The 53,883-nt window shown below is 68.1% G+C and carries 58 protein-coding genes and 2 pseudogenes (2 of these 60 cut by a window edge); 26 read left to right on the forward strand and 34 right to left on the reverse strand.

Translation table 11 applies throughout. The features are described from left to right. The 3 genes in view from fadD1 to AC5Y4Q_RS08380 are tightly spaced (at most 4 nt apart) and all read left to right on the forward strand, a layout consistent with a single transcriptional unit that may run on beyond the window. Nucleotides 1–193, forward strand: the end of a protein-coding gene (gene fadD1, locus AC5Y4Q_RS08370) for a fatty-acid--CoA ligase FadD1 (protein WP_499958620.1). 1,412 nt of this gene lie to the left of the window's left edge; the window shows 193 of its 1,605 coding nt (coding positions 1,413–1,605); the start codon falls outside the window, past its left edge; it ends in the stop codon at nucleotides 191–193. After that, nucleotides 190–966 carry an SDR family NAD(P)-dependent oxidoreductase gene (locus AC5Y4Q_RS08375; RefSeq protein ID WP_185746613.1) on the forward strand — a complete coding sequence of 259 codons (777 nt, stop codon included), beginning with the start codon at nucleotides 190–192 and terminating at the stop codon, nucleotides 964–966. The genes fadD1 and AC5Y4Q_RS08375 overlap by 4 nt, the downstream gene beginning before the upstream one ends. Before the next feature lie 4 nt (nucleotides 967–970). Beyond that, on the forward strand, nucleotides 971–1,996 hold the full coding sequence (locus AC5Y4Q_RS08380; RefSeq protein WP_064921869.1) for a zinc-binding dehydrogenase: 1,026 nt from the start codon (nucleotides 971–973) through the stop codon (nucleotides 1,994–1,996). Between the two features lie 104 nt (nucleotides 1,997–2,100). Here AC5Y4Q_RS08380 and AC5Y4Q_RS08385 read toward each other — a convergent pair whose 3' ends face one another. Both AC5Y4Q_RS08385 and AC5Y4Q_RS08390 read right to left on the reverse strand, forming a co-directional pair. Continuing rightward, nucleotides 2,101–3,069 (reverse strand): pirin family protein, encoded by a 969-nt coding sequence (locus AC5Y4Q_RS08385; protein WP_499958623.1) that lies wholly within the window; start codon nucleotides 3,067–3,069, stop codon nucleotides 2,101–2,103. Between the two features lie 49 nt (nucleotides 3,070–3,118). Beyond that, a complete protein-coding gene (locus tag AC5Y4Q_RS08390) occupies nucleotides 3,119–3,535 on the reverse strand; it encodes a WhiB family transcriptional regulator (protein ID WP_499958625.1) in 417 nt (138 codons plus the stop codon). Between the two features lie 151 nt (nucleotides 3,536–3,686). On the opposite strand from AC5Y4Q_RS08390, the gene AC5Y4Q_RS08395 reads away from it, so the two are divergent. From AC5Y4Q_RS08395 to AC5Y4Q_RS08425, 7 genes are all read left to right on the forward strand, one after another. Next, nucleotides 3,687–4,433, forward strand: coding sequence for a helix-turn-helix domain-containing protein (locus AC5Y4Q_RS08395; RefSeq protein ID WP_064921871.1), 747 nt, complete (start codon nucleotides 3,687–3,689; stop codon nucleotides 4,431–4,433). Next, nucleotides 4,430–5,260 carry a C40 family peptidase gene (locus AC5Y4Q_RS08400; RefSeq protein WP_499958627.1) on the forward strand — a complete coding sequence of 277 codons (831 nt, stop codon included), beginning with the start codon at nucleotides 4,430–4,432 and terminating at the stop codon, nucleotides 5,258–5,260. Before AC5Y4Q_RS08395 ends, AC5Y4Q_RS08400 begins: the two co-directional genes overlap by 4 nt. A gap of 123 nt (nucleotides 5,261–5,383) precedes the next feature. Next, a complete protein-coding gene (locus AC5Y4Q_RS08405) occupies nucleotides 5,384–6,682 on the forward strand; it encodes a DUF4226 domain-containing protein (RefSeq protein ID WP_499958629.1) in 1,299 nt (432 codons plus the stop codon). Between the two features lie 47 nt (nucleotides 6,683–6,729). Further along, complete coding sequence (locus AC5Y4Q_RS08410) at nucleotides 6,730–7,044, forward strand: type VII secretion target (RefSeq protein ID WP_064921873.1); 315 nt, start codon at nucleotides 6,730–6,732, stop codon at nucleotides 7,042–7,044. Beyond that, nucleotides 7,044–7,370 carry a DUF2694 family protein gene (locus AC5Y4Q_RS08415; protein WP_065018832.1) on the forward strand — a complete coding sequence of 109 codons (327 nt, stop codon included), beginning with the start codon at nucleotides 7,044–7,046 and terminating at the stop codon, nucleotides 7,368–7,370. The genes AC5Y4Q_RS08410 and AC5Y4Q_RS08415 overlap by 1 nt, the downstream gene beginning before the upstream one ends. A gap of 300 nt (nucleotides 7,371–7,670) precedes the next feature. Next, nucleotides 7,671–9,314 carry a DUF5631 domain-containing protein gene (locus AC5Y4Q_RS08420; protein WP_499958632.1) on the forward strand — a complete coding sequence of 548 codons (1,644 nt, stop codon included), beginning with the start codon at nucleotides 7,671–7,673 and terminating at the stop codon, nucleotides 9,312–9,314. Between the two features lie 49 nt (nucleotides 9,315–9,363). Next, entirely contained in the window at nucleotides 9,364–9,681 is a 318-nt protein-coding gene (locus AC5Y4Q_RS08425) for a DUF2710 family protein (RefSeq protein ID WP_064924308.1), read from the forward strand. Between the two features lie 7 nt (nucleotides 9,682–9,688). Here AC5Y4Q_RS08425 and eccA read toward each other — a convergent pair whose 3' ends face one another. The 12 genes from eccA to eccB all read right to left on the reverse strand — a co-directional run bounded on the left by eccA (nucleotide 9,689) and on the right by eccB (nucleotide 26,604). Next, a complete protein-coding gene (gene eccA / locus AC5Y4Q_RS08430; RefSeq protein WP_064924309.1) occupies nucleotides 9,689–11,500 on the reverse strand; it encodes a type VII secretion AAA-ATPase EccA in 1,812 nt (603 codons plus the stop codon). A gap of 102 nt (nucleotides 11,501–11,602) precedes the next feature. Continuing rightward, nucleotides 11,603–13,162: a type VII secretion protein EccE gene (gene eccE, locus AC5Y4Q_RS08435; protein ID WP_064924310.1), complete on the reverse strand. Its 1,560-nt coding sequence runs from the start codon at nucleotides 13,160–13,162 to the stop codon at nucleotides 11,603–11,605. Further along, nucleotides 13,159–14,841 carry a type VII secretion-associated serine protease mycosin gene (mycP, locus tag AC5Y4Q_RS08440; protein WP_064924311.1) on the reverse strand — a complete coding sequence of 561 codons (1,683 nt, stop codon included), beginning with the start codon at nucleotides 14,839–14,841 and terminating at the stop codon, nucleotides 13,159–13,161. The genes eccE and mycP overlap by 4 nt, the downstream gene beginning before the upstream one ends. Then, nucleotides 14,826–16,424, reverse strand: a complete 1,599-nt coding sequence (eccD, locus tag AC5Y4Q_RS08445; RefSeq protein ID WP_082952793.1) for a type VII secretion integral membrane protein EccD — start codon at nucleotides 16,422–16,424, stop codon at nucleotides 14,826–14,828. The genes mycP and eccD overlap by 16 nt, the downstream gene beginning before the upstream one ends. Nucleotides 16,425–16,430: 6 nt before the next feature. Beyond that, nucleotides 16,431–17,447, reverse strand: a complete 1,017-nt coding sequence (locus AC5Y4Q_RS08450) for a MinD/ParA family ATP-binding protein (RefSeq protein WP_109535787.1) — start codon at nucleotides 17,445–17,447, stop codon at nucleotides 16,431–16,433. Between the two features lie 94 nt (nucleotides 17,448–17,541). Next, nucleotides 17,542–18,390: an ESX secretion-associated protein EspG gene (locus AC5Y4Q_RS08455; RefSeq protein WP_064924313.1), complete on the reverse strand. Its 849-nt coding sequence runs from the start codon at nucleotides 18,388–18,390 to the stop codon at nucleotides 17,542–17,544. A 141-nt stretch (nucleotides 18,391–18,531) separates the two neighbouring features. After that, a complete protein-coding gene (locus tag AC5Y4Q_RS08460; protein ID WP_064924314.1) occupies nucleotides 18,532–18,816 on the reverse strand; it encodes a WXG100 family type VII secretion target in 285 nt (94 codons plus the stop codon). Between the two features lie 41 nt (nucleotides 18,817–18,857). Then, complete coding sequence (locus AC5Y4Q_RS08465) at nucleotides 18,858–19,175, reverse strand: WXG100 family type VII secretion target (RefSeq protein WP_064924315.1); 318 nt, start codon at nucleotides 19,173–19,175, stop codon at nucleotides 18,858–18,860. 114 nt (nucleotides 19,176–19,289) lie between these two features. Continuing rightward, nucleotides 19,290–20,480 (reverse strand): PPE domain-containing protein, encoded by a 1,191-nt coding sequence (locus AC5Y4Q_RS08470; RefSeq protein ID WP_064924316.1) that lies wholly within the window; start codon nucleotides 20,478–20,480, stop codon nucleotides 19,290–19,292. A 3-nt stretch (nucleotides 20,481–20,483) separates the two neighbouring features. Then, nucleotides 20,484–20,786, reverse strand: coding sequence for a PE domain-containing protein (locus AC5Y4Q_RS08475; protein ID WP_064924317.1), 303 nt, complete (start codon nucleotides 20,784–20,786; stop codon nucleotides 20,484–20,486). A 103-nt stretch (nucleotides 20,787–20,889) separates the two neighbouring features. Further along, nucleotides 20,890–25,101 carry a type VII secretion protein EccCa gene (gene eccCa, locus AC5Y4Q_RS08480; protein ID WP_499958637.1) on the reverse strand — a complete coding sequence of 1,404 codons (4,212 nt, stop codon included), beginning with the start codon at nucleotides 25,099–25,101 and terminating at the stop codon, nucleotides 20,890–20,892. Nucleotides 25,102–25,104: 3 nt separating this feature from the next. Continuing rightward, entirely contained in the window at nucleotides 25,105–26,604 is a 1,500-nt protein-coding gene (gene eccB, locus AC5Y4Q_RS08485) for a type VII secretion protein EccB (RefSeq protein WP_064924319.1), read from the reverse strand. Nucleotides 26,605–26,726: 122 nt separating this feature from the next. Here eccB and AC5Y4Q_RS08490 point away from each other — a divergent pair, with 122 nt between their 5' ends. The 3 genes from AC5Y4Q_RS08490 (at nucleotide 26,727) to AC5Y4Q_RS08500 (ending at nucleotide 29,471) form a co-directional block, all read left to right on the forward strand. Further along, the gene (locus tag AC5Y4Q_RS08490) at nucleotides 26,727–27,797 is read left to right on the forward strand and encodes a DUF4226 domain-containing protein (RefSeq protein WP_234786508.1); all 1,071 of its coding nucleotides are present in this window, start codon (nucleotides 26,727–26,729) and stop codon (nucleotides 27,795–27,797) included. Nucleotides 27,798–27,889: 92 nt separating this feature from the next. Further along, complete coding sequence (locus tag AC5Y4Q_RS08495) at nucleotides 27,890–28,255, forward strand: hypothetical protein (RefSeq protein ID WP_064924320.1); 366 nt, start codon at nucleotides 27,890–27,892, stop codon at nucleotides 28,253–28,255. Nucleotides 28,256–28,775: 520 nt separating this feature from the next. Further along, nucleotides 28,776–29,471 carry a hypothetical protein gene (locus tag AC5Y4Q_RS08500; RefSeq protein WP_235663912.1) on the forward strand — a complete coding sequence of 232 codons (696 nt, stop codon included), beginning with the start codon at nucleotides 28,776–28,778 and terminating at the stop codon, nucleotides 29,469–29,471. Nucleotides 29,472–29,495: 24 nt separating this feature from the next. On the opposite strand, the gene AC5Y4Q_RS08505 is transcribed toward AC5Y4Q_RS08500, so the two are convergent. From AC5Y4Q_RS08505 to AC5Y4Q_RS08520, 4 genes are read right to left on the reverse strand one after another with little or no spacing between them, the layout of a single operon-like run. Further along, entirely contained in the window at nucleotides 29,496–29,909 is a 414-nt protein-coding gene (locus AC5Y4Q_RS08505; protein ID WP_064924321.1) for a type II toxin-antitoxin system VapC family toxin, read from the reverse strand. Continuing rightward, the gene (locus tag AC5Y4Q_RS08510; RefSeq protein WP_064924322.1) at nucleotides 29,906–30,124 is read right to left on the reverse strand and encodes a type II toxin-antitoxin system CcdA family antitoxin; all 219 of its coding nucleotides are present in this window, start codon (nucleotides 30,122–30,124) and stop codon (nucleotides 29,906–29,908) included. The genes AC5Y4Q_RS08505 and AC5Y4Q_RS08510 overlap by 4 nt, the downstream gene beginning before the upstream one ends. Before the next feature lie 54 nt (nucleotides 30,125–30,178). Next, on the reverse strand, nucleotides 30,179–31,135 hold the full coding sequence (locus AC5Y4Q_RS08515) for a hypothetical protein (RefSeq protein WP_064924323.1): 957 nt from the start codon (nucleotides 31,133–31,135) through the stop codon (nucleotides 30,179–30,181). Then, entirely contained in the window at nucleotides 31,132–31,386 is a 255-nt protein-coding gene (locus AC5Y4Q_RS08520; RefSeq protein WP_235663911.1) for a DUF5631 domain-containing protein, read from the reverse strand. Before AC5Y4Q_RS08520 ends, AC5Y4Q_RS08515 begins: the two co-directional genes overlap by 4 nt. 1 nt (nucleotide 31,387) lies before the next feature. Between AC5Y4Q_RS08520 and AC5Y4Q_RS08525 the strand changes: the two genes are divergently transcribed. Further along, nucleotides 31,388–31,699, forward strand: coding sequence for a hypothetical protein (locus AC5Y4Q_RS08525; protein ID WP_499958642.1), 312 nt, complete (start codon nucleotides 31,388–31,390; stop codon nucleotides 31,697–31,699). Here the strand turns inward: AC5Y4Q_RS08525 and AC5Y4Q_RS08530 are convergent. Next, nucleotides 31,586–32,728: pseudogene (locus AC5Y4Q_RS08530) on the reverse strand (DUF5632 domain-containing protein); the annotation flags it as partial. The gene AC5Y4Q_RS08525 and the pseudogene AC5Y4Q_RS08530 overlap by 114 nt on opposite strands. A 153-nt stretch (nucleotides 32,729–32,881) precedes the next feature. Between AC5Y4Q_RS08530 and AC5Y4Q_RS08535 the strand changes: the two are divergent. Continuing rightward, nucleotides 32,882–33,085: a hypothetical protein gene (locus AC5Y4Q_RS08535; RefSeq protein WP_125225030.1), complete on the forward strand. Its 204-nt coding sequence runs from the start codon at nucleotides 32,882–32,884 to the stop codon at nucleotides 33,083–33,085. 127 nt (nucleotides 33,086–33,212) lie between these two features. On the opposite strand, the gene AC5Y4Q_RS08540 is transcribed toward AC5Y4Q_RS08535, so the two are convergent. Continuing rightward, nucleotides 33,213–33,593, reverse strand: a complete 381-nt coding sequence (locus AC5Y4Q_RS08540) for a hypothetical protein (protein ID WP_235663910.1) — start codon at nucleotides 33,591–33,593, stop codon at nucleotides 33,213–33,215. Nucleotides 33,594–33,876: 283 nt separating this feature from the next. On the opposite strand from AC5Y4Q_RS08540, the gene AC5Y4Q_RS08545 reads away from it, so the two are divergent. Beyond that, nucleotides 33,877–34,467, forward strand: coding sequence for a hypothetical protein (locus AC5Y4Q_RS08545; RefSeq protein WP_125225029.1), 591 nt, complete (start codon nucleotides 33,877–33,879; stop codon nucleotides 34,465–34,467). Between the two features lie 4 nt (nucleotides 34,468–34,471). Here AC5Y4Q_RS08545 and AC5Y4Q_RS08550 read toward each other — a convergent pair whose 3' ends face one another. Beyond that, a complete protein-coding gene (locus AC5Y4Q_RS08550) occupies nucleotides 34,472–34,825 on the reverse strand; it encodes a VOC family protein (RefSeq protein ID WP_064924325.1) in 354 nt (117 codons plus the stop codon). 57 nt (nucleotides 34,826–34,882) lie between these two features. Between AC5Y4Q_RS08550 and AC5Y4Q_RS08555 the strand changes: the two genes are divergently transcribed. The 3 genes and pseudogenes from AC5Y4Q_RS08555 to AC5Y4Q_RS08565 all read left to right on the forward strand — a co-directional run bounded on the left by AC5Y4Q_RS08555 (nucleotide 34,883) and on the right by AC5Y4Q_RS08565 (nucleotide 35,801). After that, nucleotides 34,883–35,023 (forward strand): hypothetical protein, encoded by a 141-nt coding sequence (locus AC5Y4Q_RS08555; protein WP_235663909.1) that lies wholly within the window; start codon nucleotides 34,883–34,885, stop codon nucleotides 35,021–35,023. 83 nt (nucleotides 35,024–35,106) lie between these two features. Beyond that, a pseudogene (locus AC5Y4Q_RS08560) lies at nucleotides 35,107–35,379 on the forward strand (alpha/beta fold hydrolase); the annotation flags it as partial. Nucleotides 35,380–35,381: 2 nt separating this feature from the next. Continuing rightward, the gene (locus AC5Y4Q_RS08565; protein WP_235663913.1) at nucleotides 35,382–35,801 is read left to right on the forward strand and encodes an alpha/beta fold hydrolase; all 420 of its coding nucleotides are present in this window, start codon (nucleotides 35,382–35,384) and stop codon (nucleotides 35,799–35,801) included. 2 nt (nucleotides 35,802–35,803) lie between these two features. Here AC5Y4Q_RS08565 and AC5Y4Q_RS08570 read toward each other — a convergent pair whose 3' ends face one another. Next, nucleotides 35,804–36,754, reverse strand: coding sequence for a dipeptidase (locus tag AC5Y4Q_RS08570; protein WP_125225028.1), 951 nt, complete (start codon nucleotides 36,752–36,754; stop codon nucleotides 35,804–35,806). A 54-nt stretch (nucleotides 36,755–36,808) separates the two neighbouring features. On the opposite strand from AC5Y4Q_RS08570, the gene AC5Y4Q_RS08575 reads away from it, so the two are divergent. Next, nucleotides 36,809–37,420, forward strand: coding sequence for a GNAT family N-acetyltransferase (locus tag AC5Y4Q_RS08575; RefSeq protein ID WP_125225027.1), 612 nt, complete (start codon nucleotides 36,809–36,811; stop codon nucleotides 37,418–37,420). A gap of 3 nt (nucleotides 37,421–37,423) precedes the next feature. Here AC5Y4Q_RS08575 and AC5Y4Q_RS08580 read toward each other — a convergent pair whose 3' ends face one another. The 4 genes from AC5Y4Q_RS08580 to AC5Y4Q_RS08595 form a co-directional block, all read right to left on the reverse strand. Further along, complete coding sequence (locus AC5Y4Q_RS08580; RefSeq protein WP_125225026.1) at nucleotides 37,424–38,542, reverse strand: nitronate monooxygenase; 1,119 nt, start codon at nucleotides 38,540–38,542, stop codon at nucleotides 37,424–37,426. Nucleotides 38,543–38,586: 44 nt separating this feature from the next. After that, nucleotides 38,587–40,008 (reverse strand): alkaline phosphatase family protein, encoded by a 1,422-nt coding sequence (locus tag AC5Y4Q_RS08585; protein WP_499958646.1) that lies wholly within the window; start codon nucleotides 40,006–40,008, stop codon nucleotides 38,587–38,589. 1 nt (nucleotide 40,009) lies between these two features. Continuing rightward, nucleotides 40,010–41,395, reverse strand: coding sequence for an alkaline phosphatase family protein (locus AC5Y4Q_RS08590; protein ID WP_064924331.1), 1,386 nt, complete (start codon nucleotides 41,393–41,395; stop codon nucleotides 40,010–40,012). 355 nt (nucleotides 41,396–41,750) lie between these two features. Beyond that, nucleotides 41,751–42,449, reverse strand: a complete 699-nt coding sequence (locus AC5Y4Q_RS08595; protein WP_499958648.1) for a TetR family transcriptional regulator — start codon at nucleotides 42,447–42,449, stop codon at nucleotides 41,751–41,753. Between the two features lie 69 nt (nucleotides 42,450–42,518). Here AC5Y4Q_RS08595 and AC5Y4Q_RS08600 point away from each other — a divergent pair, with 69 nt between their 5' ends. Continuing rightward, the gene (locus AC5Y4Q_RS08600; RefSeq protein WP_499958650.1) at nucleotides 42,519–43,568 is read left to right on the forward strand and encodes a ferredoxin reductase; all 1,050 of its coding nucleotides are present in this window, start codon (nucleotides 42,519–42,521) and stop codon (nucleotides 43,566–43,568) included. Between the two features lie 97 nt (nucleotides 43,569–43,665). Further along, on the forward strand, nucleotides 43,666–44,766 hold the full coding sequence (locus AC5Y4Q_RS08605) for a fatty acid desaturase family protein (protein ID WP_234786504.1): 1,101 nt from the start codon (nucleotides 43,666–43,668) through the stop codon (nucleotides 44,764–44,766). Nucleotides 44,767–44,780: 14 nt separating this feature from the next. On the opposite strand, the gene AC5Y4Q_RS08610 is transcribed toward AC5Y4Q_RS08605, so the two are convergent. After that, on the reverse strand, nucleotides 44,781–44,993 hold the full coding sequence (locus tag AC5Y4Q_RS08610; protein WP_064924335.1) for a TOBE domain-containing protein: 213 nt from the start codon (nucleotides 44,991–44,993) through the stop codon (nucleotides 44,781–44,783). Between the two features lie 47 nt (nucleotides 44,994–45,040). Further along, nucleotides 45,041–45,649: a TetR/AcrR family transcriptional regulator gene (locus AC5Y4Q_RS08615; RefSeq protein WP_064924355.1), complete on the reverse strand. Its 609-nt coding sequence runs from the start codon at nucleotides 45,647–45,649 to the stop codon at nucleotides 45,041–45,043. A gap of 110 nt (nucleotides 45,650–45,759) precedes the next feature. On the opposite strand from AC5Y4Q_RS08615, the gene AC5Y4Q_RS08620 reads away from it, so the two are divergent. Both AC5Y4Q_RS08620 and AC5Y4Q_RS08625 read left to right on the forward strand, forming a co-directional pair. After that, nucleotides 45,760–47,100 carry a cytochrome P450 gene (locus AC5Y4Q_RS08620; RefSeq protein ID WP_125225023.1) on the forward strand — a complete coding sequence of 447 codons (1,341 nt, stop codon included), beginning with the start codon at nucleotides 45,760–45,762 and terminating at the stop codon, nucleotides 47,098–47,100. 28 nt (nucleotides 47,101–47,128) lie between these two features. Then, a complete protein-coding gene (locus AC5Y4Q_RS08625) occupies nucleotides 47,129–47,575 on the forward strand; it encodes a PaaI family thioesterase (RefSeq protein ID WP_064924337.1) in 447 nt (148 codons plus the stop codon). Nucleotides 47,576–47,590: 15 nt separating this feature from the next. Here AC5Y4Q_RS08625 and msrA read toward each other — a convergent pair whose 3' ends face one another. From msrA to AC5Y4Q_RS08655, 6 genes are read right to left on the reverse strand one after another with little or no spacing between them, the layout of a single operon-like run. Then, nucleotides 47,591–48,094, reverse strand: a complete 504-nt coding sequence (msrA, locus tag AC5Y4Q_RS08630) for a peptide-methionine (S)-S-oxide reductase MsrA (RefSeq protein ID WP_064924338.1) — start codon at nucleotides 48,092–48,094, stop codon at nucleotides 47,591–47,593. 18 nt (nucleotides 48,095–48,112) lie between these two features. Then, the gene (locus AC5Y4Q_RS08635) at nucleotides 48,113–49,276 is read right to left on the reverse strand and encodes a cytochrome P450 (RefSeq protein WP_064924339.1); all 1,164 of its coding nucleotides are present in this window, start codon (nucleotides 49,274–49,276) and stop codon (nucleotides 48,113–48,115) included. After that, entirely contained in the window at nucleotides 49,276–50,418 is a 1,143-nt protein-coding gene (locus tag AC5Y4Q_RS08640) for an alpha/beta hydrolase (RefSeq protein WP_419179723.1), read from the reverse strand. Before AC5Y4Q_RS08640 ends, AC5Y4Q_RS08635 begins: the two co-directional genes overlap by 1 nt. After that, complete coding sequence (locus AC5Y4Q_RS08645; protein ID WP_082952795.1) at nucleotides 50,405–51,040, reverse strand: TetR/AcrR family transcriptional regulator; 636 nt, start codon at nucleotides 51,038–51,040, stop codon at nucleotides 50,405–50,407. The genes AC5Y4Q_RS08640 and AC5Y4Q_RS08645 overlap by 14 nt, the downstream gene beginning before the upstream one ends. Beyond that, nucleotides 51,040–51,870: an enoyl-CoA hydratase/isomerase family protein gene (locus AC5Y4Q_RS08650; RefSeq protein WP_125225021.1), complete on the reverse strand. Its 831-nt coding sequence runs from the start codon at nucleotides 51,868–51,870 to the stop codon at nucleotides 51,040–51,042. Before AC5Y4Q_RS08650 ends, AC5Y4Q_RS08645 begins: the two co-directional genes overlap by 1 nt. An 11-nt stretch (nucleotides 51,871–51,881) precedes the next feature. Then, complete coding sequence (locus tag AC5Y4Q_RS08655) at nucleotides 51,882–52,418, reverse strand: VOC family protein (protein WP_064924342.1); 537 nt, start codon at nucleotides 52,416–52,418, stop codon at nucleotides 51,882–51,884. Between the two features lie 122 nt (nucleotides 52,419–52,540). On the opposite strand from AC5Y4Q_RS08655, the gene AC5Y4Q_RS08660 reads away from it, so the two are divergent. Both AC5Y4Q_RS08660 and AC5Y4Q_RS08665 read left to right on the forward strand, forming a co-directional pair. After that, nucleotides 52,541–53,047, forward strand: coding sequence for a nuclear transport factor 2 family protein (locus tag AC5Y4Q_RS08660; protein WP_125225020.1), 507 nt, complete (start codon nucleotides 52,541–52,543; stop codon nucleotides 53,045–53,047). Then, nucleotides 53,044–53,883, forward strand: partial view of an NAD-dependent epimerase/dehydratase family protein gene (locus AC5Y4Q_RS08665; RefSeq protein ID WP_125225019.1) — the 5' portion only. The gene runs 186 nt beyond the window's last position; the window shows 840 of its 1,026 coding nt (coding positions 1–840); it begins with the start codon at nucleotides 53,044–53,046; its stop codon lies off the right edge, out of view. Before AC5Y4Q_RS08660 ends, AC5Y4Q_RS08665 begins: the two co-directional genes overlap by 4 nt.

Below are 53,883 nucleotides of genomic sequence, written 5' to 3' on the forward strand. Positions count from 1 at the left end.
CGCCCAAGAGGACCTGTCCCCCAAGGCGTGGCCCCGTTACGTCCGGCTGATGGCGCAGCTGCCCGCGACGGCGACCAACAAGATCCTCAAACGGGTGCTGGTCGCCGAGGGCAGCGAGGTCGGCGCGGACCCCCTGTGGGTGCGCCCCGACCGACAACGCGCATACCTTGCGGCGACGGGATCACCCGCATGACCGGGCGCGCCCCCGTCGCGCTGATCGTCGGCGGCGCCTCGGGAATCGGCCTGGCCACCGCGCACGCCTTGGCCGCGCGCGGTGACCACGTGGTGATCGCCGACATCAACGCCGAAGCAGCCCAGCAGCGGGCGGCCGAGATCGGCGAATCGGCCAGCGCCGTGGCCGCCGACGTCACCGACGAGGACAGCGTCGCCGCGGCGTTTGCGGCCGCCTGCGCGGCCGGACCGCTGCACACCGTGGTCAGCTGCGCGGGAATGTCGATCATCGGCGCCATCCCCGACATCGAACTGGCCGGCTGGCAGGCCACCATCGATGTCTGCCTGACCGGCACCATGCTGGTGATCAAGCACGCGGCCCGGGCCCTGCAAGACGGCGGCAGCATCGTCGCGGTCTCCTCGCTCAACGGCCGGCAGCCCGGGACCGCGATGGCCGCCTACTGCAGCGCCAAGGCCGGGGTGAACATGCTCATCCAGGTGGCCGCCCTGGAGCTGGCCGCCCGCGGCATCCGGGTGAACGCGGTCTCCCCCGGTCTGGTCGACACTCCCCTGGTCGCCGGGCTGGCGATGGTGCCTGGGCTGACCGATGAATACCTGGAGAACACCCCGCTCGGGCGGGCCGGAGTGCCCCGCGACATCGCCGACGCGGTGGAGTTCTTGACCTCCGAGCGCGCCGCCTGGATCACCGGGTCCGCCTTCGACATCAACGGCGGCGCGCATCTGAAGCGCTACCCCGATGTGCTCGGCAAAGTGCAAGCCCTAGCTGAAGGATGACCCCATGCGCAGTGTGGTAATCGATGCGCCCGGATCGATCCGGGTCGACACTCGCCCCGAGCCGGTGTTGCCCGGCGCCGACGGTGCTGTGGTCGCGGTGACCGCGACCGCGATCTGCGGCTCGGATCTGCACTTTTACGAGGGTGACTACCCCATCGTCGACCCGGTACCGCTGGGCCACGAGGCGATCGGCACCGTCGTCGAGGTCGGCCCCGAGGTGGCCTCGGTGCGCGTCGGTGACCGGGTGATGGTGTCCTCGGTGGCCGGCTGTGGGCACTGCGCCGGGTGCGCCACCCGGGACCCGATCCGCTGCCATTCGGGTCCGTTGATCTTCGGCTCGGGCGCCCTCGGCGGTGCGCAGTCGGAGCTGCTGGCGGTGCCGGGAGCCGACTTTCAGCTCGCCCGCATCCCCGACGGGCTATGCGACGAAGAAGCCCTGCTGCTCACCGACAACCTCGCCACCGGCTGGGCGGCGGCGTTACGCGCCGACATTCCAGTGGGCGGCACCGTGGCCGTCATCGGGCTGGGGGCAGTGGGGCTGTGCGCGGCGCGTAGCGCGCTGTTCCTCGGCGCGGCAACGGTTCTCGGCGTCGACCCGGTGCCGCAGCGCCGCGAACGGGTGGTGGCCATGGGGATCACCCCGGCGCAGCCGTCGGCGACTGCCGCGGCGATGGAGCTGACCGGCGGGCGCGGGGTGGACGCGGTGATCGACGCCGTCGGCTCCGATGTGACGATGTCGGATGCGCTCACCGCGGTGCGGGCCGGCGGAACGGTGTCAGTGGTGGGAGTACATGACTTGGCGCCATTTCCGTTCCCGGCGTTGCCGGCGCTGGTGCGCAGCATCACGTTGCGGATGACCACCGCCCCGGTGCAGCAGACCTGGCCGCAGCTGATTCCGCTGCTGCAGTCCGGCCGGCTCTCGGTGGACGGCATCTTCACCACCGAGATGCCGCTGGATGCGGCGGCCGACGCCTACCGGGCTGTGGCCGCCCGCTCCGGGGATGTGGTCAAGGTGCTGCTGACGCCGTAGCGCGGGCGGTCAGCGGGAACGACGTTGACAGTGTGCAGCGCTGTGATCACAGCCACGGGCTGCTGGTCGCGTCGGCGACGGGCCTTCCTGAAGCCGTTCCTCACCTAGCCACCGCGCGCCGGCCGCGGCCGCAGCCGCACCGGCGGCAGGGGCGGGGCGGGCAGCCGACCCAGCCGGCCCCGGTAACCGGTGACCGCACCGAAGCGTTCGTCGCCGTCTTGCCACTGCCGCCGGAACTCGGCGACCTCCTCATGGCTGCGGCCGATGAGGTTCCACCACAGCACCAACTCCTCGCCGAACGGCACCCCGCCCAGTAGCAGCACCCGGGCGGGAAAGTCACCGGTATTGCGCAGCGGCAACACCTTTCGACCTGGCCCCTGGTAGCCCACCGCGCCCACACCGACAGCGGCCCCGCCCAGGGTGACCGCGCCCCGGTCACACAGCACGCCGTGCTCGAACGCGGGATCGACGTCGAGCACGAGTTCGCTGCGGGGGTCCAGGTCGACTTGGGCGCCGAGCAGGGGAGTGAAGGACGGCACGGGGGAGCGGCGGCCGGCCAGCTCGCCGAGAAACACCTGCGCCGTGCCGCCGGGCAACGAAACCGGTTCGGGGACAAAGTGGTTGAAGGCACGCCCGGTGAAGCGCGCGGAGTCCGGCAGCGCCACCCACAGCTGCACGCCGTGCAGGATCGGCGCGTCGACGGAGACCTCCGAATGACAGATGCCCGCACCCGCCGTCATCAGGTTCAGCTCGCCAGGGCGCACCAGCGCGTGCACGCCGGCGCTGTCGCGGTGTTCGACCAGCCCGCTGAACAGCCAGGTCGCCGTCTGCAGCCCGGTGTGCGGGTGGGGCGGCACGTCCATGCCGCCATCACGGCCGATGTCATGGGGCCCGTAGTGGTCGATGAAGCACCAGGCGCCGATCAGCGAGCGCTGCCGCTGCGGCAAGGTGCGGCGCACCCGCATGGCACGCGGGCCGCCCAGCGGCACCTCGCGCGGGTGCAGTACCTCAATGCCGTCGGCCGGGCCTGCGGCACAGGCGAATTCAGCAGAGTCGGTCTCCAGGTTGCTCACACCGTCCACCTCCGCGCCGTGCACCAAGCCGCGCCGGTGACACTACCGCTCACGCCGCAGTGGGGGAGCCGATCCCGCCGGAGGGCAGGTGAAACACCGCAGCTGTCACCGGCAGCTGCTCACCTTCGTGGTTGGCCAGCAGCGTCTGGTTGTCGGGCAGCTCGCGCGCGTTGATCTCCCCGGCGGCGATCGCCCGCAGGGTGGCGTGGGCACGGGCGAGTTCCGCGCGCTTGCGGTACTGGCCGCCGGGAAGCTTCACGCCGGCCCACACCCCGTATTCCTCGCTGCGTTCGACGGCGAGAGCGGCGCACTGGCGCTGTTGTGCCAGCGGGCAGCGGCGCAGGCACAGCAGCCGCGCCTCGATCGAGGACTGTTCGTAGGCCCGGGCCTTGGCGGCCCCGTCGGCCCCGTCGGCGTCGGGGTAGCCGAACCACAGTTCCGGGTTCGTGGAGCAGGGCGGTTCCATGGGACAGCCTCCTTGTGGAAACAGAGCGAATAACGTAGATAGAAACGTATACACCTGAAGGGGGCTAGCGCAAGCGAAAGGGGATAAAAACATATATGTAAGTAGAGATGGCCGAGGCTGTGTAGTATCCGGACATGGTCGGGGCGCAACGATGAGCCGCGAATCGGCGGGCGCGGCCATTCGGGCACTGCGTGAGGCGCGGGACTGGTCGCTGGCCGAGCTTGCCGCCGCCACCGGCGTCAGCATCATGGGCTTGAGCTACTTGGAGCGCGGCGCCCGTAAACCCCACAAAAGCACTGTTCAGAAGGTCGAAAATGGTCTCGGCTTACCGCCGGGCACCTATTCCCGGCTCTTGGTTGCCGAAGATCCCGACGCCGAACTGGCGCAGCTGATGTCCACGAGCGGACCCCGGATGACGCCCGCACGGCCCGCCGGAACCGTTGTCGTCGACCGCCACAGCGACACCGAAGTGCTGGAGGGATTCGCCGAGGCGCAGCTCGACGCGTTGCGTTCGGTGATCGCTCGACTGCCGTCGGAAACATCAGACGAATACGAGACGTATATTCTTTCCGTGATCGCGCAGTGCGTGAAGGCGGAGATGCTGGCGGCGAGTTCCTGGCGCGTCGCCGTGAACGCGGGCGCGGATCATGCCGGCCGGCTCATGGCGCACCTGCAGGCCCTGGAGGCCACCCGCGCCGAGCTGCTGCAGCGTATGCCGACCAGCTTGACCGCCCGGTTCGATGAGGCGTGCGCGCGGTCGTCGCTGCCCGAGCCAGTGATCGCGTCGCTGCTCGGTGTGAGCGTCGAGGAGATGTGGGACATCCGCAACAAGGGCGTCATCCCCCCGGGCGCGCTAGCCCGGGTGCGCGCGTTCGCCGAGGGAGAGAGGCAACCATGACCGACGGCGATGTCGAGGTACTGAACCGTGCCTACCGGCTGTTCGCGGCCCACCCGCAGCCGGTGTCCTTGGATGCGCGGCTGGATCGTTATGTCGATCTGCTCGAACGAACCGCGCAGTTGGATACCGGCCCGGGCCATGAGCGTTACCGGCAGGCGGTGCTCGCCCAGCGCAACCGGTTGCTGACCAACGCCCGCACCGATGCCGCCGCAACGGCCCTGCTTGCCGCCGCAGTCGCCGACCATGCCCGGGCCGGACAGCAGACCAAGGGTGTCGTGGCGGCGGCCCGTGCCGACTCGGCCGTCGTCGCCGATACCCCGCTGGCACAGCGTGAGGCGATGCGCCGACGAGCAGCACGGTTGCGTGCCCAACGAGCCCACGTGCTGCTGGCCCGACACCGCGCACAGGCACATCGAGCAGGGCTGCGACGACTCCGCTACCGGACACGGGGCCGGACGCCGAACTTGAATCAGTTGCGGCTACCCAACACTCGTGCCGGGTTGGCGGTCCGCGCCGCGTTGTCGCGGCTCGGGAGGCCCTACGTGTGGGGTGCCACAGGCCCGGACCGATTCGACTGCTCGGGGCTGACCCAGTGGGCCTATAAGCAAGCCGGTGTGCCGCTGTCGCGCACCACGTACACCCAGATCCACGACGGAATCCCGGTGCCGCGCTCCGCTATTCGCCCTGGCGATCTGGTCTTCCCCAGCACCGGTCACGTCCAGCTGGCAATCGGCGGCAACATGGTGGTCGAAGCGCCGCATGCCGGAGCGAGTGTCCAGATCAGCCCGCTGGGCGCGCACGTGGCGATTCGGCGCCCGGTGCCGTGACCGCCCTGTCCACACCGGTCCGGCGGGTGAATTGTCGGCGCACCGCGGCATCTGTACAGTCACCGGCCATGGAGCGGTCAGTACCTGAACAGCGGCCTGTCGCACCGGTGTTGGGCTGAGGACATGACGTCCCGCGACGATGTGCTCGACGCGATCCACCGGATCGAACGGGCCGGCGGCGCGGGCGATGCGACGCGCATGGCGCAGGCGGCGCTGACCCTGCCCCTTCCCGAGGCGGGTTTCGCCCGCATCCTCGACGGACTGCAACCGGCTCAGGCGGCGGCGGTCCAAGAACAGCAGGGGCGTGCGGTGCAAGCGATGAAGACCGCCGAAGCCGCACTGGCGCAGCAGCTGTCGGCGACCGCGGAGTTCGATCGGCAGATCATCGAAGCGCTCCAGCACGCGCACAAGACCACCCTGGAGGGCCGTCGGCGACTGGACAATCTGCAGATCGAGATCGTCGGCGCCGCCCAAGCCTGGGACCTGAGCACCGCCGCCGGCGCCCGGGAGTTCCAGCGGTTCTTGATCGCCAAACTCGCCGCGATCATCCAAGTGGTCGAAGAGGCCAACGATGACGACATCTCCAAACAGGCGCTGGCCACCGCGTTGACGGCACTGTATGCCACTCAGACCGACCGTGAAACGCCGGCGCCGGTCGGGCGTGCGCCGGACCCTGACGACGATCCGGCATTGCTTCGCTCCGCGCCGGGTGGCGATGAGGACCCCTACCTCGATCCGCTTCCGGAAGACGAAGCGGAGGCGGATTACCTACTGTCACCGGAGCGGACGGCGGAGGCGCCGGCGATGCCGACAGTCCCCGGCCTCGGCGGTGAGGGCCCGGGATTCGGCGCGATGCCTGCTGCCATGCCTGCCGGGTTTCCGACTGCCGGACTGCCATTCGGCCCGGTCGGCGGCGATGCACCCGCCGACGATGAGGTCGAACCGGAGCAGATGTCGCCGGCCGACGACACCGCCGCAGCCGAGGATGACGAGACCGATGACGACAGCCTGCCGGAAACCCTGCACGACGACGGCCCCGTCACCGTGACGCTGCCCGACGGTGCGACGACCGCCATCGCCGATCCGCGACTGGCTGCGGCGATGCAGGCCGCCGCCGACGGAACGCCCGTCGCAGAGGCGTTCCGCCGTCAGGGGATTGACATTCCACCGCCCGGCATCCCGGTGACGGCACCGGTCGACCAAGCCCGGCTGCGGCCCGGTGACATCGGGGTGTTCACCGACCGCCATGCGGTGGCCGTCGGGGACGGCAGGGCACTGCTCGACGGACAGCTCCACCTCGCCGCTAACTTGCGCGGTCCCGGATTCCTGGGCTGGCAACATCTGCGAATCGAGGACCACACCGGGACCGGTGAACCGGCCCCGACCCGGCCGGCCGGGCTTTTGCGAGGCCCGCGAGCTTGAAAATCCGCGTTCCACCCGTCATCGTCGATTAGCCAGGGAGGTAGGAGATGCCAGAGAAGATCCACGTCGATCAGGCGGTTCTGACCAACGCCGCCGGGAACCACCAGCAGGCTTCGGATTACCTGGCCACCGTCGCGGCATCCCACGAGGGGATCCGGACGACCCTGAATGCGCTCGGCCCGATCTACGGCGACTTTCGCCAGGCGGCCGGCTCGTTGCTCGACGCCCGCAAGAACTGCTACGACGATCAGTCGAGCGAGCATTCGCAAGTGTCGGACAATCTGAACCGGGCTGTGGCAACGTGGAACAAGCATGAAGACGACTCCGCCGCGGCCTTCCGGCACCTCACCGACGGGCGCTGATGACTGAACCGAATCCGGCGTTCGATACCACCCATCCGAGCGGTGATGTGCTGTTCCGGTCCTGCCGCGGCGGCTATCTGCACAGCGTGGTGCTGAGTGAGGCGGCCATGTCGGCCGACGCCCATCGGTTGGCCGAGGCCATCATCTTGACTGCGGACGTGTCGTTTCTCAAGGCGGCGTTGGAGATCCGCGCCGAGATCGTCACGGGCGGGCACGTCCCTTCAGCAGCGGTGCCGACCAACGAGGAGCTGCGGGTGGCCACCGAGCGCCTGCTGAACCACCAGCTGCACGCCGGCCATCAGGCCGGTGACGGCATCGGACGTTAGACCACCCAGCGCCCGGCGGCATCGGCCCGGGGTGCAATATCGGTGGGAGGATCAACCACCATGTCCCCGAACAGGTTCCGGGCGCGGGCCAACAGGGCGAGCACTTCGCTCAGCTGCGCTGCACACCCTGTTGCGGGTGACCCGACATCGGCCATGGTCTGCACGCTACCGACCTGCTGTGGGACTGACAATTCACGGCGCGCAGCGGCTGTGGATGACCGGCTGCCGGTGTGCACCGCGGGTTCGCGGGGGCGACGAAATAGCGTCGGGGCGGCACGGCGGCAACGGTAGGCTTGCGCGGTGGCAATCTTCGGTCGACGGTCGGCGCGCCAGCGCCTGCGGAGCGCGGCTCGGGAATCACTGGCGATCCCGGCCTTCAGCGCTCCGGTCGACTGTAGTGCCTGGGTGCTCGGCGGTCTGTGGCCGGCCGAATTGGCCACGATCACCCCGGAGACCGCCCCGCTTGCCGACTACCTGAACGCGGATCTACAGCGCATTGCGCACTCGGCGAACGAGAAGTTGTACGCGATCCGCCGATCCGACCTTACCGGGCAGGCGCGACAGACCGCCGAGGCCAGGGTCATCAACGTTGCCAGGGCATTCGCGGTCCTGCGGGTGGAGTCGACGGTTCGGCAACTTCACAAGGAAGCTCTGGAGTTCCGCACCGAATACCTCAGCCTTGATGCGGCACCGCGGCCCGTCGAGCCGGTTGAACAGGTCCCGCCCGCACCGCCAAGTCCACCGAGCCCGCCCGAACCAGAGGAGTTCGACGCGCCCGAGCCGCCCCGGCAGAGCGCTAACCGGCCCGCCGGAAGGGCGCGCCACCGGATGCCCGAACCGGACGTCGCCGAGCCCCCCCTCGATCTGCCGACCCCGAGTACGCCGACCCCGGCGCCGGCCGAAGTGGCTCCCCCGCCGCCGGTGCCGGAGGTGCTGCCCGGGCCGCCGGCGCCCCCTCCGCCGGTTCCCGAGGCCGCCGAGGTGTTGGACGTGGTGGAACCGGCCCCGGCCGTCGCGCCGTTCCGGCCGGATCCGTTGGTCATCGACAGCGTCGAGGACGAGCCGCCGACCGCCGCATTCCCCGCCGAGCCCGTTGCCCGCCCCGCCGGGCCGCCCATCGCGCCGCCGGTCGAACCGGTCGTTCGGGCCGAGGAGCCGTTCGTCGCCCCGGAACCCGTCGCGCTACCGCTGGCCGAAGCACAGGAAGACCTGACCGCTGTCATTCCGGCGGCCCCCGAGCCGGCCCCTGAACCGGCCGCGGCGCCGTCACCCCCGCCCCCGCCCCCACTCGCCGCGGTCACCGAGTCCAGCGAGCAGCGGTTGCAGCGCCTGTTGGCCTTCGTGGCCCGCCAGGAGCCCGCCCTGCGGTGGGCCATCGGCACCTTCGCCGACGGAACAACGCTGCTGGTCACCGATATCGCCCACGGGTGGATCCCGTCTGGGATCGAGCTACCGGCTGGGGTGCGGCTGCTGGAGCCGGGCCGGCGGGCCGGGACCGCCACCGCGATGCTGGGCACCCCGACAGAATCGGCCTCCTACAGCCCTGGCGACCGGCTCGGCTGGGCAAGTGACTTCGGTGCGACGGACGCGTCGGTGCAGCCCCGCGAGCTGGCGCCCATCGACGATCTGGGCTGGCAGCTCAGCGACGCCACCCACTGGCGTGACGGGTTGCCGCGTATGGCGAACACCCTGGCGAAAGCCGGATCCGCCGGAACCGGTGTGGTCGACGCCGAAATCGACCTCCTCCGGGTACATCTGGACACCATGCGCTACCAGTTGTTGGCGCAGTATCCCGACGCCGATACCGCCGTGGTGCTGAACTGCATGCTGCTGGCCGCCACCGAAGGCATTGCCACGGGCGACACGGTCTCGGCCAATTACCACTACAGCTGGTTCAGGGCGCTCAGCGCACCGCCAGCCGGCCAGTGGGATCCGCAGAACTAACGGCGATGATGAATTGACGCTACTCATACCGGCTCGACATACTTAGCCAATGTCGGGGCCGGACAGCCGCGCGGAACTCAGCGACAAGGACCTCGTTGAGGCCGTATTGCGGGACCTTCGTGAAGCCGCCGAGAAATGGGAAGCTCTGGTCGCCGAGGCCGAGAACACCACCTACAGCGTCGATCTCGGAGACGTCCGCGCCGTCGCGAATTCGGACGGTCGACTGCTGGAATTGACGCTGCACCCGTGTGTGGTGAGCGACTACACCAACAGCGAACTGGCGGATCGGCTCAACCTCGTCTTCACCGCGCTGCGTGAAGAGGCCGAGTCCGATTTCGCGGCCAGGTACGGTACCGGCCCGGTCTGAGTGCGCCCTACCAGCTGATCGCGGCCATCTCGCGTTTGGTGTCGCACACGGCGCGTACCGCGGTGTCGATGTCGGCGGCGGTGATGGTCTTGAGGTCCTCGACCGTCACCTCGTGGCCGGCACGCTTCTGAGCGGCCACCCGGGTGTCGCGGGCCAGTTCGGCTTCCTCGATCACGTTGCGGGCGAACCGGCCGTTATGCATGATGTTGATGCCGTGCTCGCCGCGCGGGCTGACATAGGCGCGAATCGTGGTCGCCATGTCCAGGAACCGCTGTCGCGCTTCCGGATTCAGTTCGGTGGCCCGGCTGGAGCCGTACCGCTCACCGATCTCGACGATCTCCTCGGGGGAGTAGGACTCGAACCGGATCTTGCGGTTGAACCGGCTCGCCAGACCGGGGTTGACGGTCAGGAATTCGTCGACCTGGTCCTCATATCCGGCGGCAAGGAAGCAGAAATCGAAGCGGTGCTTCTCCAGCGCGATCAGCAGCTGGTTGACGGCCTCCATGCCGATCATGTCCGGGGTTCCGTCCTGGTGGCGTTCCACCAACGAATAGAACTCGTCCATGAAAAGGATTCCGCCCAAAGCCTTTTCGATCAATTCGTTGGTCTTCGGGCCCGACGAGCCGATGTGCTCGCCACAGAAATCCGAGCGGCGCACCTCGGTGATCTCCGGATTGCGGACGATGCCCATTCCCGCGTAGATCTTGCCCAGCGCCTCGGCGGTGGTGGTCTTACCGGTGCCGGGCGGGCCGACCAGCAGCATGTGATTGGTCTGGCCCTCCACCGGCAGGCCGTGTTCCAGACGCATGGCCCGGATCTCAAGCTGGTCCTCCAGGGCCTTCACCGCGCGTTTCACCTCGGCCAGCCCGACCTGCTTCTCCAGCTCGGCGCGGCCTTGCGCGAGCAGCTCGGCGCGGCGGTCCAGCGCGTTGTCTTCGTCGAGTTCGGCCCGGCTTTTCGCCGTGTCGGCATCCCAGCGGTCGGTGCGGCTGTTGATGATCTGTTCCTCGGTGACCACCAGGCGCAGATTCGGCTCGGCCAGCGCGGCTTTGGCCGGCTCGGTCAGCACACCGTTGATGGCGGCCTTGGACAACCAGACCTGCGCCTTGTCCTCCTCACCGAGCTGGCGGTGCACCATCCCGCGTACGTAGGCCAGATCCGCGGCCAGCAAGGGGATTTCGCCGGGGTTGATCGACGCGGTCAACACGCCGGCGGAGAACCGTTCGGAGGAGCGGGCCTGCCCGGCGATGTCCACCCGATCCAGCCAGTCCAATGCCACCCGGCCCTGCCCGAGGTGCGCAGCCGCGTAGGCGGCCAGTGCGCAGATCGACGCGGTGACCGCGGGCATGACGATCGCCCGTTCGGGCAGCTCCTCGGCGGCGACGGTCAGCAGATCCGGCCACCGCTGCGTGACGAACATCAGGTAGGCACGGGCCAGTTGGTGCCACTGGTGGTTGATCCAACTGTCCAGCAGACCCTTGTCGGCCAACAGGGTGTCGGCGCGCTCGTATTCACCGGCCACCGTCAGCGCCGACGCCAACGCCAACCCGACATGCGAGGCATCGGTCACCGTGATCGACAGATACGGCCCCAAGGGGATCTGGGCGGCCAGGTGACGGCCCAGCCGGGTGGTCTCCTTGTGCAGCCAGTCGCTGTTGGCGTACAGCCGCTTGAGCGTGTCCAGTGCGGTGTCACCGCAGGCGATGCGGCCCAGCCAGGCGTCGGCCATTGAGGGATCGGCTTCGGTTGCCGCCACGAACTCGGCGAGCGCTTCTGGGGAGGAGTCGGGGTAGCCGTACCGCCCGTCCATGCTCACCATGGCCCGGTCGAAGTGCCGTCGGGCCGCCAGCAAGTCACTCAATGTCTGTCGTCCTCTGTCGCATGTACGGGTTGTCCGGCTGTCTGTCGATCCGGCGCGGTGTCATCGTGACGACATCGGCGCCAGCGCCTCCGGGCTGCAGTACCGGTTTTCCGCCCGGAACAACTCCACCGTAGCCAGCCACGATTTTCCGGCCGCGGCAACCCGTACCGCGGTCCGGTCGATCTGCTCGATGCACACCTCGACCGCGTCCGGCGGCGGGGGAGGCGTACCGGGCGGTGCCACCGTGATGACGGTAGCCGGACGCGGTGACGGGGCGATCGGTCCGTCGACCACGCTGACCGTGGTACGCGGCGTCGGCCTGGACTCGCTGACCAGCGATACTTCGGGCATCCGGACGCTGGCCCAGCGCGCCTTGTCCCGGGTGTGTACGCATACCCGCTCCCCGGCCCCGGCGGCACGGATGATGATCCGCTTCGCGATGAGGTCTTCGGCGGCGATGAACACCCGGCTCAACTCACCGGAGTCGGTCAGCGGAACCATCAGCCGATCGCCGTTGGCCAGCTTTCCGACCAGGACGCCGGAGGGGCCGATCTCGACGGGCAGGCTCTCGGGCAGCGGCCCCGGCCGCAGCCCCCGCAGCCGCGGCCGCGGAACGCACATGTTGGCTTCGACGGCGGCGGCCTGCTCGCCGTTGAGCCGCCGCAGCACCACCGCCGGGGGAGTGGGCGCCGGCTGCGGCGTCTGCAGCGTGACGGTGACCGTGCACGTGGCATCCGGGAAAATCGTGATGTTCTGGACCACCTCGTCGACGGGCAGGGTCCAGACTTGGGCCAGTAGTTGCGCGCTGATCGCGCCGGCCGGGTAGGCGTAGGTCGTCACCCAGCCGCCCTCGGAGCGCAGCGTCTTCCAGCGCTCGGCGTCGGCCAGCAGCAAGGCAGCACCGAGCCGGCGGTCCAGTTCGGCCAGATCACTGGCCGTGGCGACCCGCGCGCGCAGTCCCTCGCAGCGCAGCAGGCCGGCGATCCGCTGGGCGACGCCCACCGCGGTGGCACCCAGGGTGGTGCGCCAACGCAGCGCGGCGGTGTTGTCGATGACCCGCAACCGCAGCAGCAGCCAGGTCTCGCGTTGGCCGGCGTAGGGCGGTGTGCCGATCTCGGTGTCGTAGACCCGCGGATAGTCGCCGGTGGTGGCGCGGCGGGCCCCGATGCTGATCACGCTCATCGAGTCCAGCACCAGCCCGAGCGCATGCCGCAGCATCGGCAGCAGGGCGGCGACGTCGATGACATTGTCGGTCTCGACGTTCACCGATCCGGTGGCGACGGTGGCGGCGTGGGCGCGGCCCAGCAGGTGCACTGCCACTACCGCCACGCCGTCGGAGATCCGGACGCCGCCGCCGGCTCGGTTGTTGGCCACCGTGATCGGCTCGGCCCAGCCCGCCGTCGGCCGTCGTCGCAGCCGCAGCAGCGCCCATGACCAGGCCGGCTGGCCCCACCAGGGCACCAGCACCAGCAGCACCGCCAGCGGTAGCGCGACCGCGACACCGATCAGACCGCCCAGCGCCCAGCCGGCCAGACCGCACAGGGCGACGGCCAGGGCGCACAGCAGCCGCCGGTTGCTCGAGGCGCTGAACCCGGTGAGCCGCACCTGGTCCTGGCTCATTTGCGGGCCCTTCGGATCCGGGCGGTGACGGCGGCGGTCAGCACAGCGGCGGCGATCACGCCGAGGAACCCGAGGGCAACGGTCCGGGCGCGATGATCCGGCGGTGGCGGCGGCGGCGCCGGCGTGATGACGCGGCTCTGTGACCCCGGCGCCACCGGCTCACCCGGCGGCACGTTGAACGTCAACGCCGCCACCGGGTCGACCAGCCCGTACCCCACCCGGTTGTCCACGCCCGCCGGCGGATTGTGCGCGGTCTGCACGATCCGGTTGATCACTTGGTGCGCGGTGAGCTGGGGATATTTTGCCCGCACCAGAGCGGCAACGCCACTGACGTAGGCCGCGGAGAAGCTGGTGCCCCAGAACGGCATGTTCTTGTCGCCCACCCGGGCCGGCGGGTACGCGTTGACCGGTCCCCCACCCTGCGGCGACAGCCCCATGATGTGGGTGGCGGGCGCGGCCACGCCCACCCAGGGCCCGGACATGCTCTTGTCGATCGGTGCGCCGGTGGCGTCTACCCCGCCGACGGACAAGACGTAGTCGGAGAACCACGACGGGCTGGAGATCACCTTGACCTGGTTCCAATCCCGGGGGTCGCTGGGGTTCAGCGGGTCGTACATCGGGTTGTTGGCGCAGCCGGCTTCGCCGACATTGCCGGCGGCGGTGACGATCACCGCGTCCTTGACCGTCGACGCGTACCACAGCGCCGCGCCCAGGGCGCGCTGGTCGAGCGCGGCCGCCACCTGAACACAGGAGGTCACTGAGATATTGATGACCTTGGCGCCCATGTCGGCGGCATGGACGACGGCTCGGGCCAGGGTGGCCAGCGTGCCCGCCTTGACCCGCTCGTCGTCGTAGCTGAACCGTTGCGGGTTGACCGGCTCGAACGCCCGGGAGGACTGCCGGATCGAGATGATCCGCGCGTGCGGCGCAACCCCGACGACGCCGTCCGGGGCGCCCGGCGGGGGCGGCGGCACGGCGGGCTCCTCCTCGGTCTGCGGATCCGGCGGACCCGAAGCCGGTGCCACGCCAGGTTCCTCGGGAGGAGGGGGTGGCGGTGGCGGCGGTGGTGGTGCGACCTGGGTGATGGTCACCGGTGTCGGAACTGGCGGAGGCGCCGGAGGGCCCGGAATGTCAGCGGGCGGCGGCGGTTCGGCGATGCTGGGGGGCGGCCCGGCCGGTGCTGGGAAGGCCGGGACCTCCGGCATCGGTCGGGGCATCGGCAGCACCCCGAGCGGGGCCGCGGCGATGATCGATGCGGCGATCGTGCCGTGGGCGTCGCAGTCCTGCAGCCCGCCCAGGCCCTCGGCTCCCCCCATGATGTAGTCGCCGCCGGCGATGGCCGGCAACCGCGGGTTCGGTGTGACCCCGGTGTCGATGACCGCCACCGGTACGCCGTTGCCGGTGGAGTACTGCCACGCCGCGGCGATGCCGAGCATGTCGAAGCCGGGCGCTAGCTGGGCCACGTCGGGGTTGCTGACCGTGATCGGGACGCTGCAGGAGTTCGAGCGGCGCATCGGCTGGTCGGGGCCGGGCGGCCCGTCGGCGGGCGCGAGCGCAGGATCCACCGTGGGAGGTTCGATCGCCCGGGCCATCGGAGGAATGTCCGCGAGGCCCGCCAGCAGCACCACGGCCGTCAGTGCCCCGGCCCGGGTGCGCAGCCGACTCAGTTGCGCACCCACACGAACAGTCCTCCCAACCAGGCGCCGAGCACCCCCACCACGATGAAAGCCAGCACTTCGAGCCATTCGACGGCCAGCCGGATCCAGGGGACGAATTTCGTCTCCGGAACCAGCAGACCCGCGGCCAGACCGAGCCCGGCGAAGACCGCCACAGCCGCGGCCGGCCACAAAAAGCCGCCTGCGGTGTAACCGGGGGCCGCCAGCGCGTACTTGGTGATCCCGACGAGCACCGCTGCGCACGCCCCGCCGACCAGGGCGATCGCCTGCACCCGGCCGGCGAACCCACGGCCCTGGGTGATGAACAGTCCGGCGACCAGCCCACACAGTGCCACCGCGCCGCGCTCGTGGGTCGAGCCCGGGGCCAGCACCATCCACACCGCGATCGGCAGCGCCGTTGCGACCGCCACGCACATGCCGACCTGTACCGCGTTGATCAGCCGTGCCGACGCCGCGATCGCCGCCCCTCGTGCCGAGATGTCGACCAAGTCGTCCTCGTCGTCCTCGCCGTCCTCGGGGGCGACGGGGGAGACGGTGTCGATCGGCATGTTGGCGCGACGGGCGAACAGATCCCGCCCGGTGATCGAGCCGAAGTACGGTGGCCGCACCCGCGCGACCCACAGCGCGATCGTCGGTGACATGCGCACCAGCATCAGCAGGCCGAGCAGCATGCAGATGCCGATCACCTGGGGGGACACCGGATGCCACATCCGCACCGACGCCACCGCCCCGCCGATCCCGCTTGCCGTGACGACCGCGGTGGCCACCGCGGTCTGCGACCGCAACAGAACGCTGAGTGCGATGGCGCCTATGGCCAGGACCGTCACGCCGATCAACAGGTGGGGTGCGCCCAACGGCCCGGGGGCCGCGCACAGCGCCGCGCCGGAGAGCGCCATCACTGCCAGCCAGCCGAATCCGCTGAACAGGTCGTCACGTGCGGGCCAGTTCCGGCGGACCACCGCGGCACCGAGGGTCAGCAGTCCGCCGAGACCGGCCAAAACCGCGGCGGGTGGCCAACTGTCGCTGAACGTGCGGGCACGCACCGCCAGCGCGAAGAGCACGACGACCGCCATTGCCAGCAGCCCGATCGCGGTGTGCGCCGCGGTCACCGCCGTGACCGGTGCGAACATCCGATCAACCCGCACATTGAGCAATCGGGTGACGGTCTGCTCGTCGGCTTTGTGTCCGCACTCGGCGCACTGAATCTCGGGTTGCGTGCCGAGTCGGCGGGCCGTTGCGGCCAACGCACTCGACAGCGACTCGTATTGCGGTTCGAACGAGTCACCGCCGACCACCGGCACCAGAACCAGGGTGTCGCCGTCCTGCACACCGAGGTCGTCGAGGCTGCGGGTGATATCCAGCCGCACCCCGTTGACTTTATGCAGTTCGTAACTCCCCGGCGGCAGAGCGACGCCGTCAAAGCCGTGATGCTTCAAATCCTCGTCGAGCAGTTCGACCATGCCCTCGAAGAATTCCTCGACCGGAATTCCGGCCGGGAAGACCTGCGACACGAGGTGTTTGTCGTAGGCCAGGCTGACCGCACAGCGTGCCGGAAACGCGACTTTAGCCGGTGTCGGATTAGTCACCCGGGACTACCTTTCAGTGTCCGGCACGTATTTATCGGCCAAGCCGGCGGTTATTTCAAATAACCGCAGCCGCGTCCGTTTCTTGACCTCATTGTGGACGTCGATGATGCCGCCTTTAGCCAGATGGGCGTCGTAGGGCATTACTTCCACGGTGGCGCCGGTTTTGCTGAACCGCTCGGTCAGATAGGCGACCGCCGCGCTGTCCTCGATGGGGGAGGAGTGGTTCAGGATCACCGTCGCCCGTGACACCAGCTCGTGATAGCCCTGGGCGGCCAGATAGTCGACCGCCCGCAGCACCGGCCGCGACCGGTCGGCGGTGATACCGGAGACGAAGACCAGCGTGTCGGTGTTCTCCAGCACCGGCTTCATCACCGGGTGTTCCAAGTCTGAGGCGGTGTCGACGATGATGACGTTGTGGGTCCGGCGGAGCCGCGACAACACCCCGCTGAACATGGCCGGGACGAGCGGGCGAAGCTGGTCCGAGGTGCGGTTGCCGGCCAGCACATCCAAGCCGACGGCATTTTGCCCGAGGTGTTCGCGGATATCGGAATATCCCTGTACATCGGTGTCGCTGAGAACGGCCGAGTAGTCACCGGGCGGGTGCTCATCGATGCGGTCCGACAGCGTCCCGAAGCCGGGCACGGCGTCAATGGCGATCACATTTTCCGGCCGGCATTCACGGAAGACGCTGCCGATGGAGGCGGCCATGGTCGTCACGCCGGTGCCGCCTTTTCCGGACACCAGTGTGATCACATATTGCCTACGGATGTGCCGCCGAATTCTGTTCCGCAGGTCGCGGTAATGACGTTCCCGGGGGGATTCACCAGGATTAATCACCTTTGCCGACGCCAAATACACCAGTTTGCGCCAGCCTGAGCCCGGCGGAATCTTGCGTGGTGTCGCCAGGTCGGAAATGCGCATGGAGTCCGATACGGAATCCCGGTAGCGGTGGCCGGTTGCCGGATCCCGCCGCCCGGATGCGCCTTCGTCAGGCATATTGGGGCTATTCCATGGGCTCGTCACGTGCGTGATGTTAACACGGTCGCCGATACCTTGTTTACAGCGTTTCTAACTACCGGCAGTAATACATGATAATGGCGGCCAGCTGAATTCACTGTTACACAACCCGCCGGTGTGAATGCCACTCCGCGCCGGCCGGAAGACGGCGGATGAGCCGCAGGATCGCATTGGCGACATCCGCGCGGGTCCCGGGCGAGACGATCTGGTAGCGCCGGCCGCCGTTGTCGATGTTCTCCACGCAGACCCGGCCTGCCGGAGTATCGGAGATCATTACCGCGGTGTCGCCAATGGCCATTCGGGCCAATTCCTCCGGCCCGGCACCGGTCTGGAGGGCGACGATATTGGCCTGCCCGGACACCTCCGGGTCGGCGGCCATCATCACCAGCTGCTGCTGGTCGATGTCGAGCCGCTGAGCCGCCAGGTACCTGCGGAGGCTGTCGGGGTCCCGCACCTGCTCGAGCAGCTCCTTGGTGTCCAGGGTGACCGGCCGCAGCGGGGCGGCGTCGGTGACCCCGCAGAGCCGCTCGATCTGGCCGACGACCAGATCCCCCGCGGCGGCCTCATCGGTCGCGGTGCCGGCCGGGTACAGCCGTACCTCCTGGTCGTGCCGCTCCAAAACGACCCACCAGGAGGCGAACCGGCTGATCGACACCCGGGTCATGTGCTGCGGGTCGCCGTAGGGGCGTCCGGGGAAGTTCAGCTGCAGCAGCAGCGCGACGTCGCGGCGCATGACCACGGTCAGCCACTCCCGGATCATCGGATCCACCTCGCCCTGGTCGTCCAGGGCGCCGATGTCGGTCAGCTCCTCGGCGATCGGATGGCGCAAGGCCCGTTCGGCGGTGTCCAACCGGGGCAGCAGCGGCCGCAGGCCCAGCTCCGGGCAGAGCGTTTCAATCCCTGTCACCGCCTGCAGCACCCACAGCCCGTCGAGGCTCGTCGTCAGCACGTCACTCCTCGCCTTGCCGGTGATGTGTCGGTTCAACGCGCGAAGTGGGGCACCTGCGCCGGTCGCGCAGACACCCCACCTCGTCGCTGCTTTGTCGCCACACCGCTCGGGGCACGCACATCCGGCGCCCCGCGGTGGTGGTCAGAAGAGGCTGCTGATCGTCTGGTCGGTCTGCATGGCCCCTTCCAGCACGGAGCTGATGGTCGAACCGTGCTGGCCGATGGTCTCGATCAGGCCCTGCAGGCCCGAAAGCATCTGTGCCTGGGCTTCGAAGAAGCCGGTGGCGCCGTGGCCGGCGAAGTACTCGGTCAGCATCTGGGTGAGCTGGTGGGCGTCAGCGTGGATCTGATCGAGGGTGCCGGCACTGGTGATCACGCTGTGCGCCTGGTCGGCGACGGGGCCGGGGTTATAGGTAATGCCATCCATTGGAATCGGTGTCCTTTCGAGTACGGGGGGTCAAAGAGGGCTCAGGCGGACTGTCCGCCGAACAGCGAGTGGAAGGCGTGCTCCGAGTGGGACTCGTGGGATTCCATCAGGGCAGCGGCCTGGTTGAGGCCCTCGGTCAGGCGGGTGCCGCCGATAAGGACTTTTTGCATGTCCTCATGGATCTGGGCGGCGGTGGCAAACGAGGCCTTGGAGCCCGCGCCGTCCCACGTCCCGGCACCCAGGATGTTCTCGTGGTCAGCCAGGTACTGGTTGGCGATCGCCTGGGCGTGTTCGATGTGCTGCGACAACTTCGACGCGGTGTTCCGCATCAGTTCCGGCGTGACGACAATGGCTGCCATCGATTCCTCCTTGGTTGTAAAACAACCCCCCGGGTTCGGCGGGATGTGCCTTGCGGTAGTGTATGAGCTTCTCTGGAATGTGTCGATTCACCCTGTGGACGGCGAACGCCCAGCTCACACCCGGTCATCAACCACTCGCACGGTGTTGGTCCGCTCGGAGGAACGGTCACCCTGGCCCTTTGCGCCGGCTCCGGCGGCGTGTCCGATCGGCATTCCACCCATCCCGCCGCCGCTGGTCGTCGTCACCCGCTGCGATTCCACGGCACCAAGAGCACCACTGGGCCGTAGCCCCACTGGGCGACCGCCGCCGGACTCGAAGGCGCTGACCGGCCGGGTGAAAGCCGACACCGGTGCCCCGGCACCACCGACGCCGCCTCCGCCGACGCCCACCCCGGGGGCGGCCGTCGCGCTGGACAACATCGCGGTGGCGGGAACGCCGCCGGCCCCGACGGAATTGAGTGCGCCACCGAACATGCTCGGGTTCATGAACATGCCCATCATCGACTGCATCGGGCCCATCATGGTCTGCGGGACCTGAGTCAGCATCTGCGGCGCCTGCATCAGCGACGAGCCGACCTGCTGGACCGGGCCGAGCAGGGAGCTCATCTGCCCGCTCATGCCTTGGGCCGCCGACGCGCCCTGCCCGGTCGCGTTGCTCGCCATCGAGGTGCCGGTGTAGGCGGCGCGCATGGCGCCGCCGGCCGCCACCTGCGAGGTCGCTTCGCCGACGGCGCTGGCCGCTGCCGCGGGAGCGGCGGGCGAGGCACCCATTCCGGCGACCGGCGCGGGAACGGTCAGGCTGGACGCCAAGGCGGTCAGCGTGGCCCCGTAGGAGGCGCCCACCGCGGCGTTGTTGGGCCAGAACAACCCGAAGTATTCGAATTCAAGCGAGGTGATGCGCGGTGTCAGGGCCCCGAGCACCAACGGGTTGATGCCGTAGTCGGTGGCGGTCTCGATCCGGTTCTCTTCGCACTCCTGGGCGGTGCGCATGCTTCCGAAGGCCAACTGGTAGGCCTCGACCGCCGCCGCGACGATCGGCGCCTTCATATCCACCCAGCCGGCCAGGCCGTGCAGGGCGACGTTCAGCAGAGTCGCGTTGAGCGCCGAACCCGCCGACCCGGCGCCGATCCATCCGACCGACGTCAGCGCGGTGTTGACCGCGGAGGCGATTCCAGAAGCATGGTGGGCTGCGCCCAGCGCCGTCCAAGCGGCCCCGTTGGCCAGCATGGTGGCGACACCCATGCCCGTCTTGATCAGTGTGTCGTTGACCTCCGGCGGACGGGCTGCCCACCCCGGGTCGGCCATCGGCTAACCGCCGAGCGCAGCGGTGGCTGCCCGCAACGCCTCGGTGGCGCTGTAGACGCCGGCCGCGGTCGCCTGGGCTCCGGAGAACAAGCCGCGCTGGGCCGAGTGCTCGGCGACGATGCCGAGGTATTCGGTGCCGGCGGCCAGCAGGGCCGCCTGGAACGCGATCGAGTCCGGGTCGTTGCCCATGGGCAGTACGCCGAGCAGCGCCGGGCTGGCAGAGGAGGCGGCCGCGGCGGTCTCCGCGGTGATCGCCGCCTCGACACCGGATGATGCCAGGACAGCTTCCGGTTCCACAGAGAACATGTTTCCTCCCGATACCTCATCGCTGATGTGCCGACGCTGGCAGGTCGGACTAGATCCTAAACCGAAGGTGCGGTACTCGTCACTTCACCCAGGCAAAAAAAGGCTATTGTTGCTCGAAATTGTGGATCATCGACGACGGCACGCCGACCAGCACGCCCTCCACGCTGGAGTCGTCGATGACCAGCAAACCGCGGCCGGCGGGCAGCGCTTGCGCGCGCACGTTCCGGCTGACCTTGTTCTGCGGGTCGTTGTCCATGAACAGCGTCGGCACCTTGGCGCTGCGCTGCGTCTTCACCCAGGGGTCCATCTCCAGCTGGCCGAAGTTCGACGAGTTTCGGGTGGCGAAGACGTGTAAGCCGACCTGGCGTCCGCGTTCCATCAGCTTCCACAGTGCGGCGCCCACTGGAGGTTTGGCCGGGTGGATCTGTGCCGGGCGCAGATCTTGGACATCGTCGATCAGGATGAAGTGGCGCGGGCCCTCCCAGGGCTTGAGTGCCCGCAGCTCCTCTTGGCTCAGGCCCTTGGCGGGCAGCCGGGGCAGTAGCACCTGCTGGGCCAGCGTGGTCAGCACCTCGTCGATCTCGTCCTGGTCGTAGGCGTAGGCGTTGACGTAACCCGGGCCCTGCAGGTCACGCAGCGGCCCGGTCTTGGGGTCGATGATCGTGATCTGCGCTTGTTCGGGGCCGAAGCGTGCCATCACGGCTTCGCCGACCGCTGCCAGGGTGGCGCTCTTGCCGCACAGCGCACGGCCCAGGATCATCATGCCGGGGTGTTCGGACAGCTCCAGCGGGACCGGCAGCAGGTCGTGCTGCTCACCGATCATGAACGCGATCGACGGCGCGGTCTGGGCGGGCGGACGCTGGGCGACGTCGTAGGCCAGCACCTCCGACAGCGCCACTGCCGGTGGGAGCCGCTTGAGGGTGGCGTGCTTGGTCACGCCGGCGACCTCGGCGACCCGGGTGCCCAGTTCGCGGGTCCCGATCCGGGAACCGTCCTCGCCTGCCAGCTCCGGCATCCCGACGAGCATCTCGTGCAGGGATTCGGTGAGCCCGAAGCCGGGCCGGTTGACGGTGCGTTTGGCGGCGTCGCGCGCGTCCAGCGAGGCGGTGCCCATCTCGTTCTCACCCGGGTTCTGCAGCCGCAGCTGGATACGGACGTCGGAGTTCTGCAGCAATGTCTGGCGTTGGCCGTGGATCCAGCCGGAGGCGCTGGTCATCAGGTGCACGCCGTATTCGGGGCCGACACCGCTGAGCGCGATGATCCGGTCGCCGAGGACGGCGTCGGCGGCGTAGAGGTCGGAGAAGTCATCGATGACCAGGAACACGTCCCCGTACGGGTCGTTCGGGTCGGTGCCGCCAAGGCCGTCGGCGCCGGATCCGAACCGCCGCTCCCGGAACTCGTTGATGTCGATCTTGTCCCGCCGGAAGGTGTCCTGGCGGGCGCTGACCAGCGCGGCCATCGTCGCTACGGTGCGTTCTACGCCCTCGCGGTCGGCCGGGGAGACGATGTCGGCCACGTGCGGCAAGGTCTCGGCGTAGCCCAGGGTGGCGCCGCCGACGCAGAAGAACGTCAGCCGGGCCGGGGTGTACATCAGCGCCGCCGAACACATCAGCGTCATCAGCGTCGTCGTCTTGCCGCGGCTCTTGGCACCGACCACCATGACGTTGCTGCGCAGCACGTCGACGCAGTGCACCAGCTGTTGGGCGTCCTCGGGGATGTCCTTGATGGCCAGCGGCCAGACCAGGCCCGGGTTGCGCCCGTAGTCGACGTCCCAGGATTTGCCCCGGTACAGCGCAACCAGCGAGTCGACCGGCTCGGAGACCTCCAGCGGAGGCAGCCACGGCAGGTGGGGTGCTTTGCGGTCGGCGGCGATGAGCGACTCGCGCAGCACGTCGACGATCTTCTTCTTCTTGAAGCCGTCGGCGTGCAGCAGGAACTCGTCCGGTTCGGCGTCGGTGGCCGACATGTCCTGCAGCGCTTGGGCGTCCGCCTCGTCCAGTGGCTGGTACTGCCAGGTGTAGAGGCGGGGTTTTGTCAACGTCATATCGAGGGTCTTGGCTGTCGATGCCTTGCGTTTGGGCACGATGAACGGTGCCGACAGGTAGAAGCAGCGGAAGGGTTCCAGATCCCGCGGACCAACCTTGAGCAGTCCGAAGCCGTTCTCCTTCGACGGCAGGTGGTACGCGGCGTCCGAGCCGATCACCTCGCGGCTGTCGTCACCGGACTCGGCGCGCAGCGCGACGCGGAAGGCGATGTTGGACTTGACTTTCTGCAACGACGACAAGTCCAGGCGCTGGCCACCGAGCATGAAGAAGACGTTGGCGCCGCGGCCTTCCTGGCCGATGTGGATGATCAGGTCGATCCACTTGCCGTGGTTGGCGAACAGTTCCAGGTATTCGTCGATCACCACCAGCAGGATCGGCACCGGCTCCAGGTCGCGTCCGGCCAGCCGGATCTCCTCATAGTCGTTGGCGTCGCGCGCGCCGACGGAGTTGAACAGCCGGTAGCGCCGGGCGATCTCGCCGTCGATGGCTCGCCGCATCCGCTCGGCGAGATGACGATCGTCCTTGCCGAGGTTGGACAGCGCCGCTGACACGTGCGGGATGCCGAGGATGTCTTGGGCGGCGGACTCGAACTTCATGTCGACGAAGATGACGTTGAAGGTCTCTGGCGAGTGGGTCAGCGCGATGCCGTACACCAGCGACAAGAAGAACTCCGACTTACCCGAACCGCTGGTGCCGATCACGACCGAGTGGAAGCCGAAGCCGCCGAAGTCTTTTGCGCGCAGCACGATGTTCTGCAACTCGCCGTTGGGTTTGGCCCCGACCGGGATCTCGGCCCACCGCTCGTCGCCGCGGCTGCGCCGCTCGGCCCAGAGCCGGTCCACGTTCAGCTCGCGCGCGTCGTCGATTCCCAGCGCGCGCAGCAGTTCCAGCGCGCCGCTGCCCGAGTCGGTGACGTCGACGCTCGCCGTCGGCGTCCAGCGCGCCATCGCGCGGGCGTAGCGGTATGCGCGTGGCACCGACAGCTGGTCGGCGTGCGCGAAGAACTTGCCGCCGGCGCGCAACATCGGCGGCGGGGACGGCTCGGCGCCGCGGCCGTTCCGGCGGTGGGCTGCGGAGGGCTCGTCGGTGCGATTGTGCCGGGACGGATGGTCGAGGACCTCGAAGATCTCGTCGCGGGCGAACCCGACGCCGGTGCCGAGCCGGGAGGCCACCCGCAATACCGTGATGCCCTCCTTGCCGACGCGTCCGACCACGCTCTCCCACGCCTCGGGGCTGCCGGTGTTGTCGTCGACGATCACCCAGTGCGGCCCGAGATCGTGCCCGTCACCGCCGGTCTCCAATGCCGAGCCCATGGTCGTCGGGCTCGGCGCCGACGGCGGCCGCCACGCGCCGCGCTTGCCCTTCATGTGCAAATCGGCGCCGAGCGTCGACTCCAGCTCAGCGGGCGTGGTGAAGACCAGCCGGCGCCATCCGCAGGCGTCGAACAGCTCGTCGTGCTGGTTATGCGGCAACCACACCATCCACGACCACAGCTCAGGGTGGCGGGTCACCACCATCAACTTGACGTCGAGCGGATTGTGGAACACCGCCAGCGCACTGAGCACGGAGCGCAGCAGGGAGCGGACCCGGTCGAGGTCCTCGCCGACGAAGCTGAACCCCGGGCGCGAGCGCAGGTTGACCACTTTGGCGATGTCGCGGATCTTGCGCTGTTCCAGGATGAAGTCGCGCAGCGCCTGGCCGGTGACCGGCTCGAGTTCCTCGTCGACCGGGATCTCCGGCCACTGCACCGACAGCACCGAGTCCGGCGCGTGTTGCACACCGACGCCCAGCCGGACGTCGAGGAAGTCCGGGTCGGAGCGGCGGCGTTCCCACATCTGCGGGCCGCCGATGACGGCGCCTAGCCCCTGGGGGTTGGAATGCACCATTTCCTGGGCGCTGCGTTGGGCGCAGACCGCCTTCTGAATCTCGTCGCGTTCGGCATCGAGTGACCGCAGGTAGCTGCGCCGGTTCTTCTCCTGCTCGCCCCAGCTGATCTTGCGCGCCCGCCCGAACCGCCCGGAGAACATCAGCATGCCCAGCCCGGCCATGCCGACCATCGGGAACATGCCCGACCCGAGGCTGCGCACCCCGGAGACATACAGCATCACGATGGTGCCGATCAGAGCGACCACCAGGGCGGGAAGACCGATCATCACCCACAGGTTGCGCGGTTCACGTTCCGGCAGCGCATCGGGCGCTCGCGGCGCGACGCGCACCGGCTTGGGTTCGGGAACCTGAAGGCGGGCCGGCACGAAGGCTCGTTTCGACATCGGTCAGTGCCCTCCCGGCATGGCCTGCTGATTATTGGGCGCCACCGGCATCACCGCGCCGGTGGACGGAAGCGTGTCGCGGGCCAGCAGGGCGGCATGCCGAGACAATTCCGGGCCGGCCGCAAAGGTGCGCAGCAGTGGCCAGGGTGCCTGCTGCGCCGAGGCCGGGTCCAGTCCGAGCCCGCGCAGCGTCTCGTCCTCGGCGGCGATGCCGAACCGAACCCCGTTGGGGGACACCCAAAACAAGGTTTCACGTGAATCGGACTCAAGCAGTGCGCTGGTCGACGTCACGAAGTTGGTCGCGCCCGGCAGCACGAGCACCTGGTTGGCCACCACCGATCCGGGCGTGCGGTCGTCGCGCACCAGGTGCACGATCCGGTTGTCCATAGCCGGTGACACCGGCAAGCCGCGGCCGTTGAACACCGTGATCCGGGCCTGGCGATCTCCGGAGGCCTTCTCCCAGCCCACGCACGTCGTCGGGTCGGCGGCGGTGTCGACGAACTTCAACCGGCTGTTCGGGTAGTACTCGACCGGCAGCGTGCCGACTTCGGGGATGTTGACCAGTTTGTCGGGGCTGAGCACCGGCGGCGCCACCGAGCCGAACGAGTTGGCGCTGCGGATCAGATCAGCCACGAAGCTGGTGATCTTCTGCACCCCATCGGGCAGCAGCACGTAAAACTGGGAGCCGCCGCCGGCGGTCCGGGTCTCCAGGACGGTGCCCACCCGGGAGCCGGGCACCCAGTGCGATGGTGTCCCGGCCAACGGGATCGCCGGAACCCGCAGGGGTTCGGTGCTGGGCAGCGCGTCGAACAGCGCCCGCGACATCTCGACGGGGACAGTCGTTCCCGGGTCGATACCCAGGCTCAACGTGATCGCCCGGTCCGCCGGATCGATCTGCGAACGCTTGCCGCCCCAGATGACGTAGGTGCCGCCCTGGAAACGGGTCAGCACCGCGGCGTCGGGGGCCAGTGGTGCGGCCCGGCCGGCGCGGCTCAAGGTGCCCGCGATCGCGGTCACTACCGGGTGTTCGGCCCGCCGCGGTGAGCCCGCGGTGTCGCAGACCGCCCACGCCGACGGAGCGCCGGTGCTGGCGATCAACGCCGCCGGCGCGCCGGGGATGCCGATCATCGGGCCGGTCGGGTATTTGGCGATCTCCGCGGGCTTGACCCAGGTGGGAAGCTCGGCGTTGCCGACCGCGAGCCGTGCCGAGGTCATGTTGAGCGCCGGATACAGCCGGCCGTTGATGCGGGCGTAGATCGCGCCCGAGTCGCGGTCACCGACGATCGCCGAGGTCCGCACGATTCCGGCCGGCCGCAGCACGTTCAGCAGCAGCATCCAGCCCATGCCGATGAAGATCAACACGATGGACAGCACGATCGCGGCGGTCTGCTTGCGGTCGTCGTGCTTCATCCGCACCGAGAATTTGGTGGTGGCCGCGCGCAACCGGCGGTTGTAGAACAGGTGACCGGAGTTCTGGTCCCGGTTCGACAGACTCAGCGGCATGATCTAGCTGCTCCTTTGACGCAGGCGCGACAACCGCACCGCGACGACAATACTGGCGTCAGCCAGCGGGAACCAGTCACTTCCGATGACTTGGTGAGGCCGATGGGCGTAGTTTTTGCGCCATGCCGGAGGTGTTGGGCGCATTCGCCGATGCGGCACGGGCGCGCGAAGAGCAGTTGGTGCGGCGGTTGGCGACGTCGGTGGAGCTCGACCGGGGCTTCGAGTCGGTCCTGCGCGGCGCTCACCAGTTCAACCTGCAGTCGCGGCAGCGCCTCGATGCGCTGGAAGTCGAGATCCAGCAAGCCGCCGCCTCTTGGCCGGGGCTGGACACTCCGGCCGGCGCCCGAGCGTTTCAGACATACCTGGCCGGCAAAACCCGCGAGATCCACAAGATCGTTGCCGACGCCGCCGCTGACAGCCAGCAGCGGGCGGCGCAGGTGCAGGCATTGACCGGGCGCTATCCGCTTCGTGGGGACCGAACTATCCAATCGGCCGATTTCCCTCAACACGGTCCGCCGCCCGTCGACCCGCTTGAGCAGATCTTGAAGACGTACCAGGTGTCGGAGGACCCGGATGGCGAACTCGATTGGGAGCCGCCGTGGCCACTCAGTTTGGCCACCGACCCCGTGCACGTGACCGCGGGGGAGGCGCGCATGCTCGAGGACCTCTCACCGTTTGCGCTGCGAGATCTGAACCAAATCAAGGAAGCCGCCGCAACCGAAGCCAAGGTGCGTTTCCCGCCCCAGAATGGGGCCAACGACACCGCCGACAACCACACCGACGCCTTCCGACACGCATACTGGAATGCCCTGATGACGCAACGATTCGGCGAGGACTGGACCCGCGACTTCGCGACCGCGCACGAACGACTGCCCAACAACCCCGCCGCCGCCGAGGCGATGGATCTGTACAACAACGAAGTCGGACGCGAAATCGCAGCAGCTAACCCGCGCGCCACTCCGGCGCAGCTTGCCGACCTGGTGCAGCAGGCTGTGGACAGGGGCGACACGGTCGTGATTGCGCCCAGCGGCGACAAGCTGGCCTGGAGCCACACCGTTGCCTGGGGCGAGGCAGGCACGACGACGAACGCGACGCTGCCGGGCCAGGCGCCCACGCCGACCGGTGCCGGGCCCGGCGGGGTCTACGATCCGGGCCAACCCGGCGGCTACGGAACATCAGCAGGAGGATACTGACCGTGGCGATCAAAGCAACGCCGATACGCACTGCGCTCAGTCTGTTACTGCTGTGCTTCTGGTTGACGAGTTGTGAGTTCACTAGGAAATCGATGGACATCGACTACAACGATCAACGACTCAACAACGGCTTAGAAAGCCTTCTGCATCAAGGTAAGTCGGGCAGACTGAGTGACTTCACCTCGTGGCCCTGGGATGAGGTGCATCTGTTTCATGAATACACCGAGCGGGATTTCATCGAGAAAACCGTCGGCGCACCGGTGATCCGATCGAACTTCTTTCAATCCAAAGCCAGCCTGTTGGTCTTCGAGAACCATGGGAAGCCTGTCAAGGCCGTCGGTGTCAGCGGCGACTACCTGCGGGGGCAGGACCATCGCGTGAGTTGGCCCGTCGATGTGATGCTGCAACCGTGGGGTGCGGGGTTTCTGCAGTTGACGTTGCCATCGGCTGGAGGGTGATTTTCGCCGTTCCACCGGTATAGGAACCAGCCGCTGGCGGTGACGCGGTGACGGCGATACGAGTAGTTTCTGCGCTATGCCGGACGTGACGGGGGCATTCGCCGACGCGGCACGGGCGCGAGAGCAGCACCGGCATCACGCGTGTGGCACTCTACTTCAGTCCCAGCAAGGCCGAGTTGGCTCAACCCGACCGAGGTGGCCGCTCAGGACGGCAAGGCCTTCCTGACGACCTGCACTCCCGATCCGGCCAAGAAAAGCCGTCAATGATCGCCCCGCCCGCGCGATCCTCGTGTTGGGCATGATGTTGTTGGCCGGCCGTGGCCCGAACAGGGCTGACATCCCCCAGTGCACCGTTCGCGCCGTCGTTGCGGCCTGCGTTCGGCGCCCGGGTCACCGACGGGCAGTTGCGGATTTGGACCGGGCAGTCGTCCGCAGTTGCAACGCGATCGGCTAATCCGTTGCCACCTCCTGTAAACGACGCGGCCGTGGTGCCCGGTCCAGTATCACGATTGCATTCGCGATGCAGGTACTGGTGGGTGACGGAACGACGACGGTGTGCACGGCCGGGTTTTACGTGCATTTCCCGCACGCGAACGACCCGGGAAGGCGACTCTCCGGGTTTGTGACCGCTGCCCAATGTGCTCGCGGCGACCAGAACGCACCGGTCGCCATCATGAAGGTCGAAGCCGCTGGGTTGGCTCCGACTCAGACGAAGATTGGCGAGATCACGTACCTGACTTCCGGCGACGCGAGCCCGAGCGTGGCCGGTAAGTCGTGGACGATGCCGATATCTCCGTTCGCGGTGTTCAGTTCCGGGCGCGATGATTGGGTTCTGCCCGTCGATGCCACAATCAACGACGAGCCACCGCTAGCTGGGGCCGTTCAGACGGCCGACGCGGTAGAGGACAGCCGGGCTCTGGCAGCCTGGACCGGTTTGGACGGGCGTGTTGCCGCCGGGCATCTACTCGATCCCGCCGCTACGCCGGAATTGCGAAACCTCCCGGCCGGCATCCACCGGGTCGTCGTCGCCGCGGACAATGCGGCCACGCCGATCGGCGAGGCGCTAGTCGGCGCTCCCGTGACGGCACACGTAGATGGATCCACCCAGAACCTTGGAATCATCACCGGCATCGAGGAGGCGCGGCACTGGGTCGTCGTCGACTTGATCGGCCCGTTCCTCACGCGACAGAACGCAGAGCTCGTCGTAGACAGGTGAAGCGTCGACGCAGTCGCATTGGTGTCAGCCGACGGCCTCGGCCGCAGGCCAAGCACGTGCCAACCGCTGGTCCGTGGTGAGCAACACCAGTCCTGCGGTGTCGGCTAGTTCGACGTAGAGGGCATCGGTGAGGCGCAGAATCTCGCGCCGCGCCCACGCTCCAGCGAGCAACGACGAGACTTCGTGTCGAGTCACTGGTGCTCGACCGAGCTCATCCAGCGCCGCCTCCACCTGCGCAGCGGCGAGTAAACCAGCGCGATGCATGCGCCCCAGCGCCGACAGCACCTCGGCGTCGAAGTGTGCTGGCGCGTGCATCACGGTGCCAGCCAGTCGCGCAGTCACCGCCGAGAACCGATCCGGGGTTCGGGCAAGCAGATCCACCATGGCACTGGCGTCGATGACCACCTGCTCTGGTCGTGAAGCGGGGGACGTCCTCACGCTCCGAACTCATCGCGGGCGGCGTCGAGTGCATCCAGCACATCATCGTGTCGAGCGTCAGTGCTCCTGGACTCCAACCCCTCCAGCCAGGTGTCGGTTGCAGAATTCTCCAACTCGGCGCTGATCGCGGCCTGGGTCAGCGCCGAAACGTTAAGACCCCGCATCCTGGCTCGCTCCGCCAAGTCGTCTGGAACGTACACGTTCAATCGGGCCATACACACAAATATACACACATAATCGCGCGGCGATGCATGACACGAGCTGAGCCACTACTTCGACGTATCGTCCTTGTCGACGATGCGTTTCAGCGGTGTCAGGCCGGTTGGGCCGGCGTCCTTGGCGACGGACTTGGTCACCGGGACGTTCGGCGGGGCCGTCGTGCGGCCCTTGACCGGTTGGCCGTTGGGGACTCCAGGGGCGGCGATCCGCTTCTCGCCGACCTTGTCGTCTTTGCCGCCCTTGGCGCCCGCGCCGGCGCCGCCCGGCATCATCGGCATCATTCCGCCGCCGCCGGCACCGCCGGTGGCGGGCGTGCCGCCGCTGGGACCGGCCGCGCCGGTGTTCGCCAGCGAGCTGGTGGGAGTCGTCGGTGTCGAAGTTCCCGGCACCGGGGGCGGCCCGAGGTTGCTGGCGGGGGTGGTGCCCATGCCTAGCCCGCCGCCGCCACCTCCGCCGGTGCCGAGGTCACCGCCTCCCAAGCCGGCAGCGGGGCTGATGTCGGAGGCGAGGGTGGCGCCGGTGCCGCCGAGACCTGCCTTGCCCAGGGACTGCGCCGCACTCATCAGTGGCGACAGCGCACCCTGGCCGGCCTGCATCAAGCCCTGCGGCAGCTTGCTCACCGAACCGAGCGCGCCGCTGAGTGCGCTGGTGATGCCCTGCATCGCTCCGGTCATGCCCTGCATCGCTCCGCCCATGGCTTCCTGGGCGCCCTGCTGTGCGTCGCCCTGGGAAGCGACATCCTGGAACTGCGAGACCGCGTCGCCTTCGTGGGTAGCGAACTTTTGCGCCGCGTCAGCGGCATGGCCGGTGCGGTCGGCATGGTCTTCGGCGAGGTGGGTGTTCGTCTCCACCAAGTTCAGGTTGGTTGCGGCACCAAAGGCCGCCATTGTGGCGTCGACCGGGGACGTTCCGCCCGGGTGGACCGGTCCGGGCGGGATCGGCAGCGGCGGAAGGCCGGCCGCTATCGCCATGTAATCCAGCGGGTTGACTTCGATCGGGTCTGTCATGGCCTAAACCCTCCGTGCGGTGCCGACACCGCCTGGTGCCACGCCAGGTGGTAGCGGGCGAGTTCCTCGCTTCCCTCGATCAGGGCGTCGATGGCGGCCAACAGCATCCAGTCGGCGGCATCCCTGGGCGCGTGTTCGGGATAGGCCGACAGTACTCGCGTCGCGGTGTCGCTGACCACCTGCCGGAACAGCTCGATCTCGTTGTCGGCGACGCCGGATCTGCGGGCCATCGCCTGTGCGACGGTCTGCACGATGCGCGGCAACCGGGTACCGGCCCCCGGCGGCGTCGATCAGTGTCGGCCCCAGTTCGTCGAGATGCCGGCCGTAGCGGGCGCGTTCCCCGGTCCCGGGAATCGGATCGTGCGGGTCTGCCTCGGTGATGTAGGTGTTCGGTTCGTGAGTTGCCGCTGCAATCACCGCACCGAGCAGACCGACCGCGCTGGTGCCGAGGCGGCGCTGCGCCGGTTCGAGCAGGGTGACTCCGGGGGGAAGCTTGACCGTGGGGGGAATCCAGCCGCCGGCCAGGTCGGTGGCCACGACGGTGGTGGTCTCGTCTTCGCGTAACCCGGCGGCCCAGGCCAGGCTCGGTGCCTGCCGGGCCACCGCTTCGAGGGTGCGCTGCAGATCCTGATGTTCGGCCAGACGCCTTGCGGCCGTGCCGGCCCCCGCGCCCGCAGTCCCGCCGGCCCCCATGTTGCCGGCCACCGAGGCAGCCGACTGCCCTGACGCACCGGCGGTCGGCTTACCCGGTGCGGGACGATCACCCGAGGAGGCGACGGTGGTACCGCCGGAAGCCGGGGTCGTCGGGCCGCCGCTTCCCCCGCCGAGGCCCGGCAGGGACGACAGTGGGGGCGACCCGATGCCACCTCCTTCGCCCGGAGCTGGGGAGGACATTCCAATGCCTGCGCCACTCGCAGGGGCAATCGTCGCACTGTCGAGCGGTCCGCCGCCGCCGTTTCCGCCGCCGCCGACTGTGCCGGCTGAGCCGCCGCTAGCGTCGCCGCCTCGGCCGCCGCCACCGTTCCCACCGCTGCCCACTGTGTTGGCTGAGCCACCGCTAGTGCTTCCGCTGCTGGCAGTGGTTGTGCTGCCGGCTGGGCTGACTCCCGCAGGTGGGCCGGCGCTTCCGGGTGTGGCGCCGGCTGGGCCGACAGTGCTACCACCGGGTGCGGTGTTGGTGCCGCCAGGTGCGGTGCCCATTGGGCTGACTCCGCCGGGCGTGTTGGTGCTGCCGGGTGTGGCGCCGGCTGGACCGACAGTGTTCCCGTTGGTTGCGCTGCCGGCGGGGCTGGCTCCGCCGGGTGTGTTGGTGCTGCCGGGTGTGGCGCCGGCTGGGCCGACAGTGTTACCGCCGGGTGCGGTGTTGGTGCCGCCCGGTAGCGCGCCGGCTGGACCGACAGTGCCATCGCTACCCGGACCATTAGCGGAGACCCCGCCGGTTCCGGCGTCTGTAGCGCCGCCGCCGCCGTCGGTTCCTCCGCCTTTGTGAGGGGTCCTGTTCACGTCATCCGCGCTGATGTGTGGCGTGGGTGGTATGCCGAAGTTGGCGCCGTGGTTTTTAAGCCATTCCTGGGCGTCTTGGGCGACGTCCATGTCGTTGAACGTCGACTGGGTCGCGTTGATAATTGCACTATTGGCGTCAATGCCGGCATTCGCCGCTAAAGCGTTGGCTTTGGCGATCACCCCGTTGATCTCAGGCAGTTTCGATTCCACCGAGCCTTGCCGCGAAAGGATGTCATCGATCTCTTGGTTGCCTTGACGCGCGATCTCGGTCAGCCGATCGCGAAGATGGTTTACCGCATCAGCAACTCTGCCGTTGGCGGTGCTCTTAGCGCGGCAGTCGTCGCCAATTTTTCTGAGCCTCTTTATTCCTGTCCGCAGCTTGGCAATCATGTCTTCGGCGGTGTGGCCGCGGTTGTTCTCTCCGAAGAATGTGAGGACTTTGTCTAACTCGCCAGCTTCTCGCTCTTTGACATCGGCATGGTCGGTCCAGAAGCTGATTCCGAGCGTCGGCTGCGTAGGCGCCGCGGGCCATGAGGCACCCACCAGCCAGGCTGACCAGGCCCAGGGCGGTAGGTCACTCACCGCAGAGCTCTTCCATCGTTCCCACCTTGGCGTTCGTAGTTTCGATCGCCGCTTGATATTTTGCGGCGTCCGCCAGGCTTCCTGTAGCTGCCATGTTCTGATAAGCGGCCGCTAACGCGGGTGCCGCGTCGCGATCCTTTGGGGCTAGCGCTGGGTCTGCGGCCGCGGTTTCGAGCATAAGCGCACCGTTAATCATCGAGATTCGTGCCCGTGCAGTGTCGCCATCCGGCGCAGTTTCGATGTGGGCAGCGCGCGATGCGAGCTTGTATTTGACGCATAGTTGTTTCCGCGCTGCGGTCTTTTCAGCCGCGGTGTATGCGGGACCGGGCGATGGCCGGACGAGTGCCAAGATGGCTACGATCAAGGCGGCCACAGCTGTCAAACCAGCTAGTACCGGAAGTGCGATCGCGGTTCGGCGGTGCGGTTGAACTGGAGGTGGTACAGGCCAGGGCTGTGTCATGGTCACATTGCGGATGGTAGACCCGATGGGCCCTTCTGCGCTTACACCGCTGCTTCATTGGCTGAGCAATGAAAGTCGACTGCGCGCATGCTTAGGTTGGTCGATGCGCGGGCCAACGGGCTGCGGGCGTCGCGTGCGGCACCTATGCCGAGGCGCCTTTCACCGCCAGTCGGCCCATCGAGACGGGTAGGGAACGGTGGAAGGCCGTTTTGCAGAGTTTCTACGCAAGCAGTTTCGGCACGGAACGACCGGCCGACTTTGCCGCACCAGCCGCGAGGCCCCAGAACGAATCGAGCCTGACATGACCACGAGTCGGTACCGACGCTGGGCCGCGGCCATCGCGGCACTTGTCGCCATTGCCTGCTTGGCAGCCGGCGTTGTCTGGGCGGTGCGACATCACCGCACGTCACCTGTCGCCTCCGCCGACGACTGCGCCGTGGTGGCCCAGTTGGCCCAGCTGTGGCGAGTGGAGTCGGAAAACTCGATGGATGCGCTAGCTCGAGACGAGAACATCCCACTTGCCGAAGCCGATGGCACCGTCGCGCTTAGCGCCAAGGTACGCGCCGCGGCGCAATCAGTTTCCGATCCTGCAATCAAGGAGGACCTGGACAGCTGGGCGGACGGTTTCGCGCTGCTGGGCCAGGTCATCCGAGATGACGCGCAACGGTCCTCGCCCGGAGGTCCCACCGGGGAATCCGAACGCATTCATCAAGCCGGCGATCTGATCTATCTGACCGCGGACAAACTTCGGGCGGCCTGCCCGGATGCCTTTCCGGCCCGACGCTGACCCCCTACCGCCCCAGCGGCTTGTAGAACACCAGCCCGTTGCCCTTGTTGTCGTACACCACGGCACGACGCTCATGGGCGTCGTCGTAGGGGCCCTTGACGATTCCGCCGCCGCTGGCCTCGATGGCCTTCGCGGCGCCGTCGACGTCGTCGGTCTTGATGCCGACCACAACCTGGCCGTGGATGGGGTGATCGACCGCGGTCGCCAACGCCAGCGTCACCGAGCCGCCGTCGAGGGCGGCGAAGTGCGCACCATCGCGGAACTTCAACGCCATGCCCAGGGTTTCGCTGTAGAACTTGATCGATTCATCCAGGTCATCGGTGGACAAGACGATCATCCGAATGTCGTGGTTGCTCACGGGTGCCTCCTGCGGGTTCGGTCTCGATCCAGGCTATGCCCGCGATAGCGTCAGCGGGTGGGTAAACGCCTTGCCGCTGGGGTCGTCGCGGCCGTCCTGGTGGCATTGCTGGTCAACACGGTGGTGACCGACCGCATCGCACGGGCCGCCGAACCCTTCGCGGCGGACGGGTACTGGAGCTGCCCGGGCCGGATCTGAATGTCCGCGAATACGGCTCGGGTGGGGAGCGCGCCATCGTTCTGCTGCACGGATATTCGGCATCGATCCAGTGGTGGGAGGCGGTGGCGCCGGCGCTGGCGCAGGGCACCCGGGTGATCGCCATCGACTTGGTCGGCCACGGCGGCTCCGAAGCGCCCCGCGATCAGGCCGCCTACAGCGCCGACGCCCAGGCGGCGGTGGTGCACCAAGCGCTCGACGCACTCGGTGTGCGGCACGCGGTGGTGATCGGTCATTCGATGGGCGGGACGGTGGCCACCGCGCTGGCGGAGAGCGCATCGGATCTGGTGGACCGCGTGGTGGTCTCCCCACCTACGCGGCGGCACAAGGGATGGTCGCCATGCCGGCGCTGGGTAATGCGGTGTGCTGGCCGGTGCTCGGCGCCGCCTTGGACCGCTTCCGCAGCATCGACGGCGTCGACAAGTCTGCGCTGCAAACCGGATTCGCCGCGGACTTCCCGATTCCCGAGCTGGCCTACCGGTCACTGAAACGCATGACGCACAACGCGTTGTGCGATGCCAAGACCGCCGGGCGGATCAACGAGCAGCGCGCAGTCGCCGACCGACTGGCCGGCCTGGGCAAGCCGGTGCTGGTGCTGTGGGGCGACCGAGATGTGCTGACCCCGACCCAGGCCAATGTGGACCGCTACCGCGCGGCGGGCCTGGACCCGGTCGTCATCGCCGGCTCAGGACACAGTCCGATGGTAGAGAAGCCAGCTGAATTCGTCAGCGCAGTACAAGGTTTCATCCAGGCGCATTAGACTCACCACGTCTGCCGGGCCACGCGGTGGAAGTTGCCGCCGAGCACCGCGCCGATGTCGGCGTCGGCCCAACCGCGCGCGGAAAGATGCGCGCGCAACTGTAGCCAGGTCTCCGGTGGCATCCACTGGATCGGGCCCCAGCGGGTGTAGCTGTCGTCGAACAACCGGGGATGGGCGGCCATCTCGTCGGTGAGCTCGGTGTGATCGAACGAGTAATCCGTGCTGACCCCGACGTGTGCGATGCCCACCAGCTCGACCGCGTACTCGAGGTGGCGCGTCATCGCCTCAAGAGCCGGAGTGTTGGGGCCCAGGAAGATTCCCACTCCGGTGATGCCGACGACTCCGCCGGTGGCCGCGCACGCCCGAGCCTGCTCGTCGGTGATATTGCGCGGGTGCTCCCAGATCGCCCGCATGCAGGAGTGGCTGTAGATCACCGGGCCGGTGGAAACCTCGCACAGATCCAGGCAGGTACGCGCGCTGCAGTGCGACCCGTCGGGCACCATGCCGACGGCATTCATCTCGGCGACGACCGCGCGCCCCCACGCGGTGAGTCCGCCGTCGATAGTGTCCAGGCAGCCGTGCCCGGCCCGGTTGGCGTGGTTGTAGGTGGGTAGCAGGGTGCGCACCCCGAGCTCGACCAGTACCGCCAAGTTGTCGAGATCGTCATCGAGGGGGTTGGCGTCCTCCAGGTCGAACACCACCGCGATGCCGCCGGCAGCGGTGATCGTCTCGACGTCGGTCAGGCCGGCCGCCACGGCCAGGCCCGGGTGGCCGTCGATCGCGCGGTGAAAATGCCGCAGCAGCGCCATGGTGTCGGCGAAGCGCTGCGGGGAATAGCCCGCGTTCACCGACAGCACCGCGCCGCCGGTGTGCTGGTAGCGCGCCAGCGGCGTTACATCGGTGCCGGCGCGCAACGGCAGACAGGTGTGCTGATCCCACAGCAGGGTGCTCATAGCCGCTGATCTTGCTCTGCGCGGCGCCCGGATGCGACGCATTATGGTGTCCGGATGGCTATTGAGGTGCGGCCCGCGCACAAATCCGATATCCCCGCCCTTGCCGCAGCATTGGGGCGCGCGTTCTATGACGACCCGGTGTCGGTGTGGATGCTGCCTGACGATGACCGCCGCACCGCACAGCTGTCGAAGTTCTTCGCCACCTCGACCCGCTACCACCACCTGGGTGGCGGCGGGGTGGAGATCGCCTGCGACGGCGCGACCGTCGGGGCGGCGGCGCTGTGGGACCCGCCCAACCAGTGGAGGCAGTCGAAGGTGTCGCAGCTGCGGATGGTGCCGGCGCTGGTCTGGTCGTTCGGCCGGCATATCGCGCGCGGGCGGGCGATCTCGGATCTGTTGGAGGCCAACCATCCTGAAGAGCCGCACTGGTATCTGGCGGTGATCGGCAGCGATCCCTCGGTGCGGGGGCGCGGGTTCGGCCAGGCCGTGATGCGCTCCCGGCTGGAGCGCTGTGATGCCGAGTACGCCCCGGCGTATCTGGAGTCCAGCAAGCTCGAAAACGTGCCGTATTACGAGCGATTCGGCTTCCAGGTGATCGGGGAGATCACGTTGCCCGGCGGTGGGCCGACACTGTGGAAGATGTGGCGGGCGCCCCAGACGCCGTAGCAGTCAGTCGGCCACTGAGGCGCCGAGGCGTTCGGCAGCCGCAAGATAATCCTCCACGAACTCCAACACGACCTCGCGCGCCGGCTTCACTTTGTTCATCAGCCCGACGCCTTGACCGACGAAATAGGTGGACAGGGCTTGCGCGCCCGGGTGCCCGGCGGCGGCCAGCTTGTCGACGCGGCGCAGGGCCGGTTCGGCCAACATGGACTGCAGCGGCAGCGGCAACGTGGCATGCCCGCTTTCGTTGGGCCGCCACGCATCAGTCCAATCCGAGACCAGCTGTCGCGCCGGTTTCCCGGTGCGCCCGGAGGAGCGGATGGTGTCGCGCGAGGTCGCCGCGAGCATCTTCTGCACGGTGTGCGGGGCGGTTTCGGCTTCGTCGGTGGTGAGCCACACCGATCCGGTCCATGCTCCGGCCGCCCCCAGAGCCACGCAGGCGGCCATCTGCCGGCCGGTGACGATTCCGCCGGCGGCCAACACGGGCACGGCGTTGTCGATGGCGTCGATGACTTCCGGCACCAGCACCAGCGTGGAGACTTCACCGCAGTGGCCGCCGGCCTCGGTGCCCTGGGCGACGATGAGGTCGACACCGCTCGCGACCTGCTTGAGGGCGTGTTCCTTGGCCCCAACCAGGGCCGCGACCGGGATGCCGTGGTCCTTGCCGGACTTGATCATGTAGTCCGGTGGCACGCCGAGCGCATTGGCCATCAGCCGGATCGGATGGGCCACGGCAACCTCGAGCAGCTGCTCTCCGGCGCTACCGGTGAGGATGGCCGACCCCAGCCGGGGGGTGTCGTCGGGCTCGATGTCGTGCTGTGCCAACAGTTCTGCGATAAAGGTCTTGTAGTCATCGGGGATGCGGTCGGACAGTTGACGCCCGGACAGATGCTCGCCCTTGCCCTCGAATTTGGCCGGCACGATGATGTCGATGCCGTAGGGTCTTCCCTTCACCTGCTGGTCGATCCAGGTCAACTCCTGATCCAGCTGCTCCGGGCTGTAGGCGGCGCCGCCGAGGACGCCGAAGCCGCCCGCATTGGTTACGGCGGCCACCACGTCGCGGCAGTGGCTGAAGGCGAACAGCGGGAAGTCGATGCCGAACTGCTCGCAGATGGGGGTTTTCACGGTTCTGCCGCTCCTTCGTCGAACACCGCTGGTGCGAAGAAGTATCAGCCCACCAGGGCGTCGACGTCGAGCAGCGAGGGCAACTCGGAGTCGCCCAGGTCGGGAACGGTGAACTCGGCGCCGCCCGGCAATGGCAGTGGTGCATCGTTCGGTGCGATGACACCGGCCCCGGTCAGGTAGCCGATCGCTCGTCCCAGGTCGGTGGCCACATCGGCCACCACCCCGCCGACGGACTTGAGCATCCACTGGGCGCCTTGGGCCAGGTCGCTGACCAGGAAGATGTCCTGGTCGACGATCGTCTGCAGGTAATTGAGGATCGGCGGCAGGAAGTAGCTCTCGAGGAAGAACCCGGCACCGCCGGCCAGCGCGCGCAACCCCAGCATGAGCTCGATGCCGAGGTTCGGGTAGCCGTAGCTGTTGATGGCATCGGTGAGGGACGCCTTGAGATCGACCGGCATGATGAAGCTGTTGAGGATGTCCGGGTCGGTCTGCATCGGCACCCCGTCGAAGTCCGATCGCATCGGAATGCCGAAGACTTGCAGGATCGTCGGCGTGATGTCGGCAATGGAATAGTTCAGGTTCTGGCCGCCGGCCTGCGCCTCGTTGCCGGCCAGCGAGAACATGACGAAACTCGATGTCTCGTTGGGGGATTGGAAGCCGTGGCCGAGGCTGAAACCGGGCAGGGTCACCGTCTGCTGGTGGCCGTGGTCGGTGACCGCGATGATGGTCCATTTGTCGCCGGTGGCCGCCTCGGCTTGGGCCACCGCCTCGAGGATCTGCTTGAAGTTGGCCCCGACGTTGATGACGGCCTGGGCGTACTCCTGCGACCCGCCGCTGAACGAGTGTCCGGCCTGGTCGACCTGGGACTGGTAGGCGAACATGAAGGTGTCGATGTTCGGGTTCGTCGTGGTCGCCAGGATCCGGGAGATGGTCTCCTCGGTGACCAGCGCGTCCGTCTCCGCTGAGGTGGAGCCGCCGGTAATGCCGATGATGTTGTCGGCGGGATAGCCGCCGGTGGAGGCCATCTCGGTGAAGAGGCCCCGGCCGGAGATGACGGTGGTGTCGATCTCCGGCTTGTGGTACTCGATCAAGTTGAACACCGACGGCCAGGTCGTGTACGGCTCAGGCCGGTAGACGTTGCTGACCACCCCGTGCTTGTCGTCCCAGACCCCGGTCAGGATCGTCGACCACGACGGGGTCGACATGGTCTGGTGGCCGATGATGCTGGTGGCTCCGGTGACGCCCCGGTCCATCAGCATCTTGAAGCCGCTGTCGTCGTTGTAGGCGTGCTCCAGGATCTTGTCCAGGTTGGTGCCGTCGGTGCCGAACAGCAGCACATGCTCGGCAGCCAGCATCCATTCGGCGGTCAGTGCGGACAGCCGGGCCTGCGTTCCGACCACCGACGCGGTTCCGGCGACCAGGCCGGCGACGGCCGCACCACAGAGCGCCTTCTTCACTGTTGCCATGTCAGCCCAGCAGCGCTTCGACGTCGACCAAGCCCAAGTCCGGAAGGGTGAACTCGGCGCTGCCCGGCAGCGGCAGCGGCGCGTCGGTCGGCGCGACGACACCCGCCCCGGTCAGGTACCCGACCCCGAGGGCCACCGCGTTGGTCGCGTCCACCACCGCGCCGCCGACGGTGTTGACCACCCACTGGGTGGCCTGGGCCAGCTCGCTGAGCAGGAAGATGTCCTGGTCGACGATCGACTGCAGGAACTTGTCGACCTCAAGGATCCCCTTGTCGAGGAAGTACGGGATGCTGACGAATATCGTGCGGATGGCCAGGCTGATGTCGTTGCCGATGTTCGGGTAGCCATACATTCCGATCGCATCGGTCAGCGCCTGCTTGAGATCGACGGGCGTGACGATGCTGTCCAGGACGGCAGGGTCGTCGGCCATCGAGACGCCGTCGAAGTCCGACCGCAGCTGGATCCCGAACAGCGACAGGATGGTCGGGGTGATGTCGGCAATGGAGTAGTTCAGGTTCTGGCTGCCGTCGGTCGCGTCCTCGCCGGCTTGATCGAAGATGACGAACGACGTCGTCTCGTTGGGCGACTGGAAACCGTGACCGGTGCCCAGCGACATCTGGTGACCGTGATCGGTGGTGAGGATGATCGACCAGTCGTCGCCGGTGATCGCTTTGACCTCCTCGATCGCGGCCAGGATCTCCTTGATGTTGGCACCGAGATTGATGATGGCCTGCATGTACTCGTCCGACCCGCCCCCGAAGGAGTGCCCGGCGTGGTCGGTCTGCGACTGGTAGGAGAACAGGAAACTCGAGACGTCGTCCGGGTTATCTTTGGTCGCCAGGATCTGGGCGATGGTGGCCGCGGTGACCAGGGCGTCGGAGTCGGCCGCGCTGCCCTCCACCGGGATAAAGATATTGTTGTCGGCCGAATAACCGCCCGCGGCGGCAAGGTCGTTGAGGTACTGCCAGTTGCTGATGATCGTGGTGTCGATCTCCGGCTTGTGGTACTCGATCAGGTTGAACACCGACGGCCACTTGTCGTACGGCTCGGGCCGGAACAGGTTGTTGACGACGCCGTGCTTGTCGTCCCACACTCCGGTGAGGATCGTCGACCACGACGGTCCGGAGAGCGAGGTGTGGTTGGTAATGCTTGCGGTTCCGGTGATGCCCTGATCCATCGCCGTTTTGAAACCGCTGGCGTCGTTGTAGGCGTACTCCAGGATCTTGGCGAGGTTGGCGCCGTCGACGCCGATCAGCAGCACGTGCTCGGCGGCCAGCATCCAGTCGGCGGTGTGCACCAACGAGGCCGGGGCTGCGACAGCAGCGCCCGTTCCCGCAACCAGGCCGGCGGCGGCTGCCCCACAGAGGAACTGCTTGATCGTTGTCACGAGCGACTTCCCTCGGCTAGATCGGCCCGAACTAATTGACGGCGATGCTAGCAGTCACCCAGGAAAAACTCAGGTTTCTCTCGTGATCCGACCGTTTCCCCTGGAAGTTACTGAGGGTTCTGTGGGTGGCCGACTCGGAGGGCGGCGCCCATGCGCTCAAGTAAGGCGCGGAGATAGTGTCCCCACTGACCAGCTTCACGCGGAACTGCATCTCCCGATACGGCCAGCCGGTCGCCGTATTCCATTGCGACATCAGCAAGCCCACCCCGCCGGCGGCGTGACGCGTGCCGATCTGGGCGCCGGGCTGACGTCGGCCAATTTGCCGGCGACGGTCCGCGCGGCGGGGCTCACTGAATCAGGGCTTGCTGCGCCAGCTGCCAGCAGCCAGGGCGATCATCCGAAGTTGTTTGACGGCAACATGTTTGATTTCAGCGAGTGTCGCCGGGTCCGGTGCCTCCTCGATGGCCTCGGCGGTGACGATCATCGCGTTGACGAACAGCCCGGCGAGTACGTTGAGGTCTTCGGTGCTCCACGCGCTCGCGCCGGGGAAGCGGGACAAATCGGTCGCCAGCTCGGAGGTGATCAGCTTGATCTCGGTGCGAATCGCATACCGCAGGACCGTCATCCCGCTGGAGCGTTCCCGGTTGATGAACCGCCAGTATTCCGGCCGCGACGTCACGCTCTCGATGAGCACCTCCACCGAGGACTCGATGACCCGGGCCGGGTCCACGCCACCACTGCGGGCGTCGCGCAAGGTCTCGCGCAGCGCGCGAAACGACTCGTCGATGAGCACCAGGCCCAGCGCGTCCATTGACTCGAAATGCCGATAGAAGGCGGCCGGGACGATGTTGGCCGCCCGGGTCACCTCGCGCAGGCTCAATGCGCTGAAGCTGCGCTCGTCGAGCAGGGTCAGCGCGGCGCTGATGATGGCCCGGCGGGTGGCCTCCTTGCGCTCCTCGCGGGAGGGCCGCTCGGGCCGTTCCGGCCGCTCGGCGCGGGGCGGTCGCGGCGGCCTGGTACGCCCGGACCGTGAATTGGGAGTACGACTGTTCACTGTTGTGAAGCCTAACACAATGGCCGAATAAGCCTTGACTCGTCGTGAACGACTGTTCACTGTGTACATATGTTCACTCAAACGTTGACGCGGCGGGTACTCGGCTCCGGCCTGCTCGACCTGCTCACCGGCCCCCACGGGGTCGACCGCTACACCGAACTGGTGTCACCGACCTGGACCCGCAATGACGCCCGTGCTCGGGTGGTCGCCGTGCGGCGCGCCACCGCGCGCAGCGTCACCCTGCTGTTGGAACCCAACGACGCGTTTCCCGGATTCAAGGCCGGCCAGCACATCAACCTCTCGGTCGACATCGACGGGCGCCGGCGCACCCGGTGCTACTCGCCCGCCAGCGCCGAAGGGCAGCGGCTCATCGAGCTCACCATCGGCCGCCACGAGAACGGCCTGGTCTCCGAGCACCTGTACCGCCACGCGCGGCCCGGCATGGTCGTCGGCCTGGACAAAGTCGGTGGCGACTTCGTGTTGCCGGCGATCCGGCCGCGGCGCGTCCTGTTGATCTCCGGCGGCAGCGGCATCACCCCGGTGATGTCGATGCTGCGCACCCTGATCGCTGAACGCTATGCCGGCCGGGTGACGTTCATCCACTACGCCCGCTCGCCCGAGGAGGCCTGCTACCGCGACGAACTGGCCGCGATGCCGCGGGTGACGGTGCTACACGGCTACACCCGCGCCCCCGAGGCCGGGGATCTGCAGGGCTACTTCGGCGCCGAGCACCTGGCTGCGGCTGGCCCGGAACCCGACGCGGTGTACGTGTGCGGCCCGCCGGCGTTGGTGGCGGCCGTACGCGAGCAGCGCCCCGATGCCATCTCGGAGAGCTTCGTGCCGCCGGAGTTCGCCGCTGAAGCCTCCGGGGGACGGGTGAGCTTCCTGGGCAGCACCATCTCGGTGACCGACGACGGCCGGCCGCTGCTGGAACAGGCCGAAGCGGCCGGGCTGCAGCCGGCCAGCGGATGCCGGATGGGCATCTGCCACAGCTGTACCTGCCGCAAAACCGGTGGCACGGTGCGAAACCTGATCACCGGAGCGATCTCCACCGCCGAGAGCGAAGACATCCAGATCTGCGTGTCGGTGCCCGTCGGCGACGTCGACATCGACCTCTAAGACCAATGACCCCCCGCGAATCGGAATCACACGACGACACCACCGCGTGTTGCGTCGGGAAATTCCGAGTCGCGGACGATGACCAAAGGAGCCAACCATGACACAGTCCGTCCTCGAGCGCCCGCAGACCGCGCAGCCACAAGTCCCCACCCGCTCAGACCTGCCGCCGAACCTCGATGCCTTCGGCGCCGAGCTCGACGCCATCCGCCAGGCCGTCCTCGACGACCTCGGCGAGCGCGACGCCGACTACATCCACCGGATCATCAAGGCCCAGCGTGCGCTGGAGGTCGGCGGGCGCGCGTGTCTGTTCTTCAGCATCATCCCGCCGGCCTGGCTGGCCGGCACCGTCATGCTGGGGCTGTCGAAGATCCTCGACAACATGGAGATCGGCCATAACGTCATGCACGGCCAGTACGACTGGATGGGCGAACCGGCGTTGTACGGCAAGCACTTCGAGTGGGACACCGCCTGCCCGGCCGATCAGTGGCGGCACTCGCACAACTACATGCACCACACCTACACCAACATCGTCGGGATGGACCGCGACGTCGGCTACGGCATTCTGCGGATGAGCGAGAAGCAGCCCTGGGAGCCCTACTTCCTGGGCAATCCGTTGTATGCCTTCCTGCTGATGGTGCTGTTCCAGTACGGGGTGGCGGTCCACGAACTGGAGGCCGAGCGCATCCGCGCCGGCGAGATCGGCGTCGCCGACAAACGCGAAATGCTGCGGGAGACCTGGCAGAAGGTGCGACGCCAAACCCTCAAGGACTACGTGGCATTCCCGCTGTTGGCCGGGCCGTTCGCGCCGCTGGTGTTCGCCGGCAACCTGACCGCCAACCTGATGCGCAACGTATGGGCCTACACCATCATCTTCTGCGGCCACTTCCCGGACGGCACGAGTGAGTTCACCATCGAGGAGACCGAGAACGAGTCGCGCGGGATGTGGTATTACCGCCAGATCCTCGGTTCGGCGAATTTGAGCGGCGGCAAGTGGTTTCACATCCTGACCGGCAACCTGTCGTTCCAGGTGGAGCACCACCTGTTCCCCGACCTGCCGGCGCATCGCTACGCCGAGATTGCGCCGCAGGTGCGCGAGATCTGCGAGCGCTACGGCGTCCCGTACAACACCGGCCCGCTGCTCAAGCAGTTCGGCAGCGTGGTCCGCAAGATCTGCAAGCTGGCACTGCCTTGGACGTAAGTGGCCGTGACCGGCTACTCGACGCCGACGGTGACCTCGGTCGACTTGATGAACACCGTCGCCGGCTTGCCGACCTTGAGGTCGAGGTCGAGGGCGGCGTCGCGGGTGACCGACGAGGTGATCACCTGCTCGCCGCCGTCGAGCCGGATCTTGACCACAGCCATCACCGCGCCGATGTCGACGTCGGCGATGGTTCCGGTGAGTTGATTGCGCGTTGAGAGTTGCATGGTGGTCCTCTTCGATTCTCCGATGCGCCTGACGGATCAACGGTAGATCAGCACCGGGGGCCAAGCAGCGCAATCGAGGCATCGACCGCGGGCTCGACGATGGCACCGATGTCGGCGCCGTCCTCGACGGCCAGCGCGGTCAACTCCCGCAGGCCGCCCAGCAGGATCACCGCCAGCGCCGGGCTCAGCGGCGGCAGTTCGGCCCGCTGGAACCCCGGGCTGCCGCTGAGCTCGATCAGCAGGTTCGACATCAGATCCAGGCCCCGCCGCTGGGCCGGTCGCGCCACCTCACCCAGCGCCGGCAGCTCCCGGATCCAGCTCAGCGTGATCGCCGGCCGGGACCGAATCTGGGCGACGTAGGCCCCCACCGCCTGGCGGATCTGTTCCTGCCAATCGGCCTGCGGATCGACCGCGGCGCGAATCCGTTGCGCCAGCGCCTCGTTGTCGGCGCGCAACAGCTCAAGGAAGCACTCCTCCTTGCTGGCGAAGCGGTCATAGAAGGTGCGCTTGGAGGTGCGCGCCGCGCGCACGATGTCGGCGACGGTGCTGGCCCGGTAGCCCCGTTCGGCGATCGCCTCCGCCAGGCCGTCGAGCAGGCGCTGCCGAAACGGGTCGGCGTCCTGCGCCGCCTCGCCGCCGGCTACCAGCACCGTCATCGCCGTTCCTTCCACCCGCAGGCCCTTGCCAGCCATTGGTACTTAAGGGTACCGTTTCCCACAAGCATCTGGTACGCACCGGTACCACAACTCGCGTCGGGAGGCGCCCCATGACCCAGACCGCCGTCGGCAACAGCACTGCAACCACGGACGCGCCCGCGATCAACCTCCCCCCGGGCCCCCGAGTTCCCAAGGTGCTCTCGGTGCTGCTGTTCAGCCTGGCCCGGCGGCAGGTGGTGCAGCACCTGACCCGCCGCTACGGCCCCGCCTTCACCGTCACCAGTCCCATCTTCGGGACGACGGTCTTCGTCACCGAACCCGACTTGGCCAAGCAGGTGTTCCTCGCCAACCCCGACGAGCTGGGCAACATCCAGCCCAACCTGTCCCGGATCCTCGGACCCGGTTCGGTGTTCGCCCTCGACGGCGCCGAGCACCGCCGCCGCCGTAACCTGCTGAGTCCGCCGTTCCACGGCAAGAGCATCCGGGCCTACGAGCAGATCATCGTCGAGGAGACCCTGCGCGAGATCAACGACTGGCCGATCGGCAAGCCCTTCGAAACGCTGCTGCCGATGAACCGGATCACCCTGAACGTGATCCTGCGGGCGATCTTCGGTGCCGAAGGCGCCGAACTGGACAAACTGCGGGCCGAACTGCCGAAGTGGGTGACGCTGGGCTCGCGGCTGGTGGCGCTGCCCATGCCGACCCGCACCTACGGGCGGTTCACCCCGTGGGGTCGGCTGGCCGCCTGGCGCGACGAGTACGAAGCCGTCCTGGACAAGCTGATCGCCGACGTGCGTGCCGACCCGAACTTCGCCAACCGCACCGATGTGCTGACGCTGCTGCTGTCCAGCACCTACGACGACGGCACCGCGATGACCCGCCAGGAGATCGGCGACGAACTGCTCACCCTGCTGGCGGCCGGGCATGAGACCACCGCGTCGACGATGGCCTGGGTCTTCGAGCGGCTGAGCCGCTACCCCGACGTGCTCAACGAGTTGGTCGCCGAGGCCGACACCGACGAGAACACGTTGCGCCGCGCCACAATTCGCGAGGTGCAGCGGGTGCGCACCGTCATCGACTTCGCCGGCCGGCACGTCTATGCGCCCAGCGTCCAGATCGGCGAATGGGTGATTCCCCGCGGCTACGGGGTGATCGTCGGCATCAATCAGATCCACCAGAACCCCGCCGTCTTCGAGGACCCGGACCGCTTCGACCCCAAGCGCTACCTCGACGGCAACCCCTCGGCGTTCGAGTGGCTGCCTTATGGCGGCGGCAGCCGGCGCTGCCCGGGCTCGGCGTTCGCCAATCTGGAGATGGACGTGGTGTTGCGAACGGTGTTGCGGCACTTGACCATCGAGCCGACCACCGCGCCGGGGGAGAAATTCCACTCCCGCGGAGTGGCCTTCACCCCGAAACGGGGCGGGCGAATCACGGTGCGCCGGCGAGGCTGATCAGGGCCACCGCTTAGGATCGGCGGACATGAGCACACCGGAGACGATGACCGCCGCGATCGAGCGCACCATCCCGGTCGCGCACCGGATGGGGGTGCGGATCCTCGAGGCCGGGCCCGGCCATGCGGTGGCCAGCGTGCCGGTCGAGGGCAACGGCAACCATTTCGGCGTCATCTACGCCGGGGTGCAGTTCACCGTCGCCGAGATCCTCGGCGGGGTGATCGCGCTGAGCACGTTCGACGCGGCGAAGTACTTCCCGCTGGTGAAGAACATCGACATCTCGTTCGTCGGGATGGCCCGCTCGGAGCTACGCGCCGAGGCCCGTCTCGACGAGGCGACCATCGCCCGGATCGAAGCCGAGGCCGCCGAACGCGGCAAGGCGGACTTCGAACTGGAAGCCGTGGTCACCGACGCCGAAGGAAAGACCGTCGCCACCACCCGCGGGCTGTATCAACTGCGGGCCCACGGGAAATAAGCCCGCCGACAGCCGCTAAGTCTGGCGTTGCAGCTGCCAGTCCGGCCGGATGTAGTGGCAGGTGTAGCCGTTCGGGTACCGCTCCAGGTAATCCTGGTGCTCGGGCTCGGCCTCCCAGAAGTCACCGGCCGGGCTGACCTCGGTCACCACCTTGCCCGGCCAGCGACCCGAGGCGTCCACGTCGGCGATGGTGTCCAGCGCGATCTGGCGCTGCGAGTCGTCGAGGTAGAAGATCGCCGAACGGTAGCTGGTCCCGACGTCGTTGCCTTGCCGGTTGCGGGTGGTCGGGTCGTGGATGGCGAAGAAGAACTCCAGCAGGCTGCGGTAGTCGGTGGCCGCCGGGTCGTAGACGATCTCGATGGCCTCGGCGTGGCTGCCGTGGTTGCGGTAGGTGGCGTTCGGTACGTCGCCGCCGGTGTAGCCGACTCTGGTGGACACCACGCCGGGTTGCTTGCGGATCAGATCTTGCATGCCCCAGAAGCAGCCGCCGGCCAGGATCGCTCTGCGGTAATCGGTCATGCCCCCGATTATCCCGGCTCAGCCACGGCCCGCCAGCAGATAAGAGCGATAGCTGGTCAGCACCGCACTCGGCTCCCGGCACGGAGCCCCCAGCGCGGTCAACACGGGGAACCGGTCGAACAGGGCCCGCAGGCCCGAGCGGATCTGCATCCGGGCCAGCGGGGCGCCCAGGCAGACGTGCGGGCCGAACCCGAACCCCAGGTGGCCGGTCTGCAGCCGGGCCAGGTCGAGCCGGTCGGGATCGGCGAACACCGCCGGATCCCGGTTGGCGGCGGCCAGCCCGAGCAGGATCGGGGCCCCGGTCTGCACCACACAGTCGCCGATCTCGATCGGCGCGGACGCCACCCGGGAGATCATCTGGGCCGGGCTGATCAGGCGGACCAGTTCATCCACGGCATGCGGGGCGCTGAGCAACCGCTGTTGGCCGGGGTTATCGATCAGCAGCGCCACCGCCCCGGTGAGCACGGCGGTGGTGGTGTCGTGCCCAGCCGACAGCAAGAAGATGGCGTTGTGCAGCAGTTCGTCATCCGAGAGCGGCAGCCCGCTGGTGGCCACCACCGACAGCAGGTCGTGGCCCGGATCGGCGCGGCGCAGCTTCAGCAGGTCGGCGAGCAGCGCCTTCATCGCGGCGGCGGCGTCGTCGGCGGCGGTGAACACCGCCCGCGGCGCGGCCGGTTCCAAGGCGGCGATCAGCGCCATCGACCAGGCTTGCAGATTGTCCAGTTCGCTGTCGGGAACCCCCAGCAGGGTGGCGATCATCCCCAGCGGCAACGGCTTGGCGAACTCGGCCACCAGGTCGAAGCCGCGCCCGTCCAATCCCGCCGCCAACGCCCGGGCGCGGGCGGCGACTTCGGGTTCGAAAGAGGCCAGCGCCCGCGGGGTGAACGCCCGCGACAGCGGAGCCCGCAGCCGGCGGTGATCGTCGCCGGAGCGGTAGAACAGGTTGTGCTCCACATGGGTCAGATACGGCCGCCCCGGATCGAGCTTGCCGCGGTACAGGTTTCGCCGGTCGGTGCCGGCCCGTTCGTCGCGCAGCATCGCCAGCACGTCGGCGTAGCGGGTGAGCACCCACAGCCCCTGGCTGTTGCGGTGCACCGGATCCGCCTCGGCGAACCGGCGCTGATAGGCCAGCGGGTCGGCATGCAGGTCGGGATCGCGGAAGTCGAAGTCGGGCGCATCCATCAGGTGCGTTCCGCGATCCAGGACGCCACCAGGTCGGCGCAGACGGTCCGGCTGTCCGCCGGCTGCTGCAGATAGTGGTCGCCGGGAATGAAATGCAGTTGTTTGTCGGTGCTGGCCAGTGAGTCGTGGATGTGGTGGGCATCGCTGGGGAACACGCCGGTGTCGGCGGTGCTCTGGATCACCAAGGACGGCAGCGTGATCCGGCCCAGGTGCGGGGCGCCCTGGCAGAACGAGGTCTGCAGACTCCACATCGACAGCCAGGTCCGCAGCGTGCAGTGCGCGGCGATGTTGTACGGCGCACGGTTGGCGCGCCGGGGGTCCCCCAGATAGCACTGGTTCAGCGGGCGATCCGATGGGTCGAGCGAGGGGTCCAGGTAGCGCAGGTCGGCCCAGACCCGATGCACCGAGAAGCTGCGGTCGTAGGTCCCGGCAGCCTTCAGCCGCTTCAACTCCGCCTGCGCCCATGCGGTGATCCGGTCATTGCGGTCTCGCTGGGCCTGGCGGTAGCGGGCGATGAACTCCTGGGTGTAGGGCGGGGCGTTGTGTTCGGCGTACATGTCCAGAGCCGGATCGCAGGACAGCGGGTCGGACTCGTCGGTCACCGAGGGGTCGATCCAGGCGGTCAGCACCTCCGGGCGCCCGGCGTGGGCCTGGGTGGACACGTACAGGTCGCCGGGCGGCAGCGCGTTGACCGCGTCGGGCACCGGGCCGCCACCGACTCCTGTGATATGCGGGTCGACGGCTTGGGATTGGTAGGCCGCCATCAGCGAGCCGCCGCCGGAGTTGCCGAGCAGCACCACCACGTCGACGCCGGCCTGCTCGCGCAGCCACGCCACCCCCGCGGCGATGTCGGCCAACGCGTGTTCGAGCAGGAACACCGATTCGCCGCTGCGGAACCGGGTGTTCCAGCCCAGAAAGCCGTAGCCCCGTTCGGCCAGCAGCGGCGCCAGGTAGTGCTCGGCGAAATCCACGTTGTAGTGGCTGGCGATGACCGCCACCTTCGGGGCGACGCCGGCCGGGGTCCAGTACAGTCCCTGCGCCGGGTGGTAACCGGCGGGGTTCACCCCAGCCGATGCCGAAGTGAGCGAGACGAATTCGCGTGTTACCGCCACTGCACAACTCCTTTGGTCAGGTCCTGTCACCGGGCCAGCTCACCGAGCGATACCAGGTGTCGGTGAGCGTTTTGATCGCCGCTTCGTCGTCGAGTTCGCGGCCCGCCACGTCGCCGCCGGCCACCAGCCAGACGTAGGTGAACTGGTTGAGCATCGCGACGATGGCGGAGCCGACCAGTTCCGGGTCCGCGTCGGGTGCATAGCCCTTGCGTTGGGCCATCCGCACCGTCTGCGCCACCCAGTCGATCGCATCGGCGCACATCTCCCGCCAGCGCCGGGCGAACTCGTCATTGATCATCGCCAGCTGAAACACCCCGACCATGACCCCGAGGTGCTCCCGGTAGGTCTCCCAGTGCGCCCGCACCGATTCCTCGATGATCTGCCGCAGGTCCTGGCCCGGGTGCAGCGCCTGCACCGCACGGCTTTTCGCTGACGCCCGGAAGTCCTCGGCCAGCGAGGCCAGCAGGTCCTCCTTGGATTCGAAGTAGTGGTAGAACGAGGCCGGCGAGCGCCGCGCGGTCGAGGTGATGTCGGTGATGGTCGTCTTGAAGAAGCCTTTGCGGGCGATCACCTCGCGGGCGGCCTGCTCCAGGCGGGCCTGGGTGTCGCGGCCGCGCACGGTGGGGCGGGGCACCACCACATCGCCGGGCATCAGGCCGGTTCCGTCTGGTGCAGGCCGGCCACCAACTCGGCCAGCCGCCGTTCCCCGCCGGGTGTCTGGCCGCCGGCGTCCAGGAAGCGTTGCATCCTCGGCAGCGCGGTGCCGCGGCCGAGCACCTGGGCAAACGCCGAGCGTTCCACCGCCAGGCCCGCGTCGAAATCCGGGGCGCACAGGGTGGCTTTGACGGCGGCGATGTCGGCCAGCGGGACGGTGCCGAGACGCGCCAGCAACCGGTCGAGGAACGGCCCGACGTCGCCCGGGTCCAGCGCCCGGTTGACCAGCCCGTAGCGTTCGGCCAGGTCGGCATCGAGATCGTCGTGGGCCAGGATGACCTCCAGCGCCCGGCCGCGGCCCAGCAGCCGACGCAGGTGCTGGGGACCCGAACCGGCCGGGATGACCCCGATCCCAGTCTCGATCTGGTTGAACACTGCCCGGCCGGTGACCGCGAACCGCAGATCGAGGTTCACCAGTAGCTCCATCCCGCCGCCGGCCACCCGCCCGGCGACCACCCCGACGGTGACCTGCTCGAGGGCCCGGAAGGCGCCGACCAACTCCTGGAATGAGCCGACCGCGGCCGCGGGATCCGCAGCGGACGCCTGCAGCAGCGCCAGATCGACGTGGGCGATGAAGAAGTCGGGGTTGGCGCTTTCCAGCACCACCACCCGGACCTGATCGCCCGCCGCGCGCAGCCACTTCACCAGCCGCCACAGATCGCCCATCATGGCGGCGTCCATCAGGTTGATCGCGCCGTGGTCGATGCGCACCCGGGCGATCGGCCCGTCGTGAATGACGTGCAGCGTCGTCAGCGAATCGAGGGCCATATGCGGCCGGTTCAGCCGAGGTGGGTGGTGGTCGAGCGTGACGTGACCACCTTGGGGTCGGCCGCGCGCTCGGTGCTGGACAGCAGTGCGCGGGCCCGCTCCGGGTCGCGTTCGAAACCGGGTGTGTCCCGGCACAACTCGACCATGATGCCGTTGGGGTCCAGGTAGTACAGCGAGTGGCACCAGCCGTGGTCGACGTCCATCAACGCCTTGACCCCGGCGGCGTCCATCCGGGTCCGGACCTCGTTCTGCTTCTCCTCGGTGGCCCGGAAGGCCACGTGGTTCACCCACACCGGCAGGCCATTCGGGCGGGACAACGAGCTGGACCAGTCGGGTTTCTCCCCGACGCCGTGCAGGTCGAAGAACGCGATGCACGAGCCGTCGCCGAGGTCGTAGAACACGTGCCGGAAAAAGCCGTCCTGTAGGTGTTCGACCTCGGTGTGGACCAGCGGGAACCCCAGCAGGTCCTCGTAGAAGTGATGCGTCGCCTCCAGATCGGCGCAGGCGTAGGCCGCGTGGTGCAGGCCGACGGCCGGTTTGCTGGGCATCACCGCAATCTCCTTCGGGCCGGGGACCGGTCCGGGTCACCGTAACACCGATTCGAATATAAACCCAGATTCGAATCCAAGACCCCTCGACAACGTCGCTAGAACGTGTTCTAGTTCTTGGCATGACGAACCCGCAGTTCAGCCGCGCGGAGCTCGCGGCAGCCTTCGAGACCTTCGAGCAGACCGTCGCCCGCGCCGCCGAGACCAAGGACTGGGATGCCTGGGTGGGGCACTACACCCCCGACGTCACCTACGTCGAACACGCCATGGGCACCATGCACGGCCGCGAGGAGGTGCGCCGCTGGATCCGCAAGACGATGTCGACGTTCCCGGGCAGCTACATGACCGAGTTCCCGGCGCTGTGGTCGGTGATCGACGAGGACGGCGGGCGGATCATCTGCGAACTGGACAACCCGATGCGCGACCCCGGCGACGGCACCATCATCAGCGCCACCAACATCTCGATCATCACCTACGCCGGCGATGGCCTGTGGAGCCGTCAGGAGGACATCTACAACCCGTTGCGCTTCGTCGCCGCGACCATGAAGTGGTGCCGCAAGGCCCAAGAACTCGGCACCCTTGATGACGAGGCGGCGGCCTGGATGCAGCAGTTCGGGGGTACTGCGTGAACAGCAAGGCCAAGCTCGTCATCGGCGCCAACGGGTTCCTGGGGTCGCACGTCACCCGCCGGCTCGTCGATGCCGGTGAAGAGGTGCGGGTCATGGTGCGGCCGGGCGCCAACACCGTCGGGATCGACGACCTCGACGTCACCCGCTTCCACGGCGACGTCTTCGATTCCGCCACCGTGGCCGAGGCGATGACCGGCTGCGACGACGTCTACTACTGCGTCGTGGACACCCGGGCCTGGCTCCGGGACCCGAGCCCGCTGTTTCGCACCAACGTCGAGGGCACCCGCAACGTCCTGGACGTCGCTAAAGACGCCGGCCTGCGCCGGTTCGTGTTCACCAGCAGCTATGTGACCGTCGGCCGCCGCCGCGGCCACGTCGCCACCGAGGCCGACCCGATCAACCGCCGCCGCCTCACCCCCTACGTGCAGTCCCGGGTGCAGGCCGAAAACCTGGTGCTGCGTTATGCGGCCGAGGCCGGCCTGCCGGCGGTGGCGATGTGCGTGTCGAGCACCTACGGCGACGGCGACTGGGGCCGCACCCCGCACGGGGCATTCATCGCCGGCGCCGTCTACGGCAAGCTGCCGTTTGTGATGGACGGCATCCGGCTGGAGGCCGTCGGGGTCGACGATGCGGCGCAGGCACTGATCCTGGCCGCCGAACACGGCCGGAACGGGGAGCGCTATCTGATTTCCGAGCGCATGATCACCAACGCCGAGATCATCGCGATCGCGGCCGACGAGGCCGGGGTGCCGCCGCCGGCGCGGTCGATCCCGGTGCCGATGCTCTATGCGCTGGGGGCGCTGGGCACGCTGAAGGCCCGGCTGGGCGGCAAGGAC

The sequence above is a fragment of the Mycobacterium sp. NGS16 genome, assembly GCF_059813225.1.

Excerpts from the sequence above, each read along its gene's own strand:
- AC5Y4Q_RS08395 (WP_064921871.1), top strand. The coding sequence starts at position 3,687 with ATGAGCCGCGAATCGGCGGGCGCGGCCATTCGGGCACTGCGTGAGGCG.
- AC5Y4Q_RS08650 (WP_125225021.1), bottom strand. The coding sequence starts at position 51,870 with ATGGCCCTCGATTCGCTGACGACGCTGCACGTCATTCACGACGGGCCG.
- AC5Y4Q_RS08380 (WP_064921869.1), top strand. The coding sequence starts at position 971 with ATGCGCAGTGTGGTAATCGATGCGCCCGGATCGATCCGGGTCGACACT.
- AC5Y4Q_RS08655 (WP_064924342.1), bottom strand. The coding sequence starts at position 52,418 with ATGCCCAGCAAACCGGCCGTCGGCCTGCACCACGCGGCCTACGCCTGC.
- AC5Y4Q_RS08470 (WP_064924316.1), bottom strand. The coding sequence starts at position 20,480 with ATGGCCGACCCGGGGTGGGCAGCCCGTCCGCCGGAGGTCAACGACACA.
- AC5Y4Q_RS08410 (WP_064921873.1), top strand. The coding sequence starts at position 6,730 with ATGCCAGAGAAGATCCACGTCGATCAGGCGGTTCTGACCAACGCCGCC.
- AC5Y4Q_RS08475 (WP_064924317.1), bottom strand. The coding sequence starts at position 20,786 with ATGTTCTCTGTGGAACCGGAAGCTGTCCTGGCATCATCCGGTGTCGAG.
- AC5Y4Q_RS08575 (WP_125225027.1), top strand. The coding sequence starts at position 36,809 with ATGGCTATTGAGGTGCGGCCCGCGCACAAATCCGATATCCCCGCCCTT.
- AC5Y4Q_RS08460 (WP_064924314.1), bottom strand. The coding sequence starts at position 18,816 with ATGGATGGCATTACCTATAACCCCGGCCCCGTCGCCGACCAGGCGCAC.
- AC5Y4Q_RS08510 (WP_064924322.1), bottom strand. The coding sequence starts at position 30,124 with ATGGCCCGATTGAACGTGTACGTTCCAGACGACTTGGCGGAGCGAGCC.
- AC5Y4Q_RS08425 (WP_064924308.1), top strand. The coding sequence starts at position 9,364 with ATGTCGGGGCCGGACAGCCGCGCGGAACTCAGCGACAAGGACCTCGTT.
- eccCa (WP_499958637.1), bottom strand. The coding sequence starts at position 25,101 with ATGTCGAAACGAGCCTTCGTGCCGGCCCGCCTTCAGGTTCCCGAACCC.
- AC5Y4Q_RS08500 (WP_235663912.1), top strand. The coding sequence starts at position 28,776 with ATGCAGGTACTGGTGGGTGACGGAACGACGACGGTGTGCACGGCCGGG.
- AC5Y4Q_RS08415 (WP_065018832.1), top strand. The coding sequence starts at position 7,044 with ATGACTGAACCGAATCCGGCGTTCGATACCACCCATCCGAGCGGTGAT.
- AC5Y4Q_RS08565 (WP_235663913.1), top strand. The coding sequence starts at position 35,382 with ATGCCGGCGCTGGGTAATGCGGTGTGCTGGCCGGTGCTCGGCGCCGCC.
- msrA (WP_064924338.1), bottom strand. The coding sequence starts at position 48,094 with ATGACCGATTACCGCAGAGCGATCCTGGCCGGCGGCTGCTTCTGGGGC.
- AC5Y4Q_RS08495 (WP_064924320.1), top strand. The coding sequence starts at position 27,890 with ATGGACATCGACTACAACGATCAACGACTCAACAACGGCTTAGAAAGC.
- AC5Y4Q_RS08570 (WP_125225028.1), bottom strand. The coding sequence starts at position 36,754 with ATGAGCACCCTGCTGTGGGATCAGCACACCTGTCTGCCGTTGCGCGCC.
- AC5Y4Q_RS08465 (WP_064924315.1), bottom strand. The coding sequence starts at position 19,175 with ATGGCAGCCATTGTCGTCACGCCGGAACTGATGCGGAACACCGCGTCG.
- AC5Y4Q_RS08615 (WP_064924355.1), bottom strand. The coding sequence starts at position 45,649 with ATGACGGTGCTGGTAGCCGGCGGCGAGGCGGCGCAGGACGCCGACCCG.
- eccB (WP_064924319.1), bottom strand. The coding sequence starts at position 26,604 with ATGCCGCTGAGTCTGTCGAACCGGGACCAGAACTCCGGTCACCTGTTC.
- AC5Y4Q_RS08600 (WP_499958650.1), top strand. The coding sequence starts at position 42,519 with ATGTTCACTCAAACGTTGACGCGGCGGGTACTCGGCTCCGGCCTGCTC.
- AC5Y4Q_RS08490 (WP_234786508.1), top strand. The coding sequence starts at position 26,727 with ATGCCGGAGGTGTTGGGCGCATTCGCCGATGCGGCACGGGCGCGCGAA.
- AC5Y4Q_RS08635 (WP_064924339.1), bottom strand. The coding sequence starts at position 49,276 with ATGGATGCGCCCGACTTCGACTTCCGCGATCCCGACCTGCATGCCGAC.
- AC5Y4Q_RS08515 (WP_064924323.1), bottom strand. The coding sequence starts at position 31,135 with ATGACAGACCCGATCGAAGTCAACCCGCTGGATTACATGGCGATAGCG.
- AC5Y4Q_RS08405 (WP_499958629.1), top strand. The coding sequence starts at position 5,384 with ATGACGTCCCGCGACGATGTGCTCGACGCGATCCACCGGATCGAACGG.
- AC5Y4Q_RS08660 (WP_125225020.1), top strand. The coding sequence starts at position 52,541 with ATGACGAACCCGCAGTTCAGCCGCGCGGAGCTCGCGGCAGCCTTCGAG.
- AC5Y4Q_RS08400 (WP_499958627.1), top strand. The coding sequence starts at position 4,430 with ATGACCGACGGCGATGTCGAGGTACTGAACCGTGCCTACCGGCTGTTC.
- AC5Y4Q_RS08585 (WP_499958646.1), bottom strand. The coding sequence starts at position 40,008 with ATGGCAACAGTGAAGAAGGCGCTCTGTGGTGCGGCCGTCGCCGGCCTG.
- AC5Y4Q_RS08375 (WP_185746613.1), top strand. The coding sequence starts at position 190 with ATGACCGGGCGCGCCCCCGTCGCGCTGATCGTCGGCGGCGCCTCGGGA.
- eccE (WP_064924310.1), bottom strand. The coding sequence starts at position 13,162 with ATGAGCCAGGACCAGGTGCGGCTCACCGGGTTCAGCGCCTCGAGCAAC.
- eccA (WP_064924309.1), bottom strand. The coding sequence starts at position 11,500 with ATGGTGAGCATGGACGGGCGGTACGGCTACCCCGACTCCTCCCCAGAA.
- AC5Y4Q_RS08525 (WP_499958642.1), top strand. The coding sequence starts at position 31,388 with ATGCGCGGCAACCGGGTACCGGCCCCCGGCGGCGTCGATCAGTGTCGG.
- AC5Y4Q_RS08625 (WP_064924337.1), top strand. The coding sequence starts at position 47,129 with ATGAGCACACCGGAGACGATGACCGCCGCGATCGAGCGCACCATCCCG.
- AC5Y4Q_RS08610 (WP_064924335.1), bottom strand. The coding sequence starts at position 44,993 with ATGCAACTCTCAACGCGCAATCAACTCACCGGAACCATCGCCGACGTC.
- AC5Y4Q_RS08620 (WP_125225023.1), top strand. The coding sequence starts at position 45,760 with ATGACCCAGACCGCCGTCGGCAACAGCACTGCAACCACGGACGCGCCC.
- AC5Y4Q_RS08390 (WP_499958625.1), bottom strand. The coding sequence starts at position 3,535 with ATGGAACCGCCCTGCTCCACGAACCCGGAACTGTGGTTCGGCTACCCC.
- AC5Y4Q_RS08605 (WP_234786504.1), top strand. The coding sequence starts at position 43,666 with ATGACACAGTCCGTCCTCGAGCGCCCGCAGACCGCGCAGCCACAAGTC.
- AC5Y4Q_RS08645 (WP_082952795.1), bottom strand. The coding sequence starts at position 51,040 with ATGCCCGGCGATGTGGTGGTGCCCCGCCCCACCGTGCGCGGCCGCGAC.